The organism is Streptomyces sp. BR1 (assembly GCF_052373795.1).
GTDB lineage: Bacteria > Actinomycetota > Actinomycetes > Streptomycetales > Streptomycetaceae > Streptomyces.
This window is the reverse complement of record NZ_CM126252.1, coordinates 1-55,525: the sequence shown is the minus strand read 5'-3', so window position 1 is coordinate 55,525 and position 55,525 is coordinate 1. Positions and strand designations below refer to the sequence as shown.

Genomic DNA, 55,525 nt, shown 5'->3' with positions numbered 1-55,525 from the left:
GCAAGCCGGGAGCGGATACCGTGGGTGTTTCTGCGGTTTCCGCAGGTGAGAGGGGTGCCGTCACCCATACGGCCCCGGCCGATCGCAGCCCGTCGGGCGCGCGGATACGTTCGAGACCAGATGTCTCGCGGCTGTGTGCCGCGTCCCCTCTTCTCGCCGCCCAAGGAGCACAGTCATGGCCGGTCTCGTACGCAAGAGCTTCGACTCGCCGGAGGAAGTCCGTCCTTTCGAGGACGGCAAGGGGCGCCTTGAGCTGGTGAACGTGGACGCCGGCGCGGTGGGCCGGGCGACGTTCGAGCCGGGCTGGAAGTGGTCCGAGCACGTCAAGCCCATCGCCAAGACCGACAGCTGCCTGGCCGCCCACGCGGCCTATGTCGTCTCCGGGCGGATGAAGGTCGTCATGACCGACGGCCAGGAGGAGGACTTCGGTCCTGGCGACTACATGAACATCGCGCCCGGCCACGACGCGTGGGTGCTCGGCGACGAGCCGTGCGTCCTCGTCGACTGGCAGGGCTTCGCGGACTACGCGAAGGCCTGACGGCCGAGGGCTCTGTTTAGTGGGTCAGCGGATAGGACCTCCGTCCCGTGGCCTCGTCGATCTCACCGTGGGCCTTCTGCAGCAGTTGCGACGCGAGATCCATGAGCACGCGCGCGCCCGCGATCTCCTCGCCGACCCTTAGCTGCTCCGGGTCGGAGGGGTGGCGCATGGCGTAGCCGCGCCCCTTCACCTCGGTGCCGTCACCGAGCCTGACCAGGGCCGCCGCGCTGGTACGGTCGCCCTCCTCGGAGAATTCCAGTTCCACATGCCACCCGACGAGCGTGGTCATGACGGATCACCTCCAGGGCTTGCCCCTTTCCGTCTCTCCAGGGTCCCTCTGCGAGGCCTGCGACGCGACCCGGTGCCGGCCTGCTCAGGCGGCGGGGAGCTGATCGTAGGTCTTGAACGTGTAGTACGCGGTGTAGGAGAGATGGTTGGCACCGGAGCCGGCGGGCAGTGCGTTGCGGCGGTTGACCAGCTGTCCGAGCGGGCCGCAGCCGGTGGCCTGCGGGGTGGTGAAGGTGTTGTCGTACGCCTCGAACTTGACCAGCGGCGGATTCTGGGACAGCCATGTGCTGGGCCCGGCCTTCTTGAGGTGCAGGTCCACCGGGTTCGTGTCGGTGCCTATGGTGCACCCCCGGCCGAGGAGCGGTGACACCAGCCGGAACTTCATCCCGAGCGCGCCCTTGTTCGTGGCGGTGCCCAGGAAGTCGGAGTAGCCGCCGTACTCGGGCTGCACGGCGAGGCCGAGCACGGGCGACCGCCCCTTCGTCCCACCGAGCAGCCCGCCGGGCACAGGCGTCGGCTCGGCCCGCAGCGACCCGAAGACCTGCCCGAAGGTGCCGTCGGCCAGCGGCCCCTCCGCGTGCACGAGCGTGATCGGCTTGATGTCGGGCATATCGATCCCGCCCAGCGTGATGTGCCCATAGGCGACGGTCACTTCACACCGCCACGCGGCTCGATCAACACCGGCAGGCAGATCCTGCGGGCAGTCGGAGTAGTCGACGGCCGAGAGGATGTCGGGATCGGAACCCGCACCCTCCGCAAAGGCGGGCCCGGTCGCGGCCGCGCCGACGAGGGCGAGGGCGGCGGCGACGGTACCGACTGCGGCAGCGGCGCGACCGGTACGGCGAGGGGTGGCGGGGCGGGCGAGGCGGGTGTTCGAGATCTTGTTCTCCATGCCCAAGATCCTGACCCAGTCCCGCCCCCCAACGTATGGGGGAGCGCCCTGACCCACCCCCGTACGAACCCTGAGGTGACGTCAGGGGTGTGGCCCCGACAGGCAGTTATGCCCCGGCGACCCATCCGACGGACTCCCCGGCATCCCCCTGACCTGGATGGTTTCCTGAAAGTCAGTATCCGACCAAAAAGTCGGTACTTGTGGGGCATCGGGACGTGCCCGAACCATGGGGGCATGACGAACAATGATCTTGCACCCGTTACCGTTCTCGGCCTCGGCGCGATGGGGCAGGCCCTCGCCGGTGCCTTCCTTGCCGCCGGGCACCCCACCACCATCTGGAACCGTTCCGCCGGCAAGGCAGAGGAGCTGGTCGACCGGGGCGCCGTGCGGGCCGCCAGTGCTGAAGAGGCCGTGCTGGCCGGGGAGTTGGTGGTCGTGTCGGTCGTCGACCACGACGCCGCCCAGTCCATTCTCGAACCGCTGGCGGACGTCCTGCGCGGGCGCGTCCTCGCCAACCTCACCTCGTATCCGCCGGAGCGGGCCGTGGAAGCCGCCGAGTGGGCGGGGCGGCACGGCATCTCCTACCTCGACGGCGCCGTGATGGTGCCGACCCCGCTGGTCGGCACGCCCGAGGGGCTGATCCTGTACTCCGGCGCGCGCGACGCCTTCGAGTCGTACGAGGGCGCGCTGAAGGCGCTCAGCGGGCAGGCCGCCTACCTCGGCGCGGACCACAAGCTCGCCGCGGTCTACGACCTGGCCATGCTCGACTACTTCTACGGATGCATGGCGGGGATGGTGCACGCCTTCGCGCTGGGGCGCGAATACGGGGTGGACGCCAAGGACATCGCGCCGTTCTTCCACGGCATCGACTCGATCATGCCGGCCATCACGGACGGCAGCGCCGTCACCATCGACTCGGGGAAGTACGACGGTTCGCAGGCCAACCTGGCCATGATGACCGCGAGCGTCGACCATCTGCTGCACATGTCGCGCACCCTCGGCCTCGACTCGGGCGTGCTCGCGGCCATCAAGTCCGTCGCCGACCGCGCGATCGCCAAGGGGCACGGGGCGGACGACTGGGCGGCCACCATCGAGGCGCTCAAGAGCTGACCCGAGCCGGTGTCCTACCGGCATCCGATTGCGGTCAACTGCCGTACACATGGCCCAAGTTCAACACTTGCGCAAAGCTGCAATGATTCGCGATACTCGGCCCTGCTGGTTGGCATGGACGCGATAAATCTCGTGTACGCCGGACACCCCGGCGGACGTGCCCGACCGGCGCTGTCCTCCGGGCCCGGCATACCCGTGGCGGGCTCAACCCCCACTGGAGGTACCGAGATGAAGCAAAGAACGATGTCCGGGCGGCGGCGCGCGGCCACAGCCGTCGTCGGAGCCCTGGCGCTGACGGGCGCCATGCTGGCGACGCAGAGCGCGACCGCGGCTCCCGCGTCGCCCGGCACGGACGGGCTCACCGCCGTCTCGGCGGGCCGCCTCGCCCACCGCGTCGAGAGCGCGCTCGCCGGGCGCACGGTTGGCTCGTACTACGACAGCGGGGCCAACAAGCTCGTCGTGAACGTCGTCGACAACGGGGCCGCTGCCACCGTGCGCGACTCGGGAGCCGAGCCCCGTCTTGTCAAGCATTCCATGGCCCGACTCAACGCCACCCGGCAGCAGTTGAAGGCCAAGGCGTCCATCCCCGGGACTGCCTGGTCGATGGACCCCGTCACCAACAAGATCGTCGTCAAGGCGGACCGCACGGTCACCGGCGACCGGCTGGCCAAGCTGACGAAGGTGGTGCGCGGCCTCGGTGACACGGCCGTACTGAAGACCACGCCCGGACGGTTCCGGCCACTCATCGCGGGCGGCGACGCGATCTGGGGCAGCAGCGCGCGCTGCTCCCTCGGCTTCAACGTCACCGTCGGCGGTCAGCCGTACTTCCTCACCGCCGGGCACTGCGGCAACGCGGTCTCCAACTGGTCCGACCAGCAGGGCGGTTCGGACATCGGGGTCACCGAGGCCTCGACCTTCCCCGGCCATGACTACGCGCTGGTCCGCTATGTCGCCAACGTCGACCACCCGAGCGCGGTCGACACCTACGACGGCTCCTCGCAGCCGATCAGCGGCGCCGGCTACGCCACCGTGGGCGAGCAGGTGCAGCGCAGCGGCTCCACCACCGGGGTCTACGGCGGCCAGGTCACCGGCCTCAATGCCACCGTGACGTACGAAGAAGGGCAGGTCGACGGCCTGATCGACACCACCGTCTGCGCCGAGCCCGGCGACAGCGGCGGCTCGCTGTTCGACGGCGGTACGGCCCTGGGCCTCACCTCCGGCGGCAGCGGCGACTGCACCTCGGGCGGCGAGACGTTCTTCCAGCCGGTACCGGACGCGCTGAACGCTTACGGAGCGCAGATCGGCTGATGCTCTAAACGGCCTTCGACGAAGCCATTTCCGCAGCCTTCCCCGGCGGCGGCGCCGCACCCATCGGCGTCGCCGTCCGGCCGTTCCGGTGAGTGTCAGTGGGGCATGTCAGGATCGACGACATGCACCTCCACGTCCCGCTTCCCTCGGATCCGAGCCGGTCGACGGTCTACGTCGACTGGGTCAAGGCCACCGACCCCGACCCCGCCGCAGAAGCCGCCGCGCTCACGGTGGTCGACGAGGTGCGCGCGAGCATAGCGTCGGCATATCCGAAGCTGGGACGTTGCGTCGACGGCCTGGAGCGCCGGGCGCTCAGGCTGCCGCCTGCTCATCTGCCCTGGTTCTGGGACACGGTGGGCCACCGGCTGATCTCCTGGCACCCCCGGTCGGCGGCGCGCGCCTACACCCTGGCCCGCAAGGCCGAGCGCGAGCAGAAGCTGCCCGTGGACGCGGACCGGCACCGGGCGAACGTGTTGCTGTACGCGCGCGAAGGTGCGCTCCCGGTGAAGGAGTTGAACGACCATCAACGCTGGCTGGCCGGTGTGCTGCCCGCCTCCGAGGCACACGAGGAGTACGTACGGGTCCTGACGGCCTGGGCCGCGTCCCCGGGTGAGCTGCCCGCCGACCTGGCCCGGCGGATCCGGGCGTCGGCACGTGCCGCCGGGCTCGGTACGGACGAGGACGCGCGCGTACTGGGGCAGTTGCTGGCGTCGGCGGCCGGGAAGGCCGTGCCCGATGGCCTGCTGGACGCGGCTGCCGGACTGCTGGCCGATCACGCGCAGGGCGATGACGTCAGTGCACGCCTCCTGGACCTGTTCCCGGAAACGAAGAACAACGCCTCGACATGGCTGCGGCTGCTGCTGCGCTCCGGTGCCGCCGACGCCGTGACCGCCGGGCGGCTGACCCCGGAGGGCGGGCTCGCCGCCTGGCTGGGGCGCTTCACGCGCGCGTACTCGCACGGCAAGGTGGTGGGCGGCGGGGTGATGCGACAGCCGATGCCGCCGGAACTGTTCGAGCTGGTGGGCCGGTTCGGCCCCCGGCTGCGCGCGGCGGGGACGCCTGTACGACTCCACGAGGACCGCTACGGCTACCCGGGGTTTGACGCGGACCTCCTTGACCTGTGCCTCGCCGAGGGCATGACGGTGGAGGACCCGGGCGACGCGGTACGACTGGAGTTCTGGGGCGAGCAGTCGCGGCGCGACCTGAAGGCGCTGGCGGCCGACCCGGTGTTCGGACGCCGCCTGGAGGGCACGGTCCACGCCGGGCTGCGCGGCGGCGGCACCGCGATCACCCGGCTGCCGCAGAACGCGGGCATCGCCGCCGAGGTGCACACCCGGATCGAGAGCCTGCTCGGCGCGTTGCGCGGCGGCGGTCTCGCGGCGGCCGACGAGGCCATGGACGAGTTGCGGGACCTGCTGGACCGGCCGACGGCCACGGCTCTGGACGGCATCGAGGAGGCGCTGGCGGAGCTCGACCTGAGCGGCCCCCTCGCGCGCGCCCTGCGGGCCGGGCTGCCGGAGGAGCTGGGCTGGCCCGCTCTGGACGAGGCGCTGGCGGGCTTCGGGCGCGACGAGGTGGTGCGGGTGACGTCCACATGGCCGGTGCTGACCGTGTACGGGCCGGACCGCGCCGTCGCCGTCGACCACGCGGGCCGACGCGGCTCCTGCACGTTCCGGGTGCCCGACGAGGCGACCCTGCACACCGTCCACTACGCGGGCGGACAGTTCCTGGTGAGCTGGACGACCTCCGAGCGGTACTCCTTCGGGGAGCACGCCTTCTGGGCCGACCACCCGGACGACGTGTTCGAGCCGGAGAACCTGAACCTTGTGCCGTACGGCGGGGTCACCCAGGGCGGCTTCGGGTTCCAGTTCGAGAGCTCGGACGGCGGCGGACGCCACGACGGAGAGCGAGTGCTGCGGCCCGGCGACCGCCACGGCATCGGGGACCACGAGCTCCAGATGAGCGACGGCCATCGGTTCTGGAGCGCCGAGGTGTTCCACTCACGGGGCAACTGGACGCAGGTCGACCCGCTGACGGGGGAGCGCGGCAGCGGCCGTACGCTGCCCGACTTCCACCGCGCGCGTGAAGTGCCGCCGGGAATGGAGGAGTTCGAGGACGGCCAGACCCTCGCGGCGCTCCCGCAGGACGCGCCGCCGTCGCCGCTCGGGCAGGACGGCCGCCTGGTCGGCTGCCGGGTCCTCAACCGCACGCCGTACGCGGGGCCTTCGCCGACCGACTTCCTGCTGGAGAACATCGACGGCCGCAGCGCGCGTTACCGCAGCCGACGCCCGGGACGGCGGCCCTGGGGCATTCTTGGGCTGCCCGAGGGCGGCGAGGACGCGGTCCTGGTGGGCCAGGACAGCATCCGCTGCCACGCCGCGGGGGACAACTCGCTGCTGTGGCAGGTGCACGGTTTCCCCGGCTCGGACCGCAAGCGGACCGTGACGTTCGGCGAGGACGCGGGCCCGGTGCCGCCGCCCGCGTTCTGGCACTTCCTCACCCCGCGCGACGCGTCCTCCTCGAAGACGCTGCGTACCGTGGCGGACGACAGGGTACGGGCGCTGGTCGAGGCCGCGGTCCAGGAGAGGCGCGGAGTGGACGTCCTCCCGGCCACGGTGACCCGGGTACTGCCCGGGGTGACCGAACCGGCGGTCGTGCAGGGCGTGTTGCGGGCCGCGCGACTGGCCGCCGATGTGCTGCACCGCCGCGAGGAGCTGTCCCGGCGCGTGGGCATCATGCGGTCGGGCCCGGTGGTGGCGCTGGCGAACCCCGTACCGGACACGGTGCTCACGCCCGCGCTGTGCGGGCTGCTGCCCGACCTCCTTCCGTACGAGGCACATGTGCCCCAGGCGTGCCCCGCGTTGCAGACGGCGATCGCTGCGGACGGCCGCCATCTGCGCGGCGAGATCGACGACGAGACCCGACGCCTTGCGCTGCCCGCCGAACCGGCCGAGTGGGCCGTGCTGGTGGGCCGGATCGACGCGGTGGCCTGGCGCGTCGCCGTCGAGACCACCTCCGCCGAGGAGCGCGCGGCGCTGTCGGCCCTCCTGGAGACGTGGAGCGGGCAGCCGTTCGCCGAACCGGGCGGGGCCTGGCGCACCGGCCGGGCGCCCGACGGGGAGCTCGCCGTATGCCGGTCCGCCGGAGGTGCGGTGGCGTCGGCCGGGGCACGCGGCGGGTTGGCGCGCTTCCTCCAGCGGGCAGCCGACCCGGCTCCGGTAGCGGCCGAGGAGTGCGAGACCTCCACGGTCACCGGGGACGACCGCGTACGTCTGCCCCGGCTGCTTGAACTCGTGGCACAGCACGGGCCGCTCGTCGTGCCGCCCGAGGCGGTGGCGCTCTTCTGTGAACGTACGGGAGTGCGCCGCTCGATCGCGGCCTTGGTACTCGTCGGTCTGCCCCAGCGGGAGCGGTACGACGACCACCTCAAGATGCTGTGCATGGCGCCGTACAAGATGAGCCAGGACCTGACCTGGGAGTACGGCGCACTCTGCCGGCGGCTCGGCGCGGCGGGCCGGGGCGCGGTCCTTGCGGCGGGTGTGCCACAGGACCCGGCCGAGATGTGGGCGCCCGGCGGTATGAGTGCGGCGGCGGAGCGGATGGCTGCCGTATGGGCCGAACTGCTGGGCGCGAAGCCTTACGTGGACGAGGAGTTGGCCGCCGCGCTTGAGGCGGACCTGGGGCTGACCGATGTCTGGGCGCGGACGCTGACGACGGGCGCCGCTTCGGCGAGTGACGGAGTGTCAGACGACGCGCTGCCCGGCGCCGACGGATCCGTACTCGTACGCAACAGGGACGGCGGCCTCGATGTGCACCACGTCGATCCCGACGGCACGGCCGGGGCGTGGGTGCCGTGGACCCGGCCCGCGCACAAGGAGGCCGCGTCCGTCGTGGCCTGGGCGCTGACCGAGCGGCCGGTCGGAGATCCGGCCGCCGAAGGGGCCGTAAAGCTGTACGAGCAGCTGCGGGCGCGGTTCGACGATCCTCGGACGCTGGTCCCGATAGGCCAGTACGCCCCGCTTGCGCGGGCGGTGGCCGACGACGCGGAGTTCGCGCCGTACCGGGGCGAGATAATGCCCTGCCCCAAGCCCCTGACGGACGACGCCGCCGGGATATCCACGGCCTACGACGACGGGCTACTGGTCGTCGCCGTACCCCGCGGCGAGGTGTTCGTGCGATCGGCCATGCTCGCCGAGCCGGAGCGGGTGGACCGGGCGCTGCGGTTCGGCGACGAGGTCAAGCTGCCCTGGCTGCGGGAGGACTTGGTCAAGCTCCGGGCGGCGTTCGACGGGCTGGACCGGATGGCCGCGCGTGCGGCCACGACGCCGGTGTCCCCGGGCGGGTACGAGATGAACCCGGCGCTCAGCACCCCGGACCTGGTCGCCGAGGCCGCGCGGGCCTTCGGCGTCGGCGCGGACGCGGCCGCCCTGTACCTCCAGCTCCTGGCGCTCGCCCGGCCCACCGACAAGAACGTCCGCCGCTGGAACGGCTGGTCGGCCGCCCGGCACAAGGCGGCCCAGGCGGAGCTGGTGGCGGCCGGTGCCGTGGAGAGCGGCAAGCGGGCCCGGGCGGGGCGCACGGTGTTCCTCCCCGGCCCCTGGACGGAGGTGAACGCACCGGATCTCCCGCTGGAGGAGGCGAAAGCCGCTGCCCATCTGACAGTTGTGCTGGGGAAACGGCCCTACGGCCCGTTCGTCCGGCTGCTGCCCCCCTTGCCGCCGCACGAGCTGTTCGCCCACGCGTGGTCGGTCAGCGCACCCAGGTCGTCGTGAGGGACTGGACGGCCGAGCCGTCGAGGTCGGTGAGCTTGGTGGCGACGAAGTCGCGGGCCCAGTCGGAGGTCTGGATGCGCAGCGGCGGCCGCTCGGCGGTGAGCGCGCCGGTCACGGCCGCCGCGGCCTCGGCCGACGTCTGGGCGTTGTCGAAGGACTTCCGGGCGCGGTTGATGTACGCCTCCAGCGCCGGGGCGTAGGGACCGGCGGCGGTGAGCAGTGCTGGGACGTCGAGCTGCTGGCTGGCGACGAACTCGCTGGCCACCGCGCCCGGTTCGACCAGGACGACGCCGACACCGGTGGTCGCGGCGACGGGCGCCAGCGACTCCATGAAGCCCTCGACAGCGAACTTGGCCGCGCAGTACGCCTCGTTGAAGGGCTGACCCACCACGCCCCCGACGCTGGTGACGGTGATGACCCGGCCGCCTGAGGCGCGCAGATGGGGGAGGGCGGCCCGGGTCACCTCGACGACGCCGAAGTAGTTGACCTCCATGGCGGCGCGGACCGGGTCCATGCCGTTCTGCTCGACGGTGCCGAGGAACCCGGCGCCCGCGTTGTTCACCACGGCGTCGAGCCGGCCGTGCTCGGCGACGACCTCGTCCAGGCACTTGGCGACGGACGCGGGATCGGTCACATCCAGCTGCTTGACCTGGAGGAGGTCGACGACGCCCGCCTCGGCGGCCGCGGCGAGCAGGGCGTCCGCCCGCCCGGTGTCCCGCATGGTGGCGACGGTGCGCCAGCCTGCCCGGGCGGCGTCGACGGCGGCGGCCAGGCCGATGCCCGACGAGGTGCCGGTGATCAGAACGGTGTTGTTGTTCGTGGTGCCCATGACGTTTTCTCCGCTCGGACAAGCGTGGGATATCTGTGCGTGCACACACACCATACGGTTGTGTGTACGTACACGCAAACAGGTAGGGTGGCGGCATGGCGCACAACGACCTCACCCTGGGCGAGCTCACCCCCCGCGACCACGCCTTTTACGGGCTGGTGTGGGCCGGGGCGACGCTCAGTGCCCGGGTGGACCAGGCGCTGGTCCGGGCGCATGAGCTGCCGCTGTCCTGGTTCGAGGTGATGCTGTGGCTGCGCGGCCAGAGCGAGCCGGTCGCCGCCTCCGACCTGGGAGCCAAGACCCTGCTCAGCCGCAGCCAGGTCTCCCGTGTGGTCGACTCCCTCCAGGCGCGCGGCCTGGTGGCCCGGGTGCCCTCGGAGACGGACGCCCGTTCCGTGCGGATCGCCCTCACCGAAGCGGGACGGCGCGCCTTCGCCGAGGCCGACGCCACCCGCCGGTCCGCGCTGGCCGAGGTCTTCGACGACCGGCTCGACGACCAGGACATAGAGGCCCTGGAAACGATCTGGGCCAAGCTCAAGAAGCCTCGCGACGCGTGACACCGCCCCGTCGTACGGGTTACCGGGCGCCCGAACACGTGAGGTCGGCGGACGGCAGCCGTCCGCTGCCGAGATAGGCGTTGACCGCGTCGTTGACGCAGGCGTTGGCGTACGTCAGGCCGTAGACCGCGTGGCGGTACGAGTTCCGTACGGTGATCAGGCGGGAGCTGGGCCAGTTGGTGTGCATGGCCCGGGCCTCGGAGTACAGGACGCGCGGATCGCCCGTGGCGTTGACGAGCAGCGCCGGGACGTCGTTGTCGACGACGGTCGGCCGCTCGGCCGGCGGTGTCCAGAAGGCGCACGGGGTGATGTCGTTGAAGAGCGGGCCGAAGAGCGGGTGGTGTGCGCGGCTGCGCTCGATCGCTCGCCAGAACACCTCCGGGTCGCGCGGGCCAGGGGTGTCGGCGCAGAGATACGCCGTCTGTGTGCTGCCGTACGCGGAGTCCTGCCCGGTGAACAGCGACGGCAGGAGCGCCGCGAGGCCCGGGTCCGGCTCCGCCCGCCCGCTCTCGGCGGCCCGCTTCAGCGTGCGGACCATGACGGCGATGTCCCGGTCGGTCGGCCGCACGTCCTCGCCGAGCACCCCGTACATCAGGAGCGGCACCGCATGCCGGTCGAGCTTGTACGTGCCCACCGCGAGAGGCCGTCGCACGGCGGAGGCCTGGATGCGGTCGACGGTGGCGAGCACCGCGTCCGCAGTGCTGCCGAGACCGTACGTGGCGTTCTGGGTGGCGGCCCAAGTCGCCCAGTGGCGAAGCGCGTTCTCGTTGGCCTGCTCGGTTCCGTACTCCGCCCAGGGCGCGAGGTGGTGCGGTTCGTGGACGCCGTCGAAGACGACCCGGTCGGTGCGGCCCGGGAACATCGCGGTGTACACCTCGCCGAGATACGTACCGTACGAGATCCCGAGGTAGGAGACCCGCCGTCGGCCGAGCACGCCCCGCACCACGTCCATGTCCCGCGCGGCGTTCCGGCTCGACGCGTACGGCAGCAGAGCGCCCGCGTTGCGTCGGCACTTCGCGGCCAGGCCGCGCTGGAAGGCCGTCATACGGACGAAGTCGGTACGGTCGACGCCGGCCGCGCGCATATACGTGGAGGTCGGCCAGCGGCAGTCGAGGGGCGCGTTGCGGCCGACGAACCGGGGGTCGATGCCCACCAGGTCGTACCGTGCGGCGACCTTCTTGAGTGCTGCGTGGCGGTCTGTCAGGTAGTCGATGGCCGGGTCGCCCGGGCCGCCCTCGTTCACCACGAGGGCGCCGATCCGGTGGGCGGTGTCGGTGGCCGGGACGACCGCGACCGCGACGGAGATCGTGCGGCCGCCCGGGCGTGTGTAGTCGAGCGGGACTGTCACGGCCGCGCACCGCGCGCCCAGCGCGGCGAGCTGCTTGCCCGGGGTGTCCTGGGCGTTGCGCACACAGGACTTCCAGGCCGGGGACTGGCGGTAGTAGCGGTCGAGCGAGTGGTCGGCGACGGCCGACGCCGGAACAGCGGCGGTGAGCGACAGCGCGGCGACCAGGGCCGTCGCCGCCCGGAAGTGGACGCGATCGCGGTACGCGAGCTTCATGCCACGGAGCGTAGTTCCTGTTAAGCGCGTTTCGGGCGGATTGCGCAAAATAGTCGCAGTGGCACAGCGCGATTGCGCCAGGCGCCGGTTCGGGCACCATGGTCACGTGCCGAGAAACCGACGAACGCCACCGACGCCCGCGCCAGTTGACGACCCGCTGCTCGATCAGGCCCTCGCGGACCTCGACTGGTACGCGCGCTGTCGCGACCGCGCCCGCCGGTGGCACTGGAGCACCGAGCTGGGCGCGCTGCTGATCGGTGCCGCGACCGTGGTGGCGGCGGGCATCCAGGCTCCCGCCGCCGTCACGGCCACGCTCGCGGGACTGACCGTCTTCATCGGCGGATTCCGCCAGGTCTTCGGTCACGCGGAGCGCCATGTGCTCGCCTCGGAGGCCTGGTCGAGGCTGCATCTGGCGGTCCGCCGCTACCGTCTCGTCCCCGAGGCGCAACGGGACGAGTCCGTCCGCCGACGCCTCCTCGAAGAGGTCGAGACGGTGGCGACGACCGAACTGCAGAGCTGGGCCGCCAGTCGGCGCGGAGTGCAGCCCGGGCCGCTCACGGGCAGTCAACTGCCGTAGTGGTGGGCTTACTTGAGGCACACCCCGCTACGTCGGGATCAGCCCGTGAAGTGGAGGCAGATGCCGAGCGGCGCGCCCCAGCCGGTGTGGACGCGGACCAGTACCGCGCTGTTGACGACGGTGACGCTCTCGGAGTAGACGTGCGCGTCGCCGATGAACTCCTGGGAAGGCAGACCGCCGCCCGCCTCGGACGCGGAGGCGGTCACCGGCTGGCCGGCCGACACGGGGGCGCCGTACCAGGGTATGGTCTGGCCGTCGTTCACCCCGGTGTAGCAGTTGGTCTGGGTGAACGAGGTCGCGCCGAAGGCTCTCTTGCTCACCAGCGTGGCGGCGGAGTGGTTCTCCCGGGCGCTGTTGCCGGAGGGGGCGGAGCTGGAGGACGACTTCGGGGTGGTGTCCGCCGAGGCGATCCCCGGAGCGGTCAGCAGGGCGGCGGCCACGGCCGTCACGCCGAGCACGCCGGTCAGCGAGCGCTTGGCCTGCGAGGAAATCCGCATGGTGGTTCCTTTCTGTTCCTGGTGAAAGTGGAGTGTCGGACGGGAATTCATGGCTGGCGCAAAGGTGCGATGGGCTGTGGTGATCGATGCCGTGCGATGGTGGTGCGGTGATGTCATGAGCCCATCAATTCCCCTGACCGGTGTGCGCCACCGAGAGCGCCACCGGGCACTGCCACGCTAGGCCGCCGCGAAAGTCGTCCGGTATCCCGAATTCTGGGTATGGCGCGAGAGTTGGTCCGTGTGCTCGCCGGGGAATGCGCCTCTGGTGGCCGACCCCCGACAGGGTTGTGCGACCTGGTGAGTTGTGCGCCCTCCAAGGGCGCGGCGCGCGGCGCCTAGACTGGGGGCGTGCCGGGCCCGGGAACGTGGTCCGGGCGGAAACGGGAGAGCGAACGTGACGGCACGCAACGGCAATGTCGAGGACCCGCCTGCCGAAGTGCTGGCGGAGGCGGCCGCCGTGTTCGGCCTGCTGGCCTCGCCCGCGCGGCTGCACATCGTATGGGCCCTGGCGCAGGGCGAGAGCGATGTCACCGGGCTCGCGGAACGCGTCGGCGGCGCCCTGCCCGCGGTGAGCCAGCACCTGACCAAGCTGAAGCTCGCGGGTCTCGTACGCGCGCGGCGCGAGGGCCGGCGGCAGATCTACTTCGTCGACGATCCCCATATGGTCTCGATCGTCCGGCTGGTGATGGGTCAGCTGACCGAGCCCGTCGAGACCCCCGAACGCCGACTGCGCGGCCTCGGCTGAGATACGACGGTGATATCGGTGGTGCACAAGGGCAGAGGAGGTGGTCGGTGATGGCTGAGCGCCGCAGGCGTCGGCTGGGCTGGTGGCTGGTGCTTCCGGTCCTCGCGCTCGCTCTCTGGGCGTGGGCGCGCGGTGGCGACGGTTCGGACACGAAGAGCGCGGCCCCGCAGAGTTCCGTCAAACCCAGTCCGTCGGCGAGCCGCACGGCCTCCGCCGACAAGCACACCGCGTACGACCCCGCCGACTACGCCCCGCAGGTGCGTACGTACGCGAAGAAGGCGGGCATCAGCGCGCAACTGCTGATGGCGATCCTCTACAACGAGTCCTACAAACCGCACGACCCCGACTTCGAGCGCTCCTGGCAGCGCTACAAGACCGACTCCGCCTTCGGCATCGCCAATATGCACCGGGCCGCCTTCGACGACACCAAGCGCGGCCGCGACTTCGCCGACCGTCGGTGGGACGAGCTGCCCGACGACCGGACGCTCGCCGTCGAGGCGGCGGCCTGGCATCTGCACGACCTGGCGAAGCAACTGCCCGCGCACTGGACCAGCGCGCGCACCAAGGACGAGCTGCTCGCGATGGGGTACAACGCGGGCGGTGGCAACATGCTGGCCTTCGCCCGGGGCGTCCGGCCGGGCAGTCAGGCCCAGTCGTATCTCGACACACTGCATAACAACTGGGATAAAGCGGGCACAGTCGTACGCGGTTGACGCCCGAGAGATCCTCTTTGCTCCCATTTGCACTGTCGCATCCTCGACAACACTTTAAAAGTTGCGCAATGCTTGAAGTATGGTGTGCGGCGAGAACGCCTGCCGCCGGTCGGGGGCGTGCGAGGGCTTGGGGGTGGGGAGTGATGCGCGACGGGGACGGGTTGCGGGCGCAGGACAGGCTGGTCTTCACCCACGTCCTCCAACAGGCCCTCGATTCACCGGAGATACGTGCGGCTCTGCGCGATGCCTCCGTAACCGTCCGCCCCGAGTGGCTGCGGGCCCAGGCGCTGCGCGATCGGGAGGTGATCGCCGAGATGGCGGTCGCCGAGTACCGCAGCTACCTCCGGGCGGGCGCCGTCGCCGAGTCCGATGCCGGTGGGGGAGTGCCGGAACCGGGCGCCTCGTGGCGTGACAGTGAGCAAACCACCAGTGCGCGCGCCGAGTTGCTGTCCGCGCTCGCCTTTCTCATACCCGCGCTGAGCGCCGTCGCCGCGGCCGCCTTCCTCCTCATCGGCCACAGCCTGGAACTCGTGGGGCTGCATCCGCTGCTCGCCGACGAACTGCAGACGTGGGGTTGGGGATTCGCCCTGATCGCCGGAGCGAGCGCGGCCGTCGTGCTCGCCCGGCTCCTGATGGCGGCCGCGCACAACACCCCGGCGGCCATGGCCGAACCGGCGGCGGATGCGTATGACCGCGCCCGGCGGGAACAGGCCGTATGGCGCCAGGCGCTGCTCGAACGTGGAGTGCTCCCGTATCTGCGCGGCCGCATCGAGGAGGAGCGGCGGGCGGCGTCGGACTCCGAGACACGCCGTTGATACTTTAATGCTTGCGCAAGTGAGCTAACTATAGTGACGGGCGCAGCAGGACTCGACGTACTGGAGGAAGACCGTGGGAGTGACCCTGTCCAAGGGCGGCAACGTTTCGCTGAGCAAGGAGGCACCCGGCCTGAGCGCCGTGACGGTCGCCCTCGGCTGGGACGTGCGGACCACCACCGGAGCCGATCACGACCTCGACGCCAGCGCGCTGCTGTGCACGGAGGCCGGCAAGGTCGTCTCGGATCAGCACTTCGTCTTCTACAACAACCTGACCAGCCCGGACGGCTCCGTCCAGCACACCGGCGACAACCTCACCGGTGAGGGCGAGGGTGACGACGAGTCCATCAACGTCGACCTGTCCCGCGTGCCCGCCAACGTCGCGAAGATCGTCTTCCCGGTCTCCATCCACGACGCGAACGCCCGGGGCCAGAGCTTCGGCCAGGTCCGCAACGCGTACATCCGTGTGGTCAACCAGGCCGGCAACGCGGAGCTGGCCCGCTACGACCTGAGCGAGGACGCCTCGACCGAGACCGCGATGGTGTTCGGCGAGCTGTACCGCCATGGCGGCGAGTGGAAGTTCCGCGCCGTCGGCCAGGGGTATGCCTCGGGCCTCGCGGGGATCGCGTCCGATTACGGCGTCAACGTCTGAGGCGTCCGGGCGGCGGCATTTCGAAAACATCGGCATGAACTTCGGGATCATGCCGGTGACCGGCATGCCGCCGCCTTTCGCCGACTGCGGCGGTTCTTCCCTGTTCGCGGGCCGGATCGCCGCAGGTTTGCTCCCAATGATAAGGGTCCGATAAGGTCCCGGCGAACCGTCACAGGCTGAACACAGAATTGACCCCTGGTTTCCTTTGATTCGAACGGATTTGGCGAAGAGTCGGCCGACTCTTGGTGCGCTGTTTGTCGTTGAGATACGAACCAAGGCCGCTCATCGCGCATCTCTCAATACGTTCAGCCCGCGTCCGCACGCGCGGAGCACAATTCCAAAGGAAACCTGCCTTGAACCCGCAACCGCCATACCCCGCCTCGGTGCGACGGATGACACATCCGCAGGAGCTGCTGACAGCTCGCCCCACCACCGGGGCACTCTGGCAGCCCGTTCCGCCGCCCGCCGCCCGCACACTCCTCGACGTCCTGGAGACGACCGCGCGGACCCACCCCGCGGCGCCCGCCCTGGAAGCCGGGAACAGAGTGCTCGACTACCGCACCCTGATGGCGGAAGTCGGCGAGCTGGCAGCCAAGTTCAGAGCGCAGGGCATCGGAGTGGGGGACCGGGTCGGCATACGGGTGCCCTCCGGCACCACCGACCTGTACGTGGCCATCCTCGCGGTGCTCCACGCGGGTGCGGCCTATGTGCCGGTCGACGCCGACGAAGGTGAAGAGCGCGCCGAGATGATCTGGTCCGAGGCCGCGGTGTGCGCGGTCGTCGGCGCCGGACTCTCGGTACTCCCGCGTTACGAGACGGCGCCGCAGGCGATTCGCCGCAGGCCGTCGCTGGACGACGACGCGTGGATCATCTTCACCTCCGGGACCACCGGGGTGCCCAAGGGTGTGGCCGTCAGCCATCGCTCCGCCGCCGCGTTCGTCGACGCCGAGGCCCGGCTGTTCCTCCAGAACGCGCCGCTGGGCCCCGGCGACCGTGTGCTGGCCGGGCTTTCCGTGGCGTTCGACGCCTCCTGCGAGGAGATGTGGCTCGCCTGGCGGCACGGTGCCTGTCTGGTCCCGGCGCCGCGCTCGCTGGTGCGTGCGGGCGTCGACCTCGGGCCGTGGCTGGTCGAGCGGGGTATCACCGTGGTGTCGACCGTGCCCACGCTCGTGGCGCTCTGGCCGCCCGCCGCGCTCGACCGGGTGCGGCTGCTGATCGTCGGCGGCGAGGCCTGCCCGGCCGAACTGGTGGACCGGCTCGGCGGCGGACGCGAGATGTGGAACACCTACGGTCCGACCGAGGCCACCGTGGTCGCCTGCGCCGCCCGGTGTGTGCCCGGTGAGCCGGTACGTATCGGAACGCCGCTGGACGGCTGGCAGCTCGCGGTCGTCGACACCCAGGGCCACCCTGTGCCGTGGGGTGCGAGCGGTGAACTGGTCATCGGGGGCGTCGGCACCGCCCGCTACCTCGACCCCGTCAAGGACGCCGAGAAGTTCGCGGCCCACCCCGCCCTGGAGGGCCGCCGCGCCTACCGCAGCGGCGACCTGGTCCGCGCGGAACCCGAGGGGCTGATCTACCTCGGCCGCGCCGACGAACAGGTGAAGATCGCCGGGCGCCGTATCGAACTCGGCGAGATCGACGCCGCGTTGCAGTCGCTGCCCGGGGTCCGGGCGGCCGCCGCCGCAGTGCGTACGACGGGGAGCGGCGCCCAGATCCTGGTGGGCTATCTCGTACCTGATAAACCGTCAGTCAACGGCGGCCTGGACACCGGTGCCGCCCGGCGTCAGCTGCTCGACCGGCTGCCGCAGGCCCTGGTCCCCGTCCTCGCGCTCGTCGGCGACCTGCCCACCCGCACCTCCGGCAAGGTCGACCGCAACGCCCTGCCCTGGCCGTTGCCCCAGTCCCCGATCGGTGTGGACGACAGCGCGGGGCAGCCGCTCGAAGGCACCGCGGCGTGGCTGGCGACGCTCTGGCAGGACCTGCTGGGCATGCCGGTGACGGCGGACGCGGACTTCTTCGTGCTCGGCGGCACCAGCCTCGGCGCCGCCAAGCTGGTCACCGCGCTGCGCGACCGCTATCCGGCGGTCTCCGTGGCGGACGTGTACCACTGCTCGGGCCTGCTCGCGCTCGCGGACCGGCTCGACTCGTTCGGCCGGCGGGGTGCGGCCCGCCGTGAGGTGAAGCCGACACCGCGTCACGTCGGAGCGGTCCAAAGCCTCGTGCTTGCCGTGCTGTTCACCGTGACCGGGCTGCGCTGGCTGCTGGCGCTCGCCACCCTCGACAACATGATCGGCCCGCTGCCCTGGGCCCCGCACACCTCCTGGTGGGTGGTGCTCGGCGGCTGGGTCCTGCTCTACAGCGCCCCCGCCCGCCTCGGTATCGGCGCGGGCCTGGCCCGGCTGCTCACCCGGGGCATGCGCCCGGGCGACTACCCCCGGGGCGGCGCCACCCATCTGCGGCTGTGGGCGGCCGAGCGGGTGGTGGCCACCTTCGGCGTCCCGGCACTGCTCGGCACACCGTGGGCCTCGGTGTACGCACGCGCGCTCGGCTGCGAGGTCGGCCGTGACATCGTGCTGCACACCATGCCGCCGGTGACGGGCCTCGCCCACCTCGGCGACGGCTGCTCGATCGAACCGGAGGCCGATCTGTCCGGCTGGTGGCTCGACGGTGACGTGCTGCGTCTGGGCGAGGTACGCATCGGGGCCGGCTCCCGGGTGGCGACGCGCTCGATGCTCTTCCCCGGCGCGCAGGTGGGAGAGGGCGCCGAGCTCGCGCCCGGAGCCTCCCTCGACGGCGCGGTGCCCCCGTACGAGCGCTGGGTCGGCGTGCCCGCCCGGCGCGATGCGGCCGCGGCCCCGGCGGGCAGCGACTGGCCGGCCCCGCCCCGCCACCACCGCCGCCATCGCCGCAACCCCCGGCGCTGGCACTGGGCGTACGCGGCCGCGTTGCTCGGTTTCAACGTCCTGCCACTGCTTGCGATGGTTCCGGCCCTGGCGTTCCTCTACGAGGTCGCCGGACATGACAGCTCGCTCGGCGTGCTGCTCGGAGATCTGCTGTGGACCGCGCCGATCCTGACCGTGCTCAGCGCGACCTGCTACGCCGCTCTGCTGGTGGTCGTGGTCCGGCTGGCCGCACGGGCGCTCACGCCCGGTTTCCACCCGGCGCACGGCAAGGCGGCCTGGTGCGCATGGGTCACCGCACGCCTGATGGACCAGGCCCGCGGTTCCCTCTTCCCGTTCTACGCCAGCCTGTTCACCCCCGTATGGCTGCGCCTGCTCGGCGCGCGCGTGGGGCGGCGGGCCGAGCTGTCCACCGTGCTCACGCTGCCGAGTCTGATGACGGTCGAGGAGGGCGCGTTCCTCGCGGACGACACCCTGATCGCGCCGTACGAGACGCGCGGCGGCTGGCTGCGGCTCGGCAGGGCGAGCGTGGGACGGCGTGCGTTCGTCGGCAACTCCGGCATCGTCGGACCGGGCCGCGAACTGCCCGACGGCGCGCTCGTCGGCGTACTGTCCGATGCGCCCGCACACGCCGAACCCGGCTCGTCCTGGCTGGGCAGGCCCGGTTTCACCGTGGCGCGCAGCGCGGACACGGGCGATGTCAGCCGTACCTTCGAGCCGCCCAGGCGTCTGGTGCTGGCCCGCGCGGCGGTCGAACTGTGCCGTGTCATACCGCTGTTGTGCAGCGCGATACTCGCCGATGTGTCGTTCGTCGTCCTCCAGGAAGTCGTCAGCCTCGACGGCTGGGCCCTGGCCTCCGCGCTGGCCGGTGCGCTGATGCTGGTGACCGGAGTGGTGGCGTGTCTGACCACGACGGTCGCGAAGTGGGTCCTGGTGGGCCGGTTCCGCCAGGGGGAGCATCCGCTGTGGAGCTCGTTCGTGTGGCGCAACGAGCTGTTCGACACCTTCGTCGAGGAGCTCGCCATGCCCTGGCTGGGCAGCTCCCTGATCGGAACGCCCTTCCTCAACACCTGGATGCGGACGCTCGGCGCGCGCATCGGGCGCGGGGTGTGGTGCGAGAGCCACTGGCTGCCCGAGACGGACCTGGTGCGGCTCGACGACGGTGCGAGCGTCAACCGGGGCTGTGTGCTGCAGACGCACCTGTTCCACGACCGGCTGATGCGCATCGACGAGGTCCGCCTCGGCCGGGGCGCGACGCTCGGCCCGCACTCGATCGTGCTGCCCGGCTCGTCCATCGGCGACACCTCGGTGGTCGGCCCGTCGTCGCTGGTGATGCGCGGCGAGCAGGTTCCGGCCGACACCCGCTGGCTGGGCAACCCGGTCTCCGCGTGGGTGCCGCAGAGCAACGAACCGGCGACCGCCTCGGTGTGACGCCCCGTCAGGGGGCCTGCCCGCACACCGCGGGCGGGCCCCTCGGACCCCTGAGACTCCTCAAGGAGACAAAACCGTGTGTGGCTGGACTCGCCGGGCGTTCGTCACCGGCGCGCTGTCGCTCCCTGTGTACGCCGCATCGACGGGTGGAGACCGGATGGACGCCGACGGAGTGACCCAGGCGGAAGAGCGCCGCGCCCAGGCGACCGGCCACTACTTCCCCCGCCACGGCGACCCCGCGTTCCACCCCACCGCGTACGACCTGCGACTGTCCTACCTTCCGTCGCAGCGCACCCTGACCGGTCTCGCGCGGGTGACCGCCACCGCCGAGGCGGCCGTCGAGCGCATCGGCCTCGACCTGTCGGCCGCGCTCGGGGTGAGCGCGGTGAGCCTGGACGGGGTGAGTACCCGGTTCCGGCACCGGCGGGGCAAGCTGTGGATCGACGCGCCGAGCGGGCTGCGGCCCGGGCGGTCGTTCACCGCCGAGGTGCGCTACTCGGGCAAACCCCGGCCGCTGCGCACCCCGTACGGCGACATCGGCTGGGACTACACCCCGACCGGTGTCCTGGTGGCCAGCCAGCCGTTGGGGGCGTCCTCCTGGTTCCCCTGCAACGACCGCCCCGGCAGCAAGGCCGCGTACCGCATGGCGGTGACGGTTCCCGACGGGCATCAGGTGGTCGCCAACGGGACGCTGAGCGAGCGCAGCCCGGCGAAGGCGGGGCATTCGACGTGGACGTATGAACACCGCAGGCCGATGGCCAGCTATCTGGCGACGCTCAACATCGGCCGGTTCGCCTTCAGCGAGCAGCACGGCGGCCCGGTGCCGATCCGCAACGCCTACCCGCCCCGCAAGGCGGCGGCCTTCGCGCACGACTTCGGACGCCAGCCCCAGATGATGCGGCTCTTCGAGCGCCACTTCGGTCCGTATCCCTTCGAGGTGTACGGATCGGTCGTGGTGGAGGCCGAGCTGGACCAGCCGGTGGAGAACCAGACGTACTCCCTCTTCGGCGTCAACCACCTGGACGGCAAGCGCGGCAGCGAACACCTGGTCGCCCATGAGCTCGCCCACCACTGGTTCGGCAACAGCGTCTCACTCACCGAGTGGCGGCACATCTGGCTGAACGAGGGTTTCGCCACCTACTGCGAGTGGCTGTGGTCGGAAGAGTGCGGTGACGCCGACGCCGACGAGTGCGCGGCGGCGAACTGGGCCGACCTCGCCGACGACAGCCAGCGGGTACGGATCGGCGACCCGGGTCCGGCCAAGCTCTTCGACGAGCGGGTGTACTCGCGGGGCGCCTGCACCCTCCACGCGCTGCGCACCACGATCGGCGACGAGCGGTTCTTCGCGACGCTGCGGGCGTGGGCGACCGAATACCGCCATCGCAACGCCGGGACCGATGAATTCATCGCCCTCGCCGAACGCCATGCGGGCCGCAGCCTGATTGATTTCTTCCACCCGTGGCTGTACGAGAAGCGACTGCCGCCGCTGCCGAGCGACGAGTGACCGGCGCACCGCCGTACGCTCGCACCGGCGGAGCACACCTCTCCACATTCTTGCTATATTGCGCAACTATGCAAGTCATTCGCTTCGCGGACCACTCCGTGAACGGGTGCTGACACACCGGGCCGGGGGACGAGTGAACATGCCGAACAGCGGCGCGGGCGTACGCGGTTGGACGGCCAGGCGCCGCAACACCGAACTGGTGCTGGTCGTCCTCGCCGTCCTCATCGCGATGTTCGGCCACGCCTCGGTGGGTCTGGCCATGCACGACTCGCTGCCCTCCGGGTTCTGGGGCTACAGCCTCGGCCTGGGCGCGCTCGCGCTCACCGCGCACCTCGCGGTACGGCGCTTCGCCCGCTACGCCGACCCGCTGATCCTGCCGGTCACCGTGATGCTCAGTGGTCTGGGTCTGGTGGTGATCGACCGGCTCGACGACTCGTACAAGACCCACTACCACGCCACCTCCGCCGCGCCCGGACAGGTCATGTGGACGGCCGTCGGGGTCGGTGTGCTGATCGCGATCATCGTCGCCCTCAACCACCACCGGGTGCTCCAGCGCTATACGTATGTGGTCATGGCGACGGCCCTGCTGCTCCTGATGGCCCCGGCGTTCTTCCCCGGGGACACCTACGGCGCCAAGCGCTGGATCTTCCTGGGGCCGGTGTCGTTCCAGCCCGGTGAGTTCGTGAAGATCAGCATCGTGGTGTTCTTCGCGGGATACCTCACCGTCAACCGGGACGCGCTGGCCCTGGCCGGACGCAAGGTCGCGGGCATCAGCCTGCCCCGTGGCCGCAACGCCGGACCGGTCATCGCGGTGTGGGTGCTCAGCCTGCTGGTCCTGGTCTTCGAGCGCGACCTGGGCACCTCGCTGATCTTCTTCGGCGTGTTCGTGCTCATGCTCTACGCGGCCACCGAGCGCACCAGTTGGGTGATCTTCGGCGTGGTGATGGCCGCCGTGGGCGCGGTGGTCGTCGGGTCGCTGGAACCGCACGTCCACGGCCGCGTGGTGGCCTGGCTGCACCCCTTCGACATCTATCTCCCGCCCGACCGGCGCCCGGCGGGCCTCGTCTCCGACCAGGCCGCGCAGGCGATGTTCAGCTTCGGCCACGGCGGGCTCACCGGCACCGGACTCGGCCGGGGCGAGCCCTGGCTGATCGGGTTCGCCGGGCGCAGCGACTTCATCCTCACCACCATCGGCGAGGAGCTCGGCTCGGCCGGAGTGATCCTCGTCCTGATGCTGTACGTCCTGCTGGTGGAGCGCGGACTGCGCACCGCGCTGGCGACCACCGACCCGTTCGGCAAGCTCCTGGCCCTGGGCCTGGCCACCACCATCGCGCTCCAGGTGTTCGTGGTCGCGGGCGGCGTCACCGGACTGATCCCGCTCACCGGCAAGGCCCTGCCGTTCCTGGCCCAGGGCGGTTCCTCGTCCGTCGCCAACTGGCTTCTTGTGGCGCTGCTGCTCAAGGTCAGCGACAGCGCGGGACGGGCTTCGACCCAGCCGGAGGGGAACGCCACGATCCTCACGCGGGCGGTTCAGCCGACGGGTTGACGGGTCCGGGCGGGGCCTCGGCTGCTTTGCGAGTTCCCCGCCCGGTGTTCTCTGTCTGACGTTCCGTCAGAGTGTGCGGGCGAACAGCGCCAGCAGGTCCTCCCAGTGGCGCTTGTCCGCCTCCGCGTCGTACGCGGAGGTGTCGGCCTGCGTGAACCCGTGCTGGGCGCCCGGGTAGATGCCGCCGCTGTGGCGGACACCCGCCGCCGTGAGGGTCTTCTCCAGGTGGTCGATCTGCTCCGCCGGGTTGCCCCCGTCCTGGTCCGCGTGGCCGAAGTACAGCTCGGCGGTGATGTTCCCGGCGAGCAAGTGGGGGCTGTCGGGGGCGTCGTTGGCCAGCCGTCCGCCATGGAAACAGGCGGCGGCCGCGACGCGGGTGGGGTGGGTGCCCGCGGTGCGCAGGGCGATGTTGCCGCCCATGCAGTAGCCGGTGACACCCGCCGGTCCGTCGGTGGTCAGGGGCGACGCGGCGAGCCACGAGAGGTAGGCCTCCGCGTCACTCATGGCCAGCTCGGGGGTGAGGGCGAAGATGAACGGGGTGATCGACTCGAAGAGGTTGGGGCGCTCCGCCGGGTCGATGAACTCGGGCAGCTCGAACAGCGGCGCACGGCCGCCACGGTAGAAGAGGTTGGGCAGCAGCACGGTGTATCCGGCCGCGGCTATGCGGTCCGCCATCTTCTTGAGGTGGGGGCGCAGCCCGAACGCGTCCATGTAGAGCAGGACCGCCGGGTGCGGGGCGCCGTCGTCGGGGTGGGTGAGATAGGCGTCGGCGATGCCGTCCGGGGTGGGGATGTCGATATCGGTTCCGTGCACGGTGGCCATGGTGAATTCTCCTTCAACCCTGATGAATCCTCCTGGCAGGATAGGCGACCAACACGGCATCAAGGCATCGCAGTTGACCTTTGTCACGTCTTTGACGGCCCGTCATATACAGCTTGGCCAGAAAGCCGTGGACCGGCAGCTGACCTGCCGGTCCACGGCTTTCGGCGTTCCGCCGCTTCGGGCTCAGCCCTGTCGCGGGTTCGGCTTCAGGATGGCGAACACCGCGCCGTACGGGTCGGCGAGCCAGGCGATGCGGCCCACGTCGGGCACGTCGGCGGCCGGCATGAGCACCGATCCGCTGTTCTCCTGCACCTTGGTCGCGATGACATCGGCGTCGGCGACGGCGAAGTACGGCACCCAGCTCGGCTCCCGCTGCCCCTCCTGGAGCGCGGCCACCCCGCCGAAGGAGGCTTCCCGCTGGTCGCCGTCCTTGATGCTGAGCACCCGGTAGACCATCCCCGGTGTCTGCATCTCCTCGGTCCGCCAGCCGAACAGGCCGTTGTAGAAGTCGATGGCGCGGACCGGGTCCGGAGCGTGCAGCTCCGTCCACACCAGGGTGTTGTCCTCGGACGTCTTCTCCAGGCCCTTGGTCTTCCCGGGCTGCCACACCGCGAACCGCGCGCCCTGCGGGTCGGTGAACTGGGCCAGCCACCCCTCGCCCATCACGTCCATGGGCTCGGCCCGCACGGCACCGCCCGCGGCGACCACATCGCGTGCGGTGGCCTGGATGTCGTCGCTCTGGAAATACGTCGTCCAGGCCGACTTGGCGCCCTCCTCCGACAGCGGGCCGAGCGCCCCCACGGTCTTGCCGCCCAGCTGGAAGAACCCGTACCCGCCGCTGTCAGGCCCGGCCGAGACGAAGTCCCACCCGAAGACCGCGCCGTAGAACGCGGCGGCCCGGGTCGTGTCGGGGCTGCCGAGGTCGATCCAGTTGGGCGAGCCGGTGCGGAAATCGGTGCCGAGCATGCGTTTCCTCCTGCGGTTCCGGTACGAAGACGCCTGCCACGATGCCGATCGCACGGCCCGCCGGGATGATTACCGGGCTGGGCGGGTCAGGGTTTCACCCGGACGGTGGCAGTGGCGGTGGGGCGCGGGAGGAGATGCGCCACGGCCGGGGCCGGGACACGCGACGACGGCGCGCGTCCCGACCCCGGCCGGATCAGAGCAAGAACAGGATGAGGACTACGGCAGGAAGTACATCGGGTTCGGGATCTTGTACGTCTTGTCGGCGTAGCCACCCGCGAGGTCGGTGTACTGGTCGCCCATGTTGGCGACGATGTTGTAGCCCATGTCCTCGATGTGCTTGCGGGTGCCCGACTTGTAGTCGACCGTGGAACACGTCCACTTGGGCTTGCCGCAGCTCAGGTACGCCGGCGGGTTGGTCTTGTCCTTCAGGAAGAAGTGCGCGGTGTCGACCGGAACCGCGTAGCCCGCCCTGGTGAGGTTGGCGGCGCTCGCGTCGCGCTGGGAGACGTCGCGACCGGTCAGGAAGAAGACCGTCACACCCTTCTTGGCCGCGTAGTTGACCAGCTCGGGCATGCCGAACACCGCGATGGAACGGGCGTTCTGGACATACGCGTTGAACGCGGTGGCGTTGTACGCGAAGCCGTTCTTCTTCTCGTAGTCGTACGTGAGCAGCGTCGTGTCGTCGACGTCGAGCACGATGGCGGGCTTGCGGCCGTCGTGCCCGGGGTGCTCGGCGGCGCGGGTTATCTGGCGCTTGGCGCGGGCCTCGATCGCGGCGACCTGCTTGGCGTAGTTGCTGGTCGGGGAGGCCTGGTAGGCCCCGGTGGAGTCGGCGGCGCCCCCGTAGTAGGCGTCGATCTTCTCCTCGACCTTGGTGATGTTCGGGATCTCCTTGTCGCTCTTCGGCGTGCTGTTCCCGGCGGAGGCCGCACCGGCGCCGTACAGAGCGGCGCCGGTCACGGCGAGGGCGGCAGCAGTGGCTGCGGTTTTGGTGAGGGTGCGCATGAGCCTCATATCTACGCGCATCACACATCGCCCCGCCAGGGGGTTTGGTCAACTCTTTACCGTGTGGTTGACCGCTTTCCCCTCGTCGATGAAGAAGTCGAATCCGTTCACGCGCGGCCGCCCGTGGTGCCCTCGGGCAGTGAGTCGGTGAGGTAGGCGGCCAGGTCCGGCTCCTCGGGTGCCAGCATGTGTCTGACCCAGGCGTCGCGCTCATGGGCGACGGGTGGCAGCTCCCAGACGCAGCCGATCCACGGCCTGCTCTGCACGGCGAAGTGCGTCGGGTCCAGGTCCGGGCAGTCGAGCGCCGGCTGGCCCGCCGCCGCACCGCGGAAGTGCAGCACGTTGTCCCACACCCAGCTGTACACGTTGAGGTAGGCACCGGTGTCGCCACCCTTGTGCAGCACCAGGAATCCGGCCGCCGGTGTGCCGTCTGCCTCGGGCAGCAGCTGTGGCAGCACCGCGCAGGCCGCCTTCTCGACCTCGGGGGAGATACCCGCCGGATCGGCGGTGACGTGGTAGCGCTTGAAGTGCCGCCCGCCCACTTCGATCGGCGGCGGAGTCGTCAGGAACTTCAACTGCTCGACGGCTACCGCACCCGCCTCACCGGCCTCAGCCAGGAGGAGGCCGAGGCACTCTTCCTCTCCGGCGCTCCGGGACCCGCCGCCGAGCTCGGGCTCGGCTCGGTGCTGGCGGCGGCCCAGCTGAAGGTGCGCGCCGCGCTGCCGCCCGCGCTGCGCGAACAGGCCGGCCGCATCCAGGCGCGCTTCCACCTCGACGCACCGGCTGGTACGCGGACGCCGACCCGGTCCCGTTCCTGCCCGAGGTCGCGGAGGCGGTGTGGAACGGCCGCGCGCTGCACCTGCGCTACCGGCGCTGGAAGGAGCCCACGGAAGTGGACCGGCGCCTCGAACCGTACGGACTGGTGCTCAAGGCCGGTCGCTGGTACGTCGTCGCGGCGCCCGGACCGCGTGGACCAGATCCTTCAACTGCGGCTCCTGGATGATGAGTTCACCGTTTCCGAGGACTTCGATCTGGCCGGGTTCTGGCAGACGTATCAGGATCAGTTCCACTCCTGGCTGCACACCGCCGACGTCGTCGTGCGGGTCTCACCCGTCGGCGCGGCCCGGCTGACGGGCGCGGCGGCGCGGGCGCCGCACGCCTCCGGTGAGCTTGAGCCCGACGGCTGGACCCGCGCGGTCCTGCCGATCGAGTCACTGGACCACACCTGCCGCGAATTCCTGGCCCTGGGGCCGGAGATCGAGGTCGTCGAACCGGTGGCGCTGCGCGAGCGGATGGCCGCGACGGCCCGCGCGATCGCCGCCCTCCACGCCGACTGACCCCGGGTGCGGCGGTGTTGTGGCAGGCCGGTGCATAGGGTGTGCCGAATGACACGACACCTGGATTTCGAGCGCCTGCACAACTTCCGTGACCTCGGCGGCTATTGCACCTCGGACGGCCGCACCGTCCGCTGGGGCCGGCTCTACCGGTCCGACTCGCTGGCCAAGCTCCAGGGCGCGGACTGGGACCGCTTCCTCGCCCTGGGGATACGTACCGTCATCGATCTTCGGTATCCATGGGAGATCGAGGCCAAGGGCCGGGTGCCCGACGCTGAGGGGTTCAGGTATCTCAACCTCAGTGTGGAGCACCGCCCTTACGACCAGGCGGAGATCGACCCGGTGCTCGACCCCTGGCGCTTCCTCGCCGACCGGTACGCGGAGGTCGCTCTCGACGGGGCCGAGGAGCTGCGGCAGGCGCTGGAGGCCATCGCCGACGAGAGCGGGCCGCAGGTGTTCCATTGCGCCTCGGGCAAGGACCGCACCGGCCTGCTCGCGGCCCTCGTGCTCTCGCTCCTGGGGGTGGACGAGGACACCATCGCCGCGGACTTCGCCCTCACCGAACTGGCCACCGACCGGCTGATCGCGGACTGGCGGGCCGCCAACCCTGGGCGGGCGCTCAACTGGCCCGGATACGGGCGGGCGCCCGAAGAGGTCATCCGGCTCTTCCTCACCGACCTGACCGACACCTACGGTTCGGTGCACGACTACGCGGTCAAACACGTCGGCGTGGACGACGCCCTGATCGAGCGGCTGCGCGCCCGGCTCCTTGACTGAGTACCACATCGGCGGGCGTCGGCCAAGGTGGCCTGGACCTGATGGTACCTACTAGGTACCATCAGGCTATGCCGTCCTTGAATATCACGTTCACCGACGAAGAGCTGGCGGAGGTCCGCGCCGCCGCGGCCGCAGAGGGCAAGTCGCTCAAGCAGTATGTGCACGACCTGCCCCTGCGCGAACGCCAGCGCCGTCAGTTCGTCCGCTACGCCGTCTCCTGGGGGGAGGCCCATCGGGAGCAGTTCGACGAGGCCTTCCCCGAAGAGGTCCCCCCGGCCGACCGTCCGCAGGGGAGCCAGGCCGCCTGATGACTCTGTACATCGATGTGCCCTGGCTGCTCGATGTCCAGGAACAGGCCGTCCCCGAGGACGTCTCGGTCGCCGACTACTCCGCGCTCGTCGCCGCAGTGGCCCGCCACAAGACCCGCATCCCGCGCCCCACCACCGCCGAGCCCGACCCCGCCTGGCGCGCCGCCGCGCTGCTCCACACCCTGGTGCGGCTGCAACCACTGCCGTACCGCAACTCGCTGTACGCGTGCCAGGTCGCGGTCGCGTATATGCACGCGTCCGGGGAAGGCATGGACCCGCCGTACGGAGCCCTGGTGGATCTCGTACGGGACATCCAGGCGGGCAAGGCGTCCGTCTACCAAGCGGCGGACAGCATCCGCGAATGGCGGCTCTGACGAGCCCGGTTGTCCCCGCACAGCAGCGCGCCCGCTCCGGCAACCGGTCCGAAGGACCTGCTGGAGCGGGCGCTCGCGGTTGATCGGGGTCAGTGCAGCACGACCACCTTGTGCATCCCGAGGAAGGCGTGCGGCACACCGTTCTTGTCGTCCGGGATGAAGCAGAGCAGCGCGTACGTGCCCGGCGGCAGGTGGTGGGCCCGCAGCACGACGGTGCCGCCGGGGGAGACGGCGCCGAGGCCGAGGGCGGGTCCGGTGAACGGTGCCGTGGCGGGCTTTCCGGCCGCGATCTTGTCGAAGTACGCCTGGAGCTGGGCGTCGGTGGTGCCCGGCTTCACCGGCTGGAGCTGCATCTCGTGGAGCTCGTCCGCCGCGTTGTGGAACAGGATCGGGTCCCTGGCCTCGTGCAGGCCCCGGACGTCGAAGCGGGGCCCGGCCGGGGTCTCGCGCGTGATCACCGTGGCCCGGTGGTCGGTGCGGAGGCTGCCCTGGTTGCCGTCGTGCAGATGCATGACGCGGAACACCGGGTGCGCGGGGTCCTTGAGGAACGCACTGAAGTCGAGCAGGACCAGTCGTCCGGGCTTGACCCGCGTGGTGAAGCTCTCCGACACGTTCCGGGTGACAAGAGCACCGCCGGGCGCGTCCGCCTCGTCGCGCAGCGCCGAGATTCCCTGCGCCGTCGGGACCGGCATACGGCTGACGGCCTTGGCGAGATCGGCGAAGATCTTCTTCAGCGTGACCCCGTGGTGCGGGCGCAGAAGTTGCAGCTGGCGGCCGTTCGCGTCGTCGGTGTGGACGCGGAAGGTCCGCAGACCGCCCCGGGCGTCGTCCTGGGCGTGGATGCCCGAGGTGTCGATGCCGATGTCGATGGGCTTCGGACCTTGATGGTGGCGGACGCCGGGCGAGGCGTCGGCGTTCGCCATGCCGCCGAGCGCGCCGGCGAGGGCGAGAGCGGTGACGGCCGCGGCTCTGGCGCCGCGTCGTAGCAGTGCGGTGCGCATGAAACTCCTGTCGTTGTACGAACCCCCAATCACCCAGGCCACCACCTCGCGGGCCGACCGGCCGTCAGCCACGCGGGCGGCGGGGCCCGATCGGAGCATCGGCTGTGTCCGGGGTGATGCATGGTGCGCGGGGGAGCGGGCAGGATGAGGCGGCCATGACACATCCGTCCGGTGTCGCTCCGAAGGGAACCGTCCCGTGCTCCGTAAGTTAAGCGCCCTGCTCGCCGCCGCTGCTCTGCTGCCGCTCGGCACCGCCGTGCACGCGGCGGCCGACACCAAGGCCGCGCCCGCCCCGGCGCCGGCCTGCACTTATACGGCGGCCGTCCCCGCCGACAACTTCAAGGGGATCCCGGTCTTCGACCCGGTCAAGGCCGCCAAGCCCTACAGCGCCACCCTCCGTACCAGCCAGGGCGCGATCACCTTCCAGGCGCTGACCGACAAGGCCCCGTGCACCACGTACTCCTTCAAGTTCCTCGCCCAGCGCGACTACTTCAACCGCTCGCACTGCCACCGGCTCACCACCGCGCGCATCTACGTGCTGCAGTGCGGCGACCCGACGGGCACCGGGAGCGGCGGGCCCGGCTACTCCTTCCCCGACGAGAACCTGACCGGCGCCACCTATCCGGCCGGGACGGTGGCGATGGCCAACGCCGGGCCCAACACCAACGGCAGCCAGTTCTTCTTCGTCTGGAAGGACACCAAACTCTCGCCCGCCTACACGCCGTTCGGCCGGGTGACGGCCGGTCTCGACGTGCTGCAGAAGATCGCGGCGGGTGGCGAGGACGACCAGAACAACCCTGGCGACGGATTCCCCAATCTGCCGGTGAACATCAAGCGCGTACAGATCAAGAACAGGTAGTACGCCCTGGTCAGGAGGGAGCCGCGGGGACCGGGGCCGTGTTGGCGCGGGCCTTCTCGGCGGCGACGGCGAACTGTCGGTTGGCCTCGGTCTGCTGCCGGTAGTTCTCCGGCAGGTCGGGCAGGGCGAGCAGACGGTCGCAGGCCCGCAGGGAGCCCGCGTAGTCCCCGGTCCAGTACGCCGTGATCGAGAACTCGAAGAGCAGGCCCCACCGGTAGACCCACGGCTGCGTGAACAGGATGTCGTCCGGGGCGGCGCGGTCCAGGCCCGCCACGGCGAAGGCGTGGGCCGACTGGTGGTGGCCCCGCGTGCGGAGCCGGGAAGTCAACTCGTAACAGGCCTCCAGCCGTTCCGGGCGGGCTTCCCAGGCCCGTACGAGAGCGTCCATCGCGCCCGACCAGTCACCGCTCTCGGCCCGCAGGACACCCACCTGCAACTGCGCGCAGTACACCTCCTCCGCCCAGCCGCCCATGTCCGCCCGGCGCTGGTAGAGGGCGATGGCCTCCTCCGTGCGGCCCATGTCGCGCATCGTCTGGGCCAGATAGAAGACCGTGCGGGCGTTGTCGGGATCGCGCTCAAGCTCCGCGCCGAGGAGCCGGGCGTCGCGCTCGAACTTGTCGTGGCGCGAGCCGCCGTCGGCGAAGTCCTGGATGGTCAGCGCGTCGAGGTGCTGCTGCCCGGAGCTCCCGTCGCAGGTCAGGTACTCATGGGTGACACCTTCGTAGCGCCAGTCGAGGTCCGCGCGCACCAGGCGCTTGATGCGGTACGAGGTGTGGCCCTCGTGGCGCAGCATGTACGCGTCCGCGGTGAGCTCGGGGAGCGGGCCGTCGCGGCGGATGACCAGGTCGGCGTCGAGGAGCAGAAGGTAGTCGGCCTTGCCGCGCGCGTGCGCGATGTTGAGGCTGCGGTTGTGGCCGAAGTTCACCCAGGGTTCCTCGTGCAGTTCGCCCGGGACGCCGTCGAGGGCCGCGCGGATCAGGTCCTGGGTGCCGTCGGTCGAGCCGGTGTCGGAGATGACCCAGGTGTCCACGAGATCGCGTACGGACGCCAGACAGCGCTCGATGACGCGCGCCTCGTTCTTGACGATCATGCAAAGGCAAATGGACGGCTGCTGCACGGCATCCTTCATGTCCCTCACACCCTTCGTTTCGCGGCGGCCCACTGTGGCATGAGGGCGGGGACGCCGGGTCGCCGTGTGCGCGGAGTCGTCGGCGATGGACCTCGGTCGGCGTAGTGATGAGCGTCCGAGGGGCGGCGCGTTACTCCGCTCGATGGTGTTTGTTGGTCCGATGTACTGATAAACGGGCGTGTCTGCCCGGGATCTGTGGTCGACGGGGCGTCAGCGGGGATGTTCCCGGAGGCGTTGGATAACGCCCGTAGAAGCCTCATCTAGGAGTAATGGGATATGGCTCCTGATCACACGACAAGGTCGCGGCTCGGACCGCTTCCCCGCCGGGGCAGATGGCTCGCCGGTGGCGCTCTGGCGTCCCTGGCCATGCTGCTGGCGGGTGTGGCGAGCCCGGCGGTGGCCTCGACCCAGGGCGCCGGCGCCCCCGTGGCGCAGCCCGCCGGTGGCGGCGACGACCACTGCAAGCCGAAGCCGGACAGGAAGGCGGGCACACCGGGCGCCCGTCCGGGCGGCGGCGGTGGCGACGATCACGATCACTGCAAGGGCATGGGCCCGAAGGGCCCGCCCGGTCCGACGGGTCCCCCCGGCCCCAAGGGTGACACCGGTCCGACAGGTCCTCCCGGACCATCGGGTCCGACCGGCCCGACGGGTGATACGGGAGCCACCGGTGACACAGGGCCCACCGGTGAGACCGGGGCGACGGGCGCTACGGGTGCGACCGGCGCCACTGGACCCGCTGGTAAGACCGGCGCCACTGGCGCGACGGGTGCGACCGGGGCCACGGGAGCTACTGGGGCGACAGGTGCTACGGGCGCTACCGGGGCTACTGGTGCTACTGGTGCTACTGGTGCTACTGGCGCGACGGGTGCCACCGGAGCCACCGGCGCCACTGGCGCGACCGGAGCCACAGGCGCTACCGGTGCGACCGGCCCCTGCACCGCCATCGACGGCATCGAGCCCTCCGCCACGGAGGACTTCACCGCCGTCCTCATCAACGGGAAGGCGTACGCAGGGCGGCAGAGCACCCCCGGTGGGACGATCGTCTGGACGGACCTGACCAACGCCGACAACCCCCACTACCCCGCCAACGTCTGCGGCATCTCCATCACCGAACAGGACAACGACGCCTGGATCAAGGTGGTGACCACCGACGGAACGGTCTGGCAGACGCACGGCGACGTGACCGGCATGAACTTCACCTGGGCCGAAGGCTGGACCCAACTGGCTACGCCCGTACCGGGTTCGCTACGCAGCGGCGCCCCACGCAGGACAGGAGCCGCCCGAACCTCCTGAGCCGTCGGGAACAGCGGGTGTGTGCCGTGGAACCCATGGCACACACCCGCTGTCGACGGTCACCACGTACGGCTCGGGCGCGTGCGCCCGCGCATGCTGCCGCACGCCCTTCGGCGGATTCTCGCCACGCGGCACGCTGTGCCGGAGGAATTGGCCGGAGGAGTTGGCCGAAAACCTCGGTGGGCGGCAGTCCGAGAGACGAGAGATAGGGGAACGTTCATGTCTGTTGTGATGTCGATGAAGTGGGCCGGGGTCAAGCCCGAGCAGTACGACGCCGTGCGTGCGGAGGTGAAGTGGGAGGAGGAGACCCCGGACGGGGCCTCCCTGCACGTGGCGTGGTTCGACGCCGGCGCACTGCATGTGGTCGACGTGTGGGACGCGCAGAAGGACTTCGAGAACTTCTTCGCCGAACGCCTCGCGGCCGCCGTGCAGAAGGCCGGGATCGCCGGTGAGCCGGAGACGCAGTTCATCCCGCTGCACCGCCGCTTCGTGGCGCCGGGTGTGAGCGGCGGCGGCGCGTAGTACTCCGTCAGAACTCCGTCGTCACAACTCCCGTGTCAGAACGCCGAGTTGGTGAACCAGTGGTCGAGCAGTTCCGCGTCTCCGGTGCTCTCGATCATCTCGGCCGAGCGGTCGACGCGGCGGTACAGGAGCAGCAGCAGATCCGCTGCGTTCGCCCGTACCGTCGCGTCGGCCGTCGTCGCGGCGCTGTCCGCGACCACGCCGAACCCGTCGGGCCGCAGTTGCACCAGCCACTCGGCGCCGGTGTCGGCGCACTGGAAGCGGATGCTCTGGTCGGAGCCGCGCAGCTCGGCCACCTTCGGCGCGAAGAAGGCGGCGAAGGGGAGGTTGGCCAGGAACTCGTCGACGCCGTCCCGGGCGAGCGCGGGGTCGATCGTGGACGCCAACCCCAGCGTCCGCTCGGCGTCGACGCGGTGCACCAGGGTCTCGAACAGCATCCGCCGCACCCAGAACCGGGCGTGGCCGTCGGCGCCCCAGACCCACATCGGCGCGTCCAGGTCGACGCTCGCGAACGTGTCCGCCGCCACGGCGGCGCTCGCCGTCAGCCAGTCGGCGTACCCGTCCACCTGCTCCGGCAGCTGCAGATCCACATCGCGGCTGGTCGGCCGCTCCTGGACGCGCTGGCGCAGCAGTACCGAGAACCACCGCTGGACGCTGCCGGTGTGCTTGATCAGGTCGGCCAGCGTCCAGCCGGGGCAGGTGGGCACCGGAGCCGTCAGGTCGGCACCCTTGACCAGGCCCACGAACCGGGCGGTCTCCGCCGCGACGGCCGCGCTGTGGTCGGGCTGATCGACTGTGTTCATCCTGATATGCCTTCCTGGCGTACCGATTTTCTTTGCCACTGCTCGCTGCGTCCCTTGCCGTTTCGGCAATCCCGTTGACCTCAAGTTTGGTGGAGGTCGTACGTTTTCTCCATGAGCATGGAAGCCACCGCGTGGACGCAGCTCCACAATGTCATGAACGCGCAGCAGGACCGACGCCCCTTCAACAGATCGACCCTGCGGCGCATCGCCGCGTTCGCCCGCCCGCATCGCCGCCGTATCGGACTGTTCCTCCTGCTCAGCGTGGCGACGGCGCTGCTCGCGGTCGCCACGCCCGTCCTCGCCGGACGTGTGGTCAACGCGATCGTCAGCGGCAAGAACGAGGGGACGATCACGCGGCTCGCCGCGCTCATCGCCGTGATCGCCGTCGCCGAGGCGGGACTCGGGCTGGTCAGCCGCTGGCTGTCGTCGACTCTCGGCGAGGGGCTGATCCTGGATCTGCGGACCGCTGTCTTCGACCATGTGCAGCGGATGCCGGTCGCCTTCTTCACCCGGACCCGCACCGGCGCCCTGGTCAGCCGTCTCAACAACGACGTGATCGGCGCTCAGCGGGCGTTCAGCAACACCCTCTCCGGTGTGGTCAGCAATGTTGTCACGTTGCTGCTCACCCTCGGCGTCATGCTCAGCATCTCGTGGCAGATCACCGTGCTCGCGCTCGTACTGCTGCCGATCTTCGTGCTGCCCGCGCGCCGGATGGGGACGCGGATGGCGAAGCTCCAGCGCGAGGCCGCCGAGCACAACGCGGCGATGGGCACCCGGATGACCGAGCGCTTCTCCGCGCCCGGCGCGACCCTGGTCAAGCTCTTCGGCCGGCCCGCCGACGAGTCCGCCGAATTCGCCGCCCGGGCCCGCCGGGTCCGCGACATCGGGGTGCGTACGGCGATGGCGCAGTCCGCCTTCATCACGGCCCTCACCCTCGTCTCGGCCCTCGCGCTCGCGCTGGTGTACGGGCTCGGCGGGTACTACACGCTGCACGGCCACCTCAAGGCGGGCGCCGTCGTCTCCCTCGCCCTGCTGCTCACCCGGATGTACGCGCCGCTCACCGCCCTCGCCGGCGCGCGCGTCGAGGTGATGAGCGCCCTCGTCAGCTTCGAGCGGGTCTTCGAGGTCCTCGACCTCAAGCCGCTGATCGCCCAGAAGCCGGACGCGCGGCCGGTGCCCGAGGGGCCGGTCTCCGTGGAGTTCGACGGGGTCCGCTTCGGCTACCCGTCCGCCGACAAGGTCTCGCTCGCCTCGCTGGAGGAGGTCGCGAGCCTGGACACCCGGGGCGGCACCGAGGTCCTGCACGGTGTCTCCTTCCGCGCCGAGCCCGGCCAGATGGTGGCACTGGTCGGCTCCTCGGGAGCTGGCAAGTCGACCATCGCGCAGCTGCTGCCCCGCTTGTACGACACGGACGAGGGCGCCGTACGCCTCGGTGGCGTCGACGTACGCGATCTGACCGCCGACTCGGTCCGCGACACCATCGGCATGGTCACCCAGGACGGCCACCTCTTCCATGAGTCGGTCCGCGCCAACCTGCTGCTCGCCCGGCCGGACGCCGCCGAGGAGGACCTGTGGGACGCGCTGCGCCGCTCGCGGCTCGACGGTCTGGTCGCCTCGCTGCCGGACGGGCTCGACACGGTCGTCGGCGAGCGCGGCTACCGGCTCTCCGGCGGTGAGCGCCAGCGGCTGACGATCGCCCGGCTGCTGCTGGCCCGCCAGCGCGTGGTCATCCTCGACGAGGCCACCGCGCATCTGGACAACACCTCGGAGGCGGCGGTCCAGGAAGCACTCGGCGAGGCGCTGGAAGGCCGCACCGCCGTGGTGATCGCCCACCGGCTCTCCACCGTACGGTCCGCCGACCTCATCCTGGTGGTCGAGGACGGGCAGATCGCGGAGCGGGGCACGCACGAGGAACTGCTCGCGCTCGGCGGCCGTTACGAGGAGCTGTACCGCACCCAGTTCGAGCGCCCCGGCAGCACGCCCGCCGGACTTGGCTGAGCCGCCCGCCCCTGGGACTTCACCAGGGGGTGGCCGGGGTCGAGGAGGGCGGCGATGCGTTCGGTGATGGTCTGGGCCGTGTTGCCGCCGGGCGACTTGGGGCCGACCGTCGTGGCGACCGCGATCGCCAGGCGTTCGGTGGGCTCGTAGGCCTGGACCGCCGCGTAACCGGAGAACGAGGGGTTCTGCACCACGCAGCCGTTGGCCACCAGGACACCGAGCCCGAAGTGCTTCGACGCAGGGGTGCGGCGCCGGGTGGGCGGCGTTCACAGCGACCGTTCCGGCCGTGGTGTGGAGCGTCGAGGCGATGAGCATGGCGGCGCAGAGCAGTACCGTCCGGGTTCGAGTCATACGGGCACTATGTGCGGGTGGACCGCCCCATGAGCCGTGCCACCACCACGTAATGACACAGACGACTGACGGGGGACGGCGCCAACGTACGGCTATTCGGGCGCGGCCTCCTCCCGCTCCAGTGCCCGCACCAAGGCGGCGAAGCCGGGGTCGATTCCCTCCCGGTCCCCGCCGGTCCGCCAGTCCACCAGGAAGCCGCGCAGGACCCCGAGGATCATCTCGGCGACCTCCAGTTTGCGCTGGTCGGACCAGTGCTCCGGGCAGATGGCCAGGAGCGTCGGAAGGTACAACTTCGCTGCGCCGCGCCCGAGTTCGGCGTAGCGCGAGGGGTCGTACATCGCGAGCCCGATGGCCTGGTCGAGTGCCAGCTGTCCGGGGTCGTCGGCGATCAGGGTGGACCAGATGGCGCGCACCCTGGCCGCCAGTGAGGGATGGTCGGTGACATTGGCGGCGGCTACCGCGTTGTCGATACGCCGGGTACGGAGTTGCAGGATCGCCTGCTGGAGCAGGTCGTCCGCGCTGTCGAAGTAGTAGAGGAGCACCTTGTGCGTGGTGCCGGCCGAGCGTGCGGCGCGCCGGAGTGAGAAGTCGACCATGCCGTGGGCCGCGAGGTCCTCGGTGACCAGGTCGAGCAGCTCCCGGCGTCTGGCCTCGCCCCGCTTCGATCCGGTCGACCGCCGGTAGCCCGCCCGTTCCTCCGGGGCGTGGTCCGCATCCCCGTCGACAGCGTCCATGGCCGCATCTCCTTCCGAAACCCTCGCCAGTAGGTGAACCGCGTGGTTCACTCTATCCGAGAGCGGTTCGGCCCACCGGGAGGTTGTTGTGCACTCGTCCGTGGAACGGCAGAAGGTTCACTTCAGCAGCGGTGGCACCCACTGCGCCGCCTGGCACTATCCGGGTACCAACGGCGGCTGTGTGGTCATGGCCTCGGGAACGGCGGTCACCAAGGAGCCGGGCACCGACCGGTTCGCGCAGCGCTTCAACGCGGCCGGGTTCGCCGTCCTCGCCTTCGACTTCCGCCGGATCGGCGAGAGCGGCGGCGAGCCGCGCCAGGTCATACGTATCCCCGACCAACTGGCCGACTGGCAGGCCGCGATCGCGTACGCACGCGCCCTGCCGGACGTCGACCCGGCCCGGATCGCCCTCTGGGGTTTCTCCCTGGCGGGCGGTCACGTCCTGCGACTGGCCGCACGCGACGGTGAGTTGGCGGCGGCCATCGCCCAGACACCGCTCGCCGACGGCCCGACCACCGCGCGCGCGGCGATGCGGCACTCCACACCGGGCGCGATGCTGCGCCTGACCGGGCTGATGATCCTGGACGCGCTCGGTGGTCTCGTGGGCCGTCGGCCGATCCTGGTGCCGAGCGCGGGCGCGGCCGGGACCGTGGCCGCCCTCACCACGCCGGACGCCATGGACGGCACCCGCGCGTTGGATCCCGACGGCCAATACCCCGACTGGGAGCAGACGATCGCCGCGCGCTCGGCACTCGCCCCCGGGTTCTACCGGCCCGGGCGCGACGCGCGGAACGTGAAGTGTCCGCTGCTGGTCGTGGTCGCCGAACAGGACCAGGCCGTCCTGCCCGGCCCGGGCCTGCGGGCGGCGGAGCAGGCGCCTCTCGGCGAGTCGATACGGTTTCCCGGGACGCACTACGCCGCGTTCACCCACGCGCACGAGCAGGCCGTGGAGGCCGAAACGGCGTTCCTGCAACAGCACTTGCTCGGTCCGTCGGCCGACCTTGTACGACTGCGGCCTCCGCGGCGAAACTGAGGGCATGGCGATCAACGAGCAGGCCCCGGACCACGACGTGACGGATGACGCGGAGCAGACGGCCCAAGCCGCGTTCGACCTGGGGGCGCAGGAACGCGGTGCGGGCAACATCGACGCCGCCCGCACCGCGTTCCTGCGCGCCGCCGCCACCGGCCACCCCGACATCGGCCCGATGGCCCTGGCCAACCTCGCCGTACTCGAAGCCTCGGACGGCCGGACCGAAGCCGCCCGTACCGTGTTCGCGCAGGCGATAGCCACCGGGCATCCCGAGCACGCGCCCAAGTCCCTCTTCAACTTCGCGATCTTCGAGCAGCGCAACGGTGAACTGGCCCACGCCCGCGAGCTCTACGAGCAGGCCATCGCCGGCGGGCATCCCGAGCATGCCCGCAAGGCCCGCTTCAACCTCGCCAACCTGGCGGCCCACCAGGGCCGACTCGGCGAGGCATGCGGGCTGTTCCTGGGGGCCATGGCACCCCCGTTCATCGGCGACACCGCCGAGCGGGCCCACCGACGACTCATCGAAGTCGACCCCAGCCATCTTGCCGAGGCCCGCGAGGTATACCTCCGGGCCATCGCGAGCGAGGACAAGAAGACGGCGGCGAAGGCCCGCGACCTCCTCTTCGACCTCGACCCCCACCACATCCTGCCCACGGACACCATCACCCTCGGCACGAGGACGGTCGACCTGGCCGACGTCGAGTCCGCCGACTGGGCGACCGGACGGCGACCGGCCTATTCCAGCGGCCATCTCGACGTCTACACCCGCGACGGCCACCAGTACACGATCTTCGTCGACCTGCGCGACCGCTACGACCGCCGGAAGTACAACATGCTGCGAGCACACCTCGGACCGGACTCGATCTGAGCGCCGTCAGTGATGGGTGATGCGGTACGGGCTCAGCTGACGACAATGGCGCGTCGGTACCGCACACCCGGGCGCCCGTTGATGACGGTGTCGCCGACAGTCATGAACCCGCTGCGTTTGAGCACGGCCATGGACGCAGGGTTGTCGAGGGTGGTCTTCGCGGTGAGTGCCGAGAGCCCGTACACCTCGGCGGCGAGCCGGCATACCTCCGCGACCGCCGCCGTCGCCATACCCCGGCCCGAGGCGCGCTCGCCGATCCGGTAGCCGAGCTCGGCGGATCCGTCCTCGACGTCCAGGAGGTTGATCCGGCCGACCAGGTCGCCGTGCTCGTCCACGACGACGTGGAAGTGGCACACACCGGCGTCCTGTTCGGCGAGGAGATCGCGCTGGTTGGAGGCGAAGTCGGCGAAGTACGCGTCCCCGCGATCCGGCACGGTCCGCGCGAAATACTCCCGGTTCACGCGCTCGAATTCCAGCAGAGCGTCCGCGTGTTCGGCCCGCAGCCGTTCCAGCCTCACCATGCGCGCCAGCATACGCACGCACCCGCTGATCGTCGTTGCCTTTACGATCACCGTTGTGACGAACACTACGACCCGCACAGAAGAACCGGTCCTCGTCCGGACGGAGGGCCGTATCGGGCGGTTGGTCCTCAACCGCCCGCGCGCGCTCAACGCGCTCAGCCACACCATGGTGCTCCGCATCGAGGAGGCGCTGCTCGCGTGGGAGAGCGACCCCGCCGTGGCGACCGTGGTGCTGACCGGGGCCGGTGAGCGCGGGCTGTGCGCGGGCGGTGACATCCGCGCGATTTACGAGGACGCGCGCGTCGGCGGTACCGCCTCGGCGGAGTTCTGGCGCGACGAGTACCGGCTCAACGCCCTGATCGCCCGCTACCCCAAGCCGTATGTGGCCCTGATGGACGGCATCGTGATGGGCGGCGGGGTGGGGGTGTCCGCGCATGGGAGCGTACGTGTCGTCACCGAGCGCTCCCGGGTGGCCATGCCGGAGACCGGCATCGGCTTCGTCCCGGACGTCGGCGGTACGTATCTCCTGGGGCGCGCACCCGGTGAGCTGGGCACGCATCTGGCGCTGACCGGTGAGGCCGTCGGCGCGGCGGACGCGATGGTGTGCGGCCTGGCCGACCACTTCGTACCGTCCGAGCGGCTCGACGCACTGGTGGCGGACCTGACGAGGCTGCCCGTCGATGACGCCCTCTCCCGGTATGCCGCCGAGGCGCCGCCCGGTGAACTGGCGGCCCACCGGGCGTGGATCGACGAGTGTTACGCGGCCGACACGGTCGAGGAGATCGTGGAGCGGCTGCTCGCACACGGCGACCCGGCCGCCAAGGAGGCGGCCGTCACACTGTCCGCCAAGTCCCCCACCGCCTTGAAGGTCACGCTGGCCGCAGTGCGCCGGGCATGCCAACTCTGCTCCCTGGAACGGGTGTTGGAGCAGGAGTACCGCGTCTCGTGCGCGGCACTCACCTGCCCCGACCTCGTGGAGGGCATCCGGGCTCAGGTCATCGACAAGGACCGCACCCCGCACTGGTCACCGGCCACCCTCGCCGAGGTCACCGAGAAGGACGTGGCCCGCTTCTTCGCCGCGCCGACCGCCTGAGATCCCGCCCGTGCTCAGTGGAACTGGGAACTGGGCACTGGGCCGGACGAGTTGAGCTGGGCGCGGTCGCCCCGGAGCCAGGTGCCGCGGACGGCCGCGGCGAACTCCGCGAACCGGTCGTCCGGGTCCGCGGGGGTCTCGCCGTCGCCCTGTTCCGGCGTCGGGTCGGCGCCCACGATCTCGGCGGCGATGTGCGCGGCCGGGCGGTCGTCGGCCGGTGCTGGGTCCATCTCGCCGTCCTCGTCCGCGTGCAGCTGCTCCTCCCAGGGCGCGATCGTCATCTGGTGCAGCAGGGCGACACTGTCGGCGGTGATCACCGGCGGGTCGGTCCAGTTGCTCGCGTGCTCGTGCAGCACCTGCCCGGGGGCGCGCTCGAAGAGCTGGCCGAGGATTTCGGGACCCTCGTCCGTCTCGCCGAGTTCGTTGAGGTCGTACGCGATCACGACGGTGTTCTCGCGCCCCGGTTCGAAGGGCTGCGACGGCAGACCGAGCACTTCGGCGGCGGCCAGGCCGAGGATCTGGCTGCCCCGGTCGGGCAGCAGCGACACCGAACCCGGCCGCACCTCGGCCGAGTCCAGCAGTGTCTTCAGCCGCAGCAGACCCCGGAGGCACTGGTCGTGGGAGTCCTGCAACCAGGCGTACCGGCCGGTCATCGCCGCCTCGAAGCCGAACGGGGACAGGGTGCCGAGGACCGTGCCACCGATCACGTACTGCCAGCCGCGCAGATCCTGCGTGTCCAGCGGGCTCACGGGCGCGGCCACGGCGGCCCGGTCCAGCATCCGGCGCTGGCGGTCGCGCGTGGGTATCCACATCTCGTCCTGCGGGTCCGGCAGCAGGGCGTGGTGACGCTTCGCCAGGTCGAGGTCGCCCGACATGATGGCGTTGTAGGCCAGCAGATAGCGGTCCGGCCAGTCGGAAAAACCGCTCTCGTGCCGCGCCAGCACCTCGACGGCCTCGCGGTGGCGGCCCTCGCGCTCGTACGCGGCCACCAGTTCACGCACCACCGCGAGCGCGCCCGGGTGCTGCCGCAGCGCCTCGCGCAGGGCGGGCACCGCGAGGTAGGAGAGCCCGCGCTCGACGCACGCGTATCCGAACGCGTACTGCGCGTCCGCCGACTCGGGGGCAGCGGCCAACTTCTTGGCGGCCTTGCGCAGGTCGTCGAACCCGGCTGTGTCGGCGGCCCGCCCGACCACGAGTGCCACTTCACCCAGCGGCAGGGTGTCGGCACCCGCCCTCAGCAGCCGCAGGGCGCCGGGGACGTCACCTGAGTCCATGCACTCCCAGGCCTCGACGAGCTGGGCGGACTTCGGGCGGGTCTTCTTACGCGAGAACATCCGCAGATCATGGCCGATGACGGAGTGTGATCTCAAACCGTTTCACGGGTGCCGCCACGGTCCCTACCGTCGCTCCCCGTTCCCTTCGTGCCCCAGCACCGAGTCGAGGTCATGACGGTGTCCGGCCGCGGCCCGTGCGCAGACCTCGGCCTCGTTCGCCGCACTGAAGGTGTCGGCCAAGGCGGTTGACCTGTGGTGTGCCACGGCGGCCTCGGTGTCCGCGTGCACCAGATCCGCGTTGATCGCCATCGCCGCCTGCACACCGGCCGCCTGGGCGAGCGGGAGAGTCGCCATCAACTCGGTGACGTTGCCCGCCACCCACACCCCGGGCACCTCGGTCAGCCCCGTGGCATCCGAGGCCACATACGTACCCGCACCCATGGGGTGTTCCACCGGGACCAACCCGAGACCGGACAGTACCTCGCCGCGCGCCAGCAACCGTGGCGCCACCACCAACGCCTCCACCGCTACGCGCCGTCCCGAAGCCAGCCGCACCCCGGCCAGCCGGTCCGCCACCACGTCCAACGCGGTGACGTCGTCCTCGACAACCGTGATCCCACGTGCGGCCAACCGCTCCGAGTCCTCCTCGGCCAGCGCCGCACCCGTGGGCAGGAACAACGTGACCCGCGACGACCACTGCCGCATCAGCAGCGTCTGATGCAGGGAGGCGGGGCGCCCGCCCAGTACGCCGATCGGCGCGTCACGGAACTCCCAGCCGTGGCAGTACGGGCAGTGCAGCACATCCCGCCCCCACCGCTCCCGCAGCCCCGGCACCTCGGGCAGCTCGTCGACCAGCCCCGTCGTCACCAGGAGCCGTCGAGCCCGCAGCTCACGCCCGCTGGCGGTGCCGACGACGAAACCGCCCGCGACCCGCCGGGCCGAGACCGCCCGGTCGGCGATGATCCGGCCGCCGTATCCCGTGACTTCCTCCCGGCCGAGGCGCAGCAGTTCAAGCGGGGCCACACCGTCGCGGGACAGCAGGCCGTGGGCCGCCGCCGCAGGGGCGTTGCGTGGTTCGCCGGAGTCGACGACCACCACGGAACGGCGGGCACGCGCCAGCGTCAGCGCCCCCGACAACCCGGCGACACCCCCACCGATCACCACGACGTCCAGTTCGCCGGACAGATCCTCGGGCAGTTCTTCGACATCCCTGTTCGCAGTCATGGGAACACCGTGCGCCCTCCCTGCCGGGCCCGCCATTTTTGTTGCCGATCCGGCAACAGACTCAACGGCGGCGCAGCGGCACCCCCGGCTCCCACCGCTGCTGATACCGGCTCGCCGACGCACCGGTGGTGAACGCGGCCGAGGACGCGGTCGACGTCCCCACCCGCCAGTCGATCTCCTTCACCGCCTGGTACCAGATGACCCCGATGATGTCGCGCCGCCGAGGCAGCGTGCGGAACATATCGTTGATCCACTCGGCCTTCCGCCCGGCCGCGTCGGTGGCGCCGACCTCGGTGATGACGAGTGGCTTACGGGTGAAGCGGCGCAGCTCCGTGCGCGACGGGTTGAACAGCCGGTCGAACGACTGGTAGTTCTCCTTGCCCACCGTGCCGTAGTAGCCGGACAAACCTACCCAGTCCACATACGCGTCTCCGGGGTAAAGCCCGGCCAGCGGTGTGGAGTTGGCGTAACTGATGTTCGGGCTCCACACCCACACCGCGTTGCGCGCGCCCACCGCGTCGAAGATCTGGTGGACATGGCGCCAGGCCTGCACGTACTCACCGGCGCGGTTGTCGTTGGACTGCTCGCACCACGGGTACCAGTAGCCGTTCATCTCATGGGCGAAGCGGATGGCCACCGGGTAGTGGAGCGACTTGATGCCCTGCGCCCAGGACCGTACGTATGCGTCGAAGGAACCGTCGATGATGTGGGAGAGACGGTACGTGGGTTGTTCGCCACGCAGCCTGGGCTCCTTGGCCTCGGCCGTGTGGTCCCAGGGCTCCCAGGCGATCATCGGGAGCATGCCCCGCTTGGCGACACGGTTGATCGCCCCGGCGTCGAAGTGGTCGCTCTTCCAGTCGGCCGAGAACTCGTACACCTGCGGGTGGTGTCCCGTCTGCCGGGCGAACTCGGCGGCCTCGGTGAAGTCATGGGTGCCCGCCGAGGTGAAGACGCCGATGAACGCCTTTCCGGTGGCGGGGAAGGAGGTGGTGGGTTGCTGTGCGGCGGGGTGCTGGTCGTCGGGCAGTACGGTCGTCGGGGGCAGTACGGCGTCGGCGCGTGCGGCGGCCGCGCGGCGGTCGCGGTCCGCCAGGTCCGGTGCCAGCGTGAAGGTGTACCAGGTCAGCACTACGGCACCGAGCAGCGCGAGCAGCCGTGGTGCCGTGATCTTCACCGTTCGGCCCTCGCGGTGCGCAGCCGGGTGGAGAGGCCCTGGACCAGTGCCAGCAGCGGCGGGGCCGAACCGGCCGCGAGGCCGAGCAGCGTCCACATCCGCATCGCGGTGTAGTCGTGGTGGTGCAGGAAGCTGGCGGTGAGCAGAGCCCCGGCCATGAGCGCCCACAGCAGGTGCAGGCGGAACGTGCGCAGCGACTCCGAGCTGCGCAACTCGCCCTTGGCGGTGACGACATACGCCAGCGGCCGGCGCAGCAGGGCGTTCGCCGCCGCGTCGATGTAGACGGGTCCGGCGAACAGCGAGAGCAGGATGCCCGCGATACCGATCTCCCGCCGCTCGTGTTCGGCGAGGTTGAACCGCCGCAGCCAGAGCCACAGCGCGAACGAGCCGCCCATCCCTGCCGACCACAGCAGGAACCAGGGAAGGCCGGGCAGTTGGATGGAGGAGACCCCGAGCAGCATGTACAGGGCGGTGGCCAGGGTGCCGAGGCCCAGACTCATGGCGACGCTCGGGTAGTAGAACTGCACCAGGCCGTACAACAGCCGCTGTCCGGGCCGGAGTTGGATGCCTTCCCGCAGCCGGGAGTTGAGGGTGATCTCCCAGACGCCGTAGGCCCAGCGGCGCTGCTGGTTGAAGTAGTCGGTCCAGGTCGTCGGGCCCTCGCCGATCGCCACCACATCGGGGGTGTAGACACCCTTCCAGCCGTTCCCGGTGGCGGGGTTGACCGTGCCGTGCACCCGCATGCTCGTGAGGTGGTCCTCGATGATGGAGTCCTGGTAGCCGCCGATCTGCTGCCACGCGGTGACGCGGTAGAGGTGGTTGGTGCCGATGAGCAGCGGCGCGTCCAGACCGTTGCCGCCGCGCTCGACCATGCTGCTGAACAGGTACTGCTGCACCGAGGCGCCGTGCGAGACCCAGTTGTCGTAGGCGTTGCCGTACACCTGCGGGGCGACGACGAACGCGGTGTCGGGGGAGTGGAAGTAGCCCAGCGTCCGCTCCAGGAAGCACGGCAGCGGCACATGGTCCGGGTCCATCTGGGCGACCACGTCGTAGTCGTTCTCGTGCTCGGCGCGCCAGGAGTTGTGGTTGCCCGATTTGGTACGGGCGCGGAACGGGCCGGAGGGCTGATTGTACTCCGGGCGGCCCTTGCGGCTGAAGTGGTGCACACCGAGCCGCGCGGCCATCTGCCGTACGGCCGGATCGTCGCCCTCGTCCAGGATCCAGACGTCGACGCTGCAGTTCCAGCGCTCCACCTCCAGCATGGCCCGCAGGGTCCGCTGGACGACGGCCAGCGGCTCCTTCGACGGCACGATGGTGGTGAGCATGGCGACCCGCAGCCCGGACGGCGGGACCATCGGGATGGGGTCCTTCGCCCGGAAGGCGAAGACCCAAATGGCCGCCGCCTGCACGACTTTGATCGTCTCGACCGCGATCACCAGACAGAACCCGACCCGCGCCAGACACAGCCCGCAGCCACCGAGACCGGTCACCCCGGGCCCGGGCACATGTTCGGGCAGCAGCAGCCAGCCGATGAACACGACGTCGGCGAGCGCGGTGGCGGCGGTCACCGCCGTGAGCAACACCCGCTGGTCCAAGCGGAGTACGGGGCAGTACGCGACCTCCCGGCCCGGGTTGGCCAGCGGCCCACACGCCCGGGCGGCCCGGACATAGGCTTCGACGGCCGACGCGTTGCGGCGGTCCCTCCTCTCGGCGCGCCGATCGGGCCGGGATGCATCTCTGGACATGTCCCCCCTTAGTGGCAACCAGCGTCACTCCGCTGTGAACAGGCCACTACCTGTTGTGAGTGAAGGACAGTGCCGTCGGCCGCCCGGTTCCCGCCGTTCTCGAATACCACCCGCTCGGATACGACCGGCTCAGGTACGTACGGCGTACAGCGTGCTGTCGTCGGCGCCGAAGTACACCGTGTCCTGTGCGACGCCCGGCGAGTGCACGGGAGCGGAGGCGGAGAAGGCCCACAGTTGCTCTCCGGTGGTGGAGCGCAGCGCGTAGAGCTTGGTGTCGTCGCTGCCCACGTACACCACGGATCCCGCCGTGACAGGTGCGTGCACGTCTCCGGCGGCGGTGAACTCCCAAGCGGGTTTGCCGGTTTGGGCGTCCAGCGCGTGCAGTGTCTTCCCACCGCCCACGTACACCACACCTTTCGCGATCGCGGGGTTGGACCCGACGGAGGCCCCCTCGAATCGCCATACCTGCTTGCCGGTGCCCGCGTCGACGGCGTACAGGTTTCCGTCGGTGCTGCCGAAGTAGACGAGGCCGCTCGCGGTGCAGGGGATGCCGGACACGGCTCCCTTGGTGGTGAAGGCCCACCGTTTCTCACCGCTGTTCGCGTTCACCGCGTACAGGTTGGTGTCGCTGCTGCCCACGTATACCGTGTCGCCCCAGACGGTGGGGGAGTGGGTGTCGTTGTCCGCGGTGAAGGCCCATCTGCGACTTCCGTCGGAGGTGTCCACGGCGTACAACCGGTGGTCCGCGCTGCCCACGTACGCGACACCCCCCGTCACGACGGGGGTGTGGACGATGCCTCCCGTGAAGAACCGCCAACGGATCTTGCCCGACAGTGCGTCGAAGGCGTAGAGCGTACGGTCGTCACCGCCGAGGTAGACGCTGCCGCCGAGCACGGTGGGTGCGGAGCCGATGGCCGCGCCGGTCGTGTACGACCACCGGCGCTGCCCGTCGGCGACGGCCAGCGCGTACAGCGTGCCGTCGTTGCTCGCCGTGTAGACCAGATCGCCGGCGACTCTGGGATACGACAGTACGGTGCCGGTCGTCGTGAACCGCCAGCGCAGCGTCCCCGGGGTGGCCGACTTGCCCCCGCGCGTCAGGGCCCAGGTGGCGGCGGCGATCCCACCGGCGGCCACGACTCCCGCCGTGCCGTACAGCAGTCGGCGTCGACTGACTGGCCGGTCGGGCAACGGTGGTGGCGGGAGCGCAGGGGTGTATGGGGGCGCGGGCGGCGTCACCGGGACCGGGGTCTCCGCACCCTGCCAGGTCGTCGGCAACCACCCGGCGGAGAGCAGCTCCACCGGCGACCGGCCACCGGTGAGAGCGGGCATCAAAGCAGCCAGAGTCGGCCGGTCGGCGGGCTTCTTCGCCAGGCACCAGCCGATCAGTTGACGCAACCCGGCCGGAATCGCGGTCAGATCTGGCTCCTCGTGCACCACGCGGAACAGCAGCGCCGCCACCGACACCTCCCCGAAAGGCCCGGCGCCCGTCGCGGCGAACGCCAGTACCGAGCCGAGCGAGAAGACGTCCGACGAGGGCTCGATCGCGTGCCCCTGGATCTGCTCGGGCGACATATAGCCCGGGGACCCGATGGTGGTTCCGGTGAGGGTGAGTCCGCTGTGCTCGGCGAGCCGTGAAATCCCGAAGTCGATGACGCGGGGCCCGTCTTCGGCCAGGAGCACGTTCGCGGGCTTGAGGTCCCGGTGGATCAGCGAGGCACCGTGAATCGCGGTCAGCGCCTCCACAAGCGCCGCACCCAGCGCCCGTACCGACCGCTCGGGGAACGGGCCGCATTTCTGCACTGCTTGCTGGAGCGAGGGCCCGGGAATGTAGGCGGTGGCGAGCCACGGCTGACGCCCCTCGGGGTCCGCGTCGACCACCCCGGCGGTGAAGAACCCGCCCACGGCACGCGAGGCCATCACCTCGCGCACGAAACGCTGCCGGAAGGCGGGTTCCTGTACGTACTCGGGACGGATGACCTTGATCGCGACCCGTCGCCCGCTCGGCGAATACCCGAGGTAGACACGGCCCATGCCGCCACTGCCCAATTGGGCCACCACTCGGTACGGCCCCACGGCGACGGGATCGTCAGGCCCCAACGGCTCCAAGGCGCCCCCCGGGTCACGTCCTGGATGAATCACCAACTCGCTTGCCGTAGAAGCGTAGCGAAGCAGGCCGGGGCGCCGCGGGGAAACTGGCCCGAGGTTCGTCTGCGGATCGTGCTGGGTTGCTCGCGCAGTTCCCCGCGCCCCTTGATGGGCCCTACGGGCCCTCCGGCCCGTAGACGGACGACACCCGCCGGAAGGTTGTCAGCGGGGCGCGTCGGTCTTGGTGAAGACGTACTCGTCGAGGATGAGGCCGATGGCGACGGCGGCCGGGATGGCCACGAGTGCGCCGATGATGCCCAGGAGCGCGCCGCCGATCAGGACGCCGACGACGGTGACCAGCGGGTGGACGTTCACGGCGAACTTCATCACCTTGGGCACGATGATGTAGTCCTCGGCGAGCCGGAAGGCGGTGTAGAAGCCGGCTGTGGCGATGGCGACCGGCAGTGAGACGGACAGGGCGATGAGACTGACGACGATGCCGCCGATCGTGGACCCGACGATGGGGACGAGGTCCATCAGGGCGACGAAGACGCCCAGCGCGGCGGCATAGCGCACCCCGGTCCCCTCGCACCACAGAAAGGTGGCGAGACCGGCGATCGCGGAGGTGGCGACGTTGCCGAGCATGTAGCGGCCGGTCCGCGACAGGATCTCGTCGGCGATGGTCCGTACGTGCTCACGCCGGTCGGAGACGACGAAGCGCAGGCAGAACCGTTTGAGCGTCGGCAGGAACGCCATCATGTAGACCGCCACCACGACGACGATCACGGTGGAGGCCACGGCGCTGATCACCGCCTTCCCCGCCCCGAGCAGCCCGCCCACCAGGCCGGACGTCCCGCCGGACGAGAGGCGCTGGTTGGCCTTGTCCAGCAGATGGAAACGGTCCTCCAGTCTGCCGAGCGTGGAGTGGTGGTCGTGCAGCTGCTTCAGCCAGCCGGGGATCGCTTTCGTCAGAGCACCGATCTCGTTGCTCACCGGTGGGATGACCAGGGCGAGGAACCCCGCCAGGACCGCGAGCACCAGAATCAGTACGACAGCGACGGCCAGTCCGCGCGGCAGCCGGTGACCGGTCAGCCAGGTGACGACGGGGTCCAGCGCGATGGCCAGGAACATGGCGAGCAACAGGAGGGTGAGCAGATTACTGACCTGGACCAGCGTCTGGGTGGTGAGCCAGGCCAGGGTGCCGCCCAGGCCCAGGCCGAAGCCGACCTTGAACCAGGACGTGCCGCGCGCCGTCGCCGGGCGGAGAACGGGACTGTGCGGGCTCGCCGGTGCGGACGCGTCGGCGGGGCTCTCGGCGGGGTCTCGTCCGTCGGGGTCGTCAGGCCGGGGGGAGGCCATCGTGATGCCTCCGTCCACCGGGGTCGGCCGAGGCGGCGGAGCGAGTGGCCCTCATGCGTCCCTGCCTCTCGTCGGTGTGCTGGCCGGGTTCTCTTGATTCTCTGGTGGTTCTCCCGTGCCCGTTGTTCCCAGTATCCCGATACGCGGACTCCATGCCCGGTGTGCGGGACGGTCTCATTCACTCGTATGGCCTATGGCGCGGGCGGCCCCGGCTCCCGTAGACAGGTAGGAAATCGTTCCCGAAATCGGGCCGGGCAACCGGCTGCGGGGCGTCGGCCGTGGCTGTGCCCGCGCTCCTCTCGGCGCTCCGAGATGCACTTCACGAGCCCAGTGGTGACTCTGTAGGCGGGGGCAGTACGCAAGGAGGATGGCCATGTCCGTGATGGACAAGCTCAAGCAGATGTTGAAGGGGCACGAGGACCAGGCGGGACAGGGCATCGACAAGGCGGGTGACTTCGTCGACGAGAAGACCCAGGGCAAGTACAGCAGCCAGGTCGACACCGCCCAGGACAAGCTCAAGGAGCAGCTCGGCAGGGACCAGGACCAGCCCCCTCAGGCTTAGTGGCACGACTGTCGCGACGGGCCCGGCTCGTACAGAGCCGGGCCCGTTCGGCGTGCGCCGACCGCTGACGTCCGCCTGCGCCTTCGGGACTACCCGAGCAGATCCAGCAGTCGACGGGACGGGATGACGGGAAAGGTCACCGGCGGGGTGGCGGCGACAGGCTTTCCCAGCTCGCTGAACCGCACCGAGACGGCTCGTCCACCGTCGACCGAATACTCCGCGCCCCGCAGCACGGGCCTGCCGTGTTCCGATACGTAAACCCGTACGGTGACGGGCCCGTTGACCTCAACCAACGAGCGCACGCGCGGCCCTCCACGCCGGATCCGACCGCGGGTCCGCCACGGGATCGATCACCTCGTCGAGCGGGCCGCCGTGCAGCGCGGCGAGCGCGTCGGCCACGGCGTCGTCATCCCAGTGCGTCCAGACCCGTTCACCCATCATGATGCTCTCGGCCCGTCCCATCCGGCCCCGTGCAGTTGACGTGTGATCCGGATCCGCCATGCCTGGGCGTCGGTTTGGCCCCAATTGATTGACGGAGACCTCACTCTTCCCCACGTCCCCCCTCCGGCCCATACACCCGTGCGCCACGTTCCGTGAGCAGTTGGGCCGGATTCTGACGGCGTCCGTATGGCCCGTGTTAATTGCGAATTGGGTGAACCGTACAGGCTGCGCATATCGTCCTCACTTCTGGGAGAGGCGGATCGACGTCAGCGGGGAGTGGACGTTCGTGGCACTGAGCGAACTGAAGACGAAGATGAAGAAGAAGTACGCCGTAGGCATAGCGGTCGGAGCCTCGGTGGTGGCGCTCACGGGGGCCGTATGGGGCGCGACGATGCTGACCGGGTCCGGGCACCACGACAGTGCTGCGCACGGGGGCACACCAGGTAACCAGGGCTCCGTACGCGAGGGTTCGGAGCGTCCGGAGGTGACGGTTCCGCAAACCATCGCGCACGCGGCCGAGTCGGGCGGGCAGGCGGTGAACATCACCATCGACGACGGGCCGGACCCGAAGTGGACGCCCAAGATCCTGCGGGTTCTGAGGGAGAACCAGGTCAAGGCGGTGTTCTGCATGATCGGCCCGCAGGCCAGGCAGTACCCGGAACTGGTCAAGCAGGTGGTCGCGGAGGGCCACCGGCTGTGCGACCACACCATGACCCACAACACCTCGATGGACAAGAAGCCCGTGGCCTACCAGCAGCAGGAGATCCTGACCGCGAAGCAGATGATCGAGGACGCGGCCGGGGGAGCGAAGGTGGAGTACTACCGTGCGCCTGGCGGTGCCTTCACCCCGGACAGCCGGCGCATCGCGGCGGCGGCCGGGATGCGGCCGCTGGGCTGGAACGTGGATACGAAGGACTTCGAGAAGCCGGGAACGTCCGTGATCGTCAACAACGTGCACCGGGAGCTCACGAACGGTCCCACGATCCTGTTCCACGACGGCGGTGGCGACCGCCATCAGACCGTCGCGGCGATGGAACAGATCCTTCCGTGGCTCAAGGAGCAGGGCCGCCCCACCAGTTTCCCGGTCCGGACCCAGCCCTGACGGGAGGGGACACTGCGGTACCGCACTCCGTGTGAGGTGGAGGAGGCATGGGGTGCGTGGTGGCCGGGGAACTCGCCCCGCTGTGGCCGAAAGTGATGTTCTCCGGCGGCGGAAGAGCGGCGTTGGGCATGGCATGAACAATGCGGTGGGATGGATGCGGACGCTGGACTGGCAGGTCTTGACCACCCCGTCGGCGCCGCCACGGCCCCTCTCCGGGCTCGGCACGGCAACGGGTCGGCTCACACCTGGGCCCGGGTCGCGGTCGGGGCCGGTGCCTCGGATGGAGGGGACTCCGGTGTACGAGGCGGTGGTGCGGCTGTGGTTGTCGTTGGGGCGGGAGGTTCCTCGGCAGGCGGGTGGTGCGGCGTGGGGTGGGGGCGACCCCTGGCGTGCCGGGGGTGACGGTCCCGATTTCTTCGGTCGGGGCTGAGTCGGCTGCGCCGCGCTGGAGGTGTGGGCGTGGTCTTTTGGCTGCGGACCGTGGGGGCTGGTCGCGCCGTTCCCCGGGCCCCTGTAAGTGCGCGGATCCGTATCGGCGCCCCATAAGCGGCTTGCCTAACTGGCCTTATCCGCCACGCGAGTTGATGCATCGCGGCCCCGCGAAAATCACGCGCGCCCCTTCGGTCGCGAGCGGTACCGTCCCCGCATGCATCACGACGACGGATACTTCGGCGGCGAGGTAGCGGCCGCGTATGACCGGACCGAGGCGGATATGTTCCGGCCGGACGCGGTGGGACCGGCGGTTGATCTGCTGGCCGAGCTCGCCGGGGACGGGGCGGCGCTCGAACTCGGCATCGGCACCGGGCGGATCGCGCTGCCGCTGGCCGCGCGCGGCATCCCGGTGTCCGGGATCGACATGTCGCGGGCGATGGTGGACCGGCTGCGCGCCAAGCCGGGCAACGACGCCATCGACGTGACGATCGGCGACTTCGCGGCGACGCGGGTGGCGGGGGCGGGCACGTTCGCGGTTGCCTACCTCGTCTTCAACACCATCAACAACCTGACCACGCAGGACGCCCAGGTGGACTGCTTCCGCAACGCCGCCGATCATCTGCGGCCCGGCGGCTGCTTCGTCGTCGAGGTCACCGTGCCGGAGCTGCGCCGGTTGCCGCCGGGCCAGACCGCCGTGCCGTTCCGCATCGGTGGGACCCAGTGGGCGTTCGACACGTACGACGTGGTCACCCAGGCGATGAGCTCCCACTACGTCACGATCGTCGACGGCCACGCCGAACACAGTTCCCTGCCGTTCCAGTACGTATGGCCGTCCGAGCTGGATCTGATGGCGCGGCTCGCCGGGCTGCGGCTGCGTAACCGGTGGGAGGGGTGGTCCCGTACGCCGTTCACGGCCGAGAGCCGACACCACGTCTCGGTCTGGGAGAAGCCCACCGCGTGACGCACCCCCGGCGACCGGCTCAGGCGAACCGGTCGAGCGCCCGGAGAGCATGCTCACGCGTCGTCTCACCGCCCAGATGCCCCGCGTCCTCGACGACGGTCAACTCCGCGTCGGGCCAAGCGCGTTGGAGCTCCCACGCCGTGTCGAGCGGTCCGCCCATGTCGCGGCGGCCGTGGATGAGGACCCCCGGGATACCGGCCAGCCGGTGGGCCTCGCGCAGCAGCACACCTTCGTCCAGCCATGCGCCGTGGGAGAAGTAGTGGGAGCAGATGCGTACGAGGGCGAGTTGGGCCGTGGCGGGGCGGTCGCCGTACGGGTTGGAGGTGCCGTTCGTCTCGCCCGACAGGACCGCGTCCTCCCAGGCGCACCAGTCGGCCGTGGCCTTCTCGCGCACCTCGGCGTCGGGGTGTTCCGCGAGCCGGGCATAGGCCGCGACGATGTCGCCGTCGCGAGGGGTGCAGGGGGCTCCGGCGAGAAAGCGTTCCCACTGCTCGGGGAAGAACCGGCCCACTCCCCGGTACAGCCAGTCGATCTCCGAGCGGCGGGTCGTGGTGACAGTGGAGATGACGATCTCGGACACGCGGCTGGAATGCTCTTCGGCGTACGCCAGGATCAGCGTGGAGCCCCATGAGCCGCCGTGCAGCAGCCAGCGGTCGATGCCCAGGTGCTCCCGCAGCCGTTCCATGTCGGCGATGAGGTGTGCGGTGGTGTTGTGCCGCATGTCGGTCGTCGGGTCGCTCGCGTGCGGGGTGCTGCGGCCGCAGCCGCGCTGGTCGAACAGGACGACCCGATACCGGTCCGGGTCGAAATACCGTCGCGCGCCGGTGCCGCACCCCGACCCCGGCCCGCCGTGGACGACGAGTGCGGGCTTGCCGTCCGGGTTGCCGCAGACTTCCCAGTACACGAGGTTGCCGTCGCCGACATCGAGCATGCCCTTGTCGTACGGCTCGATCGGCGGATACAACTCGACCACGTCAACTCCCCGTCAGACAAAGGCGGCCGCATGGTCGGCGGCCCACCGCGCGAAGGGCAGCGGTGGACGGCCGAGCACCTGTCGTACGGTATCCGTCGCCGGGGACCCGCCCTCGGTGGCGGCGGTGATGAACTCCACGACTGCGGCCGCCGCCTCGCGTGACCCGAACCGCTCGAAGTCGTCCAGCGCCTGCGCCTCGGTGAGCTCCTCGATCCGGATGGATCGCCCGGCGGCCTCACCGATCAGCTCGACCTGACGGCGCTGGGACAGCGACTCCTCGCCGGTGAGGAGGTCACTGAGGCCGCCCGCCTGAGACCGTTGGCCGGTCAGCGCCGCGACCGCGACCTGCGCGATGTCCCGCTCATGGATCGGCGCCGTCACCGCGTCCGGGTGCAGCAGCCGGGCCACGCCCTCTTTCCGGATCGAGTACGACCAGGTCAGCGCGTTGCTGGCGAAGACGAGCGGACGGATCGGGGTCCAGCGCAGCCCGGCGGCGGCGAGCATCCGTTCGGCCGCCCGGTGCGCCAGCGAGATCGCGTTGGCCTGCGCGTACGGCAGGAGCACGCTCCCGGACGACAGCAGCACCACATGCTCGACGCCCGCCGCGCGAGCCGCATCGGCGAAGTCGGCCATGCCCCGCGAGGTGACGTACAGGAACACCTGCCGCACCCCGTCCAGCGCGGCCGCCAGCGTCTCCGGGCGGGTGAGATCGGCCGCGACCACCGGCACGCCGGGCGGCAGATCCGCCGACGCGGGGTTGCGAGCCGAGGCGCGTACCGGCTCGCCCGCCTCGACGAGCTGATCCAGCACATGCCGCCCGACGCTTCCGCGGGCCCCGATCACGAGCGTGGTCATGGTCGTCCTCCCCGGGTCGGCGCGCTTCCCGACCCTCAGCAGCCTCACGCGAGACCAACTGCCGCCGGCAGCCTCGGACAACGTAGTCCCGGTAAGCGGTCCTACGCCGTCGCCCGCCCGAGTACGACCTGTTACGCCTTCTTGACCACGCTGGACTTGAGCTGCATGGCGCCGAAACCGTCGATCTTGCAGTCGATGTCGTGGCCGTCGACGCCGTCGATCAGCCGGATGTTGCGGACCTTCGTACCGGCCTTGATCCCCGACGGGCTGCCCTTCACCTTGAGCGCCTTGACGACGGTCACGGTGTCGCCGTCGCTC

The 55,525-nt window shown here is 70.5% G+C and carries 53 protein-coding genes and 2 pseudogenes; 29 read left to right on the top strand and 26 right to left on the bottom strand.

What is annotated here, in order from left to right; translation table 11 throughout:
- Positions 1-175 precede the first annotated feature (175 nt).
- Positions 176-538, top strand: a complete 363-nt coding sequence (locus ACT1U9_RS00275) for a cupin domain-containing protein (RefSeq protein ID WP_444536311.1) — start codon at positions 176-178, stop codon at positions 536-538.
- A 16-nt stretch (positions 539-554) separates the two neighbouring features.
- Here the strand turns inward: ACT1U9_RS00275 and ACT1U9_RS00270 are convergent, their stop codons facing one another.
- Positions 555-827, bottom strand: coding sequence for a DUF1876 domain-containing protein (locus ACT1U9_RS00270; protein ID WP_188271875.1), 273 nt, complete (start codon positions 825-827; stop codon positions 555-557).
- Positions 828-911: 84 nt separating this feature from the next.
- A complete protein-coding gene (locus tag ACT1U9_RS00265; RefSeq protein WP_444536310.1) occupies positions 912-1,718 on the bottom strand; it encodes a hypothetical protein in 807 nt (268 codons plus the stop codon).
- Between the two features lie 234 nt (positions 1,719-1,952).
- On the opposite strand from ACT1U9_RS00265, the gene ACT1U9_RS00260 reads away from it, so the two are divergent.
- The 3 genes from ACT1U9_RS00260 (at position 1,953) to ACT1U9_RS00250 (ending at position 8,908) form a co-directional block, all read left to right on the top strand.
- Positions 1,953-2,828, top strand: a complete 876-nt coding sequence (locus tag ACT1U9_RS00260) for an NAD(P)-dependent oxidoreductase (RefSeq protein ID WP_444536309.1) — start codon at positions 1,953-1,955, stop codon at positions 2,826-2,828.
- Positions 2,829-3,056: 228 nt separating this feature from the next.
- A complete protein-coding gene (locus tag ACT1U9_RS00255; protein ID WP_444536308.1) occupies positions 3,057-4,136 on the top strand; it encodes a S1 family peptidase in 1,080 nt (359 codons plus the stop codon).
- Between the two features lie 122 nt (positions 4,137-4,258).
- On the top strand, positions 4,259-8,908 hold the full coding sequence (locus ACT1U9_RS00250; RefSeq protein ID WP_444536307.1) for a hypothetical protein: 4,650 nt from the start codon (positions 4,259-4,261) through the stop codon (positions 8,906-8,908).
- Here the strand turns inward: ACT1U9_RS00250 and ACT1U9_RS00245 are convergent.
- The gene (locus ACT1U9_RS00245; RefSeq protein ID WP_444536306.1) at positions 8,886-9,737 is read right to left on the bottom strand and encodes an SDR family NAD(P)-dependent oxidoreductase; all 852 of its coding nucleotides are present in this window, start codon (positions 9,735-9,737) and stop codon (positions 8,886-8,888) included. The genes ACT1U9_RS00250 and ACT1U9_RS00245 overlap by 23 nt on opposite strands.
- A 95-nt stretch (positions 9,738-9,832) precedes the next feature.
- Here ACT1U9_RS00245 and ACT1U9_RS00240 point away from each other — a divergent pair, with 95 nt between their 5' ends.
- Complete coding sequence (locus ACT1U9_RS00240) at positions 9,833-10,294, top strand: MarR family winged helix-turn-helix transcriptional regulator (protein WP_444536305.1); 462 nt, start codon at positions 9,833-9,835, stop codon at positions 10,292-10,294.
- Between the two features lie 19 nt (positions 10,295-10,313).
- On the opposite strand, the gene ACT1U9_RS00235 is transcribed toward ACT1U9_RS00240, so the two are convergent.
- A complete protein-coding gene (locus ACT1U9_RS00235; protein ID WP_444536304.1) occupies positions 10,314-11,855 on the bottom strand; it encodes an alpha/beta fold hydrolase in 1,542 nt (513 codons plus the stop codon).
- A 106-nt stretch (positions 11,856-11,961) separates the two neighbouring features.
- Between ACT1U9_RS00235 and ACT1U9_RS00230 the strand changes: the two genes are divergently transcribed.
- Positions 11,962-12,432 (top strand): SLATT domain-containing protein, encoded by a 471-nt coding sequence (locus tag ACT1U9_RS00230; protein ID WP_444536303.1) that lies wholly within the window; start codon positions 11,962-11,964, stop codon positions 12,430-12,432.
- Between the two features lie 38 nt (positions 12,433-12,470).
- Here the strand turns inward: ACT1U9_RS00230 and ACT1U9_RS00225 are convergent, their stop codons facing one another.
- Positions 12,471-12,929, bottom strand: a complete 459-nt coding sequence (locus ACT1U9_RS00225; protein WP_444536302.1) for a hypothetical protein — start codon at positions 12,927-12,929, stop codon at positions 12,471-12,473.
- Positions 12,930-13,323: 394 nt separating this feature from the next.
- On the opposite strand from ACT1U9_RS00225, the gene ACT1U9_RS00220 reads away from it, so the two are divergent.
- The 8 genes and pseudogenes from ACT1U9_RS00220 to ACT1U9_RS00185 all read left to right on the top strand — a co-directional run bounded on the left by ACT1U9_RS00220 (position 13,324) and on the right by ACT1U9_RS00185 (position 23,232).
- Positions 13,324-13,674 (top strand): ArsR/SmtB family transcription factor, encoded by a 351-nt coding sequence (locus tag ACT1U9_RS00220; protein ID WP_444536301.1) that lies wholly within the window; start codon positions 13,324-13,326, stop codon positions 13,672-13,674.
- 50 nt (positions 13,675-13,724) lie between these two features.
- On the top strand, positions 13,725-14,387 hold the full coding sequence (locus tag ACT1U9_RS00215) for a transglycosylase SLT domain-containing protein (RefSeq protein WP_444536300.1): 663 nt from the start codon (positions 13,725-13,727) through the stop codon (positions 14,385-14,387).
- 143 nt (positions 14,388-14,530) lie between these two features.
- Positions 14,531-15,202: a hypothetical protein gene (locus tag ACT1U9_RS00210; protein ID WP_444536299.1), complete on the top strand. Its 672-nt coding sequence runs from the start codon at positions 14,531-14,533 to the stop codon at positions 15,200-15,202.
- Between the two features lie 73 nt (positions 15,203-15,275).
- Positions 15,276-15,851, top strand: coding sequence for a TerD family protein (locus ACT1U9_RS00205; protein WP_188271888.1), 576 nt, complete (start codon positions 15,276-15,278; stop codon positions 15,849-15,851).
- Between the two features lie 19 nt (positions 15,852-15,870).
- Positions 15,871-16,005 (top strand): annotated as a pseudogene (locus tag ACT1U9_RS00200) (FtsW/RodA/SpoVE family cell cycle protein); the annotation flags it as partial.
- 238 nt (positions 16,006-16,243) lie between these two features.
- Positions 16,244-20,182 carry a Pls/PosA family non-ribosomal peptide synthetase gene (locus ACT1U9_RS00195; RefSeq protein WP_444536298.1) on the top strand — a complete coding sequence of 1,313 codons (3,939 nt, stop codon included), beginning with the start codon at positions 16,244-16,246 and terminating at the stop codon, positions 20,180-20,182.
- 76 nt (positions 20,183-20,258) lie between these two features.
- Entirely contained in the window at positions 20,259-21,686 is a 1,428-nt protein-coding gene (locus ACT1U9_RS00190; protein ID WP_444536297.1) for a M1 family metallopeptidase, read from the top strand.
- Positions 21,687-21,825: 139 nt separating this feature from the next.
- On the top strand, positions 21,826-23,232 hold the full coding sequence (locus ACT1U9_RS00185) for an FtsW/RodA/SpoVE family cell cycle protein (RefSeq protein WP_444536296.1): 1,407 nt from the start codon (positions 21,826-21,828) through the stop codon (positions 23,230-23,232).
- Between the two features lie 66 nt (positions 23,233-23,298).
- Here ACT1U9_RS00185 and ACT1U9_RS00180 read toward each other — a convergent pair whose 3' ends face one another.
- The 4 genes from ACT1U9_RS00180 to ACT1U9_RS00165 all read right to left on the bottom strand — a co-directional run bounded on the left by ACT1U9_RS00180 (position 23,299) and on the right by ACT1U9_RS00165 (position 26,600).
- Entirely contained in the window at positions 23,299-24,054 is a 756-nt protein-coding gene (locus tag ACT1U9_RS00180; protein ID WP_444536295.1) for a dienelactone hydrolase family protein, read from the bottom strand.
- Between the two features lie 183 nt (positions 24,055-24,237).
- Positions 24,238-25,020 carry a VOC family protein gene (locus tag ACT1U9_RS00175; RefSeq protein ID WP_444536294.1) on the bottom strand — a complete coding sequence of 261 codons (783 nt, stop codon included), beginning with the start codon at positions 25,018-25,020 and terminating at the stop codon, positions 24,238-24,240.
- Between the two features lie 216 nt (positions 25,021-25,236).
- On the bottom strand, positions 25,237-26,025 hold the full coding sequence (locus tag ACT1U9_RS00170; RefSeq protein WP_444536293.1) for an HAD family acid phosphatase: 789 nt from the start codon (positions 26,023-26,025) through the stop codon (positions 25,237-25,239).
- Between the two features lie 107 nt (positions 26,026-26,132).
- Complete coding sequence (locus ACT1U9_RS00165) at positions 26,133-26,600, bottom strand: hypothetical protein (protein ID WP_444539316.1); 468 nt, start codon at positions 26,598-26,600, stop codon at positions 26,133-26,135.
- Positions 26,601-26,860: 260 nt separating this feature from the next.
- On the opposite strand from ACT1U9_RS00165, the gene ACT1U9_RS00160 reads away from it, so the two are divergent.
- The 5 genes from ACT1U9_RS00160 to ACT1U9_RS00140 all read left to right on the top strand — a co-directional run bounded on the left by ACT1U9_RS00160 (position 26,861) and on the right by ACT1U9_RS00140 (position 28,818).
- Positions 26,861-27,028, top strand: a complete 168-nt coding sequence (locus ACT1U9_RS00160) for a WYL domain-containing protein (RefSeq protein WP_444536292.1) — start codon at positions 26,861-26,863, stop codon at positions 27,026-27,028.
- Positions 26,994-27,362 carry a helix-turn-helix transcriptional regulator gene (locus ACT1U9_RS00155; RefSeq protein WP_444536291.1) on the top strand — a complete coding sequence of 123 codons (369 nt, stop codon included), beginning with the start codon at positions 26,994-26,996 and terminating at the stop codon, positions 27,360-27,362. The genes ACT1U9_RS00160 and ACT1U9_RS00155 overlap by 35 nt, the downstream gene beginning before the upstream one ends.
- A gap of 48 nt (positions 27,363-27,410) precedes the next feature.
- Positions 27,411-28,136 (top strand): tyrosine-protein phosphatase, encoded by a 726-nt coding sequence (locus ACT1U9_RS00150; RefSeq protein WP_444536290.1) that lies wholly within the window; start codon positions 27,411-27,413, stop codon positions 28,134-28,136.
- A gap of 68 nt (positions 28,137-28,204) precedes the next feature.
- Complete coding sequence (locus tag ACT1U9_RS00145; RefSeq protein WP_188271897.1) at positions 28,205-28,444, top strand: hypothetical protein; 240 nt, start codon at positions 28,205-28,207, stop codon at positions 28,442-28,444.
- The gene (locus ACT1U9_RS00140) at positions 28,444-28,818 is read left to right on the top strand and encodes a toxin Doc (RefSeq protein ID WP_188271898.1); all 375 of its coding nucleotides are present in this window, start codon (positions 28,444-28,446) and stop codon (positions 28,816-28,818) included. Before ACT1U9_RS00145 ends, ACT1U9_RS00140 begins: the two co-directional genes overlap by 1 nt.
- 89 nt (positions 28,819-28,907) lie before the next feature.
- Here the strand turns inward: ACT1U9_RS00140 and ACT1U9_RS00135 are convergent, their stop codons facing one another.
- On the bottom strand, positions 28,908-29,819 hold the full coding sequence (locus ACT1U9_RS00135) for a hypothetical protein (RefSeq protein ID WP_444536289.1): 912 nt from the start codon (positions 29,817-29,819) through the stop codon (positions 28,908-28,910).
- A 196-nt stretch (positions 29,820-30,015) separates the two neighbouring features.
- On the opposite strand from ACT1U9_RS00135, the gene ACT1U9_RS00130 reads away from it, so the two are divergent.
- Positions 30,016-30,678, top strand: coding sequence for a peptidylprolyl isomerase (locus tag ACT1U9_RS00130; protein WP_444536288.1), 663 nt, complete (start codon positions 30,016-30,018; stop codon positions 30,676-30,678).
- Between the two features lie 10 nt (positions 30,679-30,688).
- On the opposite strand, the gene ACT1U9_RS00125 is transcribed toward ACT1U9_RS00130, so the two are convergent.
- The gene (locus ACT1U9_RS00125) at positions 30,689-31,768 is read right to left on the bottom strand and encodes a glycosyltransferase (protein WP_444536287.1); all 1,080 of its coding nucleotides are present in this window, start codon (positions 31,766-31,768) and stop codon (positions 30,689-30,691) included.
- A gap of 315 nt (positions 31,769-32,083) precedes the next feature.
- On the opposite strand from ACT1U9_RS00125, the gene ACT1U9_RS00120 reads away from it, so the two are divergent.
- Both ACT1U9_RS00120 and ACT1U9_RS00115 read left to right on the top strand, forming a co-directional pair.
- Complete coding sequence (locus tag ACT1U9_RS00120; protein ID WP_444536286.1) at positions 32,084-33,100, top strand: hypothetical protein; 1,017 nt, start codon at positions 32,084-32,086, stop codon at positions 33,098-33,100.
- Between the two features lie 219 nt (positions 33,101-33,319).
- Positions 33,320-33,622 (top strand): hypothetical protein, encoded by a 303-nt coding sequence (locus ACT1U9_RS00115; protein ID WP_444536285.1) that lies wholly within the window; start codon positions 33,320-33,322, stop codon positions 33,620-33,622.
- 35 nt (positions 33,623-33,657) lie between these two features.
- Here the strand turns inward: ACT1U9_RS00115 and ACT1U9_RS00110 are convergent, their stop codons facing one another.
- Positions 33,658-34,425, bottom strand: coding sequence for a maleylpyruvate isomerase family mycothiol-dependent enzyme (locus ACT1U9_RS00110; protein WP_444536284.1), 768 nt, complete (start codon positions 34,423-34,425; stop codon positions 33,658-33,660).
- 111 nt (positions 34,426-34,536) lie between these two features.
- Here ACT1U9_RS00110 and ACT1U9_RS00105 point away from each other — a divergent pair, with 111 nt between their 5' ends.
- On the top strand, positions 34,537-36,423 hold the full coding sequence (locus ACT1U9_RS00105) for an ABC transporter ATP-binding protein (RefSeq protein ID WP_444536283.1): 1,887 nt from the start codon (positions 34,537-34,539) through the stop codon (positions 36,421-36,423).
- Here the strand turns inward: ACT1U9_RS00105 and ACT1U9_RS00100 are convergent.
- Positions 36,360-36,632, bottom strand: a complete 273-nt coding sequence (locus ACT1U9_RS00100) for a hypothetical protein (protein WP_444536282.1) — start codon at positions 36,630-36,632, stop codon at positions 36,360-36,362. The genes ACT1U9_RS00105 and ACT1U9_RS00100 overlap by 64 nt on opposite strands.
- A 234-nt stretch (positions 36,633-36,866) precedes the next feature.
- Positions 36,867-37,508: a TetR/AcrR family transcriptional regulator gene (locus ACT1U9_RS00095; protein WP_444536281.1), complete on the bottom strand. Its 642-nt coding sequence runs from the start codon at positions 37,506-37,508 to the stop codon at positions 36,867-36,869.
- Positions 37,509-37,596: 88 nt separating this feature from the next.
- On the opposite strand from ACT1U9_RS00095, the gene ACT1U9_RS00090 reads away from it, so the two are divergent.
- Both ACT1U9_RS00090 and ACT1U9_RS00085 read left to right on the top strand, forming a co-directional pair.
- Entirely contained in the window at positions 37,597-38,541 is a 945-nt protein-coding gene (locus ACT1U9_RS00090) for an alpha/beta hydrolase (protein WP_444536280.1), read from the top strand.
- 4 nt (positions 38,542-38,545) lie between these two features.
- The gene (locus ACT1U9_RS00085) at positions 38,546-39,406 is read left to right on the top strand and encodes a tetratricopeptide repeat protein (protein ID WP_444536279.1); all 861 of its coding nucleotides are present in this window, start codon (positions 38,546-38,548) and stop codon (positions 39,404-39,406) included.
- Between the two features lie 32 nt (positions 39,407-39,438).
- Here the strand turns inward: ACT1U9_RS00085 and ACT1U9_RS00080 are convergent, their stop codons facing one another.
- Positions 39,439-39,927, bottom strand: coding sequence for a GNAT family N-acetyltransferase (locus ACT1U9_RS00080; RefSeq protein ID WP_444536278.1), 489 nt, complete (start codon positions 39,925-39,927; stop codon positions 39,439-39,441).
- 55 nt (positions 39,928-39,982) lie between these two features.
- On the opposite strand from ACT1U9_RS00080, the gene ACT1U9_RS00075 reads away from it, so the two are divergent.
- The gene (locus ACT1U9_RS00075; protein WP_444536277.1) at positions 39,983-41,020 is read left to right on the top strand and encodes an enoyl-CoA hydratase/isomerase family protein; all 1,038 of its coding nucleotides are present in this window, start codon (positions 39,983-39,985) and stop codon (positions 41,018-41,020) included.
- Positions 41,021-41,034: 14 nt separating this feature from the next.
- Here ACT1U9_RS00075 and ACT1U9_RS00070 read toward each other — a convergent pair whose 3' ends face one another.
- From ACT1U9_RS00070 to ACT1U9_RS00045, 6 genes are all read right to left on the bottom strand, one after another.
- Positions 41,035-42,354 (bottom strand): tetratricopeptide repeat protein, encoded by a 1,320-nt coding sequence (locus tag ACT1U9_RS00070; RefSeq protein WP_444536276.1) that lies wholly within the window; start codon positions 42,352-42,354, stop codon positions 41,035-41,037.
- 63 nt (positions 42,355-42,417) lie between these two features.
- Positions 42,418-43,518: an NAD(P)/FAD-dependent oxidoreductase gene (locus tag ACT1U9_RS00065; protein ID WP_444536275.1), complete on the bottom strand. Its 1,101-nt coding sequence runs from the start codon at positions 43,516-43,518 to the stop codon at positions 42,418-42,420.
- Between the two features lie 61 nt (positions 43,519-43,579).
- Complete coding sequence (locus tag ACT1U9_RS00060) at positions 43,580-44,692, bottom strand: glycoside hydrolase family 26 protein (protein ID WP_444536274.1); 1,113 nt, start codon at positions 44,690-44,692, stop codon at positions 43,580-43,582.
- Positions 44,689-46,437, bottom strand: coding sequence for a glycosyltransferase family 2 protein (locus tag ACT1U9_RS00055; protein ID WP_444536273.1), 1,749 nt, complete (start codon positions 46,435-46,437; stop codon positions 44,689-44,691). Before ACT1U9_RS00055 ends, ACT1U9_RS00060 begins: the two co-directional genes overlap by 4 nt.
- A 129-nt stretch (positions 46,438-46,566) precedes the next feature.
- The gene (locus ACT1U9_RS00050) at positions 46,567-48,492 is read right to left on the bottom strand and encodes an outer membrane protein assembly factor BamB family protein (RefSeq protein ID WP_444539315.1); all 1,926 of its coding nucleotides are present in this window, start codon (positions 48,490-48,492) and stop codon (positions 46,567-46,569) included.
- Positions 48,493-48,744: 252 nt separating this feature from the next.
- Positions 48,745-49,881, bottom strand: a complete 1,137-nt coding sequence (locus ACT1U9_RS00045; protein ID WP_444536272.1) for an AI-2E family transporter — start codon at positions 49,879-49,881, stop codon at positions 48,745-48,747.
- Positions 49,882-50,254: 373 nt separating this feature from the next.
- Between ACT1U9_RS00045 and ACT1U9_RS00040 the strand changes: the two genes are divergently transcribed.
- Positions 50,255-50,443, top strand: coding sequence for an antitoxin (locus tag ACT1U9_RS00040; RefSeq protein WP_444536271.1), 189 nt, complete (start codon positions 50,255-50,257; stop codon positions 50,441-50,443).
- Between the two features lie 89 nt (positions 50,444-50,532).
- On the opposite strand, the gene ACT1U9_RS00035 is transcribed toward ACT1U9_RS00040, so the two are convergent.
- A complete protein-coding gene (locus ACT1U9_RS00035; RefSeq protein WP_444536270.1) occupies positions 50,533-50,745 on the bottom strand; it encodes a hypothetical protein in 213 nt (70 codons plus the stop codon).
- Positions 50,729-50,905, bottom strand: a complete 177-nt coding sequence (locus tag ACT1U9_RS00030) for a hypothetical protein (protein ID WP_444536269.1) — start codon at positions 50,903-50,905, stop codon at positions 50,729-50,731. Before ACT1U9_RS00030 ends, ACT1U9_RS00035 begins: the two co-directional genes overlap by 17 nt.
- A 292-nt stretch (positions 50,906-51,197) precedes the next feature.
- Here ACT1U9_RS00030 and ACT1U9_RS00025 point away from each other — a divergent pair, with 292 nt between their 5' ends.
- Both ACT1U9_RS00025 and ACT1U9_RS00020 read left to right on the top strand, forming a co-directional pair.
- The gene (locus tag ACT1U9_RS00025) at positions 51,198-51,986 is read left to right on the top strand and encodes a polysaccharide deacetylase family protein (RefSeq protein ID WP_444539314.1); all 789 of its coding nucleotides are present in this window, start codon (positions 51,198-51,200) and stop codon (positions 51,984-51,986) included.
- Between the two features lie 646 nt (positions 51,987-52,632).
- On the top strand, positions 52,633-53,379 hold the full coding sequence (locus tag ACT1U9_RS00020) for a class I SAM-dependent DNA methyltransferase (RefSeq protein WP_444536268.1): 747 nt from the start codon (positions 52,633-52,635) through the stop codon (positions 53,377-53,379).
- 19 nt (positions 53,380-53,398) lie between these two features.
- Here ACT1U9_RS00020 and pip read toward each other — a convergent pair whose 3' ends face one another.
- From pip to ACT1U9_RS00005, 3 genes and pseudogenes are all read right to left on the bottom strand, one after another.
- Positions 53,399-54,352, bottom strand: coding sequence for a prolyl aminopeptidase (gene pip / locus ACT1U9_RS00015; protein ID WP_444536267.1), 954 nt, complete (start codon positions 54,350-54,352; stop codon positions 53,399-53,401).
- 12 nt (positions 54,353-54,364) lie between these two features.
- Entirely contained in the window at positions 54,365-55,207 is an 843-nt protein-coding gene (locus ACT1U9_RS00010) for an NAD(P)H-binding protein (protein WP_444536266.1), read from the bottom strand.
- A gap of 131 nt (positions 55,208-55,338) precedes the next feature.
- Positions 55,339-55,521: pseudogene (locus ACT1U9_RS00005) on the bottom strand (alkylphosphonate utilization protein); the annotation flags it as partial.
- Between the last annotated feature and the right edge of the window lie 4 nt (positions 55,522-55,525).

Bases quoted from the DNA above. Each gene is read 5' to 3' on its own strand.
- ACT1U9_RS00270 (WP_188271875.1), bottom strand. From the start codon at position 827: ATGACCACGCTCGTCGGGTGGCATGTGGAACTGGAATTCTCCGAGGAG.
- ACT1U9_RS00240 (WP_444536305.1), top strand. From the start codon at position 9,833: ATGGCGCACAACGACCTCACCCTGGGCGAGCTCACCCCCCGCGACCAC.
- ACT1U9_RS00040 (WP_444536271.1), top strand. From the start codon at position 50,255: ATGTCCGTGATGGACAAGCTCAAGCAGATGTTGAAGGGGCACGAGGAC.
- ACT1U9_RS00110 (WP_444536284.1), bottom strand. From the start codon at position 34,425: ATGAACACAGTCGATCAGCCCGACCACAGCGCGGCCGTCGCGGCGGAG.
- ACT1U9_RS00170 (WP_444536293.1), bottom strand. From the start codon at position 26,025: ATGCGCACCCTCACCAAAACCGCAGCCACTGCTGCCGCCCTCGCCGTG.
- ACT1U9_RS00085 (WP_444536279.1), top strand. From the start codon at position 38,546: ATGGCGATCAACGAGCAGGCCCCGGACCACGACGTGACGGATGACGCG.
- ACT1U9_RS00055 (WP_444536273.1), bottom strand. From the start codon at position 46,437: ATGTCCAGAGATGCATCCCGGCCCGATCGGCGCGCCGAGAGGAGGGAC.
- ACT1U9_RS00250 (WP_444536307.1), top strand. From the start codon at position 4,259: ATGCACCTCCACGTCCCGCTTCCCTCGGATCCGAGCCGGTCGACGGTC.
- ACT1U9_RS00095 (WP_444536281.1), bottom strand. From the start codon at position 37,508: ATGGACGCTGTCGACGGGGATGCGGACCACGCCCCGGAGGAACGGGCG.
- ACT1U9_RS00080 (WP_444536278.1), bottom strand. From the start codon at position 39,927: ATGGTGAGGCTGGAACGGCTGCGGGCCGAACACGCGGACGCTCTGCTG.
- ACT1U9_RS00255 (WP_444536308.1), top strand. From the start codon at position 3,057: ATGAAGCAAAGAACGATGTCCGGGCGGCGGCGCGCGGCCACAGCCGTC.
- ACT1U9_RS00265 (WP_444536310.1), bottom strand. From the start codon at position 1,718: ATGGAGAACAAGATCTCGAACACCCGCCTCGCCCGCCCCGCCACCCCT.
- ACT1U9_RS00135 (WP_444536289.1), bottom strand. From the start codon at position 29,819: ATGCGCACCGCACTGCTACGACGCGGCGCCAGAGCCGCGGCCGTCACC.
- ACT1U9_RS00045 (WP_444536272.1), bottom strand. From the start codon at position 49,881: ATGGCCTCCCCCCGGCCTGACGACCCCGACGGACGAGACCCCGCCGAG.
- ACT1U9_RS00175 (WP_444536294.1), bottom strand. From the start codon at position 25,020: ATGCTCGGCACCGATTTCCGCACCGGCTCGCCCAACTGGATCGACCTC.
- ACT1U9_RS00070 (WP_444536276.1), bottom strand. From the start codon at position 42,354: ATGTTCTCGCGTAAGAAGACCCGCCCGAAGTCCGCCCAGCTCGTCGAG.
- ACT1U9_RS00260 (WP_444536309.1), top strand. From the start codon at position 1,953: ATGACGAACAATGATCTTGCACCCGTTACCGTTCTCGGCCTCGGCGCG.
- ACT1U9_RS00125 (WP_444536287.1), bottom strand. From the start codon at position 31,768: ATGATCGTCAAGAACGAGGCGCGCGTCATCGAGCGCTGTCTGGCGTCC.
- ACT1U9_RS00020 (WP_444536268.1), top strand. From the start codon at position 52,633: ATGCATCACGACGACGGATACTTCGGCGGCGAGGTAGCGGCCGCGTAT.
- ACT1U9_RS00195 (WP_444536298.1), top strand. From the start codon at position 16,244: ATGACACATCCGCAGGAGCTGCTGACAGCTCGCCCCACCACCGGGGCA.
- ACT1U9_RS00140 (WP_188271898.1), top strand. From the start codon at position 28,444: ATGACTCTGTACATCGATGTGCCCTGGCTGCTCGATGTCCAGGAACAG.
- ACT1U9_RS00185 (WP_444536296.1), top strand. From the start codon at position 21,826: ATGCCGAACAGCGGCGCGGGCGTACGCGGTTGGACGGCCAGGCGCCGC.
- ACT1U9_RS00210 (WP_444536299.1), top strand. From the start codon at position 14,531: ATGCGCGACGGGGACGGGTTGCGGGCGCAGGACAGGCTGGTCTTCACC.
- ACT1U9_RS00120 (WP_444536286.1), top strand. From the start codon at position 32,084: ATGGCTCCTGATCACACGACAAGGTCGCGGCTCGGACCGCTTCCCCGC.
- ACT1U9_RS00275 (WP_444536311.1), top strand. From the start codon at position 176: ATGGCCGGTCTCGTACGCAAGAGCTTCGACTCGCCGGAGGAAGTCCGT.
- ACT1U9_RS00115 (WP_444536285.1), top strand. From the start codon at position 33,320: ATGTCTGTTGTGATGTCGATGAAGTGGGCCGGGGTCAAGCCCGAGCAG.
- ACT1U9_RS00150 (WP_444536290.1), top strand. From the start codon at position 27,411: ATGACACGACACCTGGATTTCGAGCGCCTGCACAACTTCCGTGACCTC.
- ACT1U9_RS00010 (WP_444536266.1), bottom strand. From the start codon at position 55,207: ATGACCACGCTCGTGATCGGGGCCCGCGGAAGCGTCGGGCGGCATGTG.
- ACT1U9_RS00235 (WP_444536304.1), bottom strand. From the start codon at position 11,855: ATGAAGCTCGCGTACCGCGATCGCGTCCACTTCCGGGCGGCGACGGCC.
- ACT1U9_RS00225 (WP_444536302.1), bottom strand. From the start codon at position 12,929: ATGCGGATTTCCTCGCAGGCCAAGCGCTCGCTGACCGGCGTGCTCGGC.
- ACT1U9_RS00065 (WP_444536275.1), bottom strand. From the start codon at position 43,518: ATGACTGCGAACAGGGATGTCGAAGAACTGCCCGAGGATCTGTCCGGC.
- ACT1U9_RS00145 (WP_188271897.1), top strand. From the start codon at position 28,205: ATGCCGTCCTTGAATATCACGTTCACCGACGAAGAGCTGGCGGAGGTC.
- ACT1U9_RS00105 (WP_444536283.1), top strand. From the start codon at position 34,537: ATGAGCATGGAAGCCACCGCGTGGACGCAGCTCCACAATGTCATGAAC.
- ACT1U9_RS00245 (WP_444536306.1), bottom strand. From the start codon at position 9,737: ATGGGCACCACGAACAACAACACCGTTCTGATCACCGGCACCTCGTCG.
- ACT1U9_RS00025 (WP_444539314.1), top strand. From the start codon at position 51,198: ATGAAGAAGAAGTACGCCGTAGGCATAGCGGTCGGAGCCTCGGTGGTG.
- ACT1U9_RS00215 (WP_444536300.1), top strand. From the start codon at position 13,725: ATGGCTGAGCGCCGCAGGCGTCGGCTGGGCTGGTGGCTGGTGCTTCCG.
- ACT1U9_RS00180 (WP_444536295.1), bottom strand. From the start codon at position 24,054: ATGGCCACCGTGCACGGAACCGATATCGACATCCCCACCCCGGACGGC.
- ACT1U9_RS00030 (WP_444536269.1), bottom strand. From the start codon at position 50,905: ATGGGACGGGCCGAGAGCATCATGATGGGTGAACGGGTCTGGACGCAC.